Consider the following 57,671-nt stretch of genomic DNA (forward strand, 5'->3'; position numbering starts at 1 on the left):
CCACCTTACGTTCACCTTAAGGCCGGTCCCACATAGTGGTGATCCGCTCATCGGCCGAGCTATGGCTCGTCCGTTTGCCCGGACCGCGTCGATCGCGGGAGCGGGTGAACTGCGTCATCCTGGCGGGTATGGCGCTGGGTATCGATATCTACCGAAGCTTCCAGCACGTGACCGACTGGCAGGCGGTCCGCAACCATGGTGTGACGTACGTGTACGTCAAACTGTCCGATGGCGGGGGCAGACCGGCGGGCGGCGCCGGGGACGCCGAAGTCGCGGGGTCGAGGGCGGCCGGCATCCCGGTCGGCGGATACCACTTCGTGCAGGCGAACCCGGGCCCGGAGGCCCAGGCGGGTGTCCTGCTCGGCGAGGTCCGCCGGCTCGGCGCGACCGGCTGTGCGCCGATGCTCGATCTTGAGGACAACCCCGCGTCGTCCCGGCTGCCCAACATCCCGGACGGCCGGAAGCGCGACTTCGCCACCGCGTTCTGCAACGAGGTCGCGCGGCAGGGCTTCCGGCCGGGCGTGTACCTGAACAACGCGTTGGCGAAGAAGCTGCGCCCGGACACCTGGGGCGTGCCGGGCCTGGTCATCTGGATCGCCCGCTACGGCGCCCGCCCCGACCCTGCGGCGGGCCGCTACGACCTCCACCAGTACTCCAGCACCGGACAGGTGCCCGGGATCAGGGCGAACGGCATCGACCTCGACGAGTCCTATACGAACGCGCATCTCACCGGTGCGCCGGCCGCGGCAGGAAAGGTGACGGAACTGATGGAACGACTGAAGCTTGCGCCGAGCAAGGACATCACCTCGGTACGGCTCCTGCTGTCCGGCAGCGACACCGCGGCGATCGTCATCCGGCCGTGGCTCGGGCCCGACGGCCTCGCGCCCACCCCGGTGTTCCTGGGCAACATCCATGCCTGGGGCAGCGACAAAGCCGGCATCGGTCACAACCCGAAGGAAGAATCCGGCTTCGACCCGAAGGTCGTGTCGCACCGCCGCTATTCGCTGCCCGGCGCAGTGTGGGCGGATTTCGAGTACAGCACCAATGCCGAGTTCGATCTGGACATCGTCGGCTGAGCGCGGCTCCGTACGCCGTAGAAGCTGTGAAGGGCACCTTCACGGACGCAGAGTCCGTGAAGGTGCCCTTCACAGCGTTTGAAGGTCAGCTGCCGGGCGGCTGGTAGACCTTCGTGAGTTTGCCGGCCGCTTCGCGGTCGAGCAGCCACAGCGTGCGGTGGTAGCCGCGCGCTCCGGACACCGGGATCTGTGTCTCCGGCGCGCCGGCGAGCGCCTGCGCGACGGCGTCCGCCTTGGCTGCGCCGCCGGTCATCAGCCAGACCTCGCGTGCCCGGCGGATGGCCGGGAGGGTGAGCGAGACCCGCGTCGGCGGCGGCTTCGGGCAATCCCGCACCGCCACCACCGTCGCCTGTGTCTCGTGCACGGCGGGGGAGTCCGGGAACACCGACGCGGTGTGCCCTTCCCCGCCGAGACCCAGCAGCACGATGTCGAACGCCGGGACCTGCTCGCCGTCCTCGGCCGCGTCGGCGAGAACCTTCGCGTACGCGGCGGCGGCAGCGTCCACGTCGTCGCCGAACTCGCCGTCCGACGGGGCCATCGCGTGCACTCGCTCCGGGGCGAGCGGCACGTGATCCAGCAGTGCCTCGCGCGCGCCTTTTTCGTTGCGCTCGCCGGAATCCGCCGGGACGAACCGTTCGTCGCCCCAGTACAGGTCCAGGCGCGACCAGTCGATCGCGTCCCGGGCGTGGGACTCCCGCAGCTCGCGCAGCACCGCGATGCCGGTGCCGCCGCCGGTGAGCACCACCGACGCCGAGCCCCGCGCCGCCTGCACGTCCACGATCCGGGTGACCAGCCGGGCCGCGGCGGCCGCGGCGAGCAGCTCCGGGTTCTCGTAGACGACGACCTCGGTCCGGCTCACGAGGCGCTCTTTTCCGTGCTCTTCCCCGCCTTCTTGGCCGGAGCCTTCGCACCGCGGGCGGATTTCGGCTTCGCCCCGGCGGGCTTGCCGGTGCCGGAGGGGGCGAGCTTGTGCAGGCCGTGCAGGGCGGCCTCGTAGATCTCGTCCGGGTCGAGCCGGCGCAGCTCCTCCACCAGGCACTCCAGGTTGCTCCGCCGCTGCAGCGCGATCCGCCGGGTCGGCTGGCCCGGCTGGGTCAGCGTGCCGACCCGGCCGTCCGGGCGGGTCAGCTCGACCGCGCCGGAGCGCCGTTCCAGCTGCACCGAGATGATGCCCTGCGCGCTGGAGCTCTTGATCCGCCGCACCGGAGCCTTCAGGTACTCGGCCAGCCAGCCCGCCAGCAGCTCGGTGGACGGCGAATCCGCCTCACCGGTCACGGTCGCGCCGGTGATCTTCTCGTACGGCGGCAGGTCCAGCGCCGAGACCAGCTGGGCCCGCCAGTGCGTGAGCCGGGTCCAGGCCAGATCCGTGTCACCCTCCACATAGGACTTCGCGCGGGTGGTGAGCGAGCGGATCGGGTTCTTTTCCGCGGCCGAATCGGTGATCCGCCGCTGCGCGAGTTCGCCGAGCGGATCCTCCGCCGGGGCCTTCGGCCCGGCTTCCGGCCACCAGGTCACGATCGGCGCGTCCGGCAGCAGCAGCGGCACCACGGCGCTCTGCCCCTGCGTGGCCAGCGCACCGTACAGCCGCAGCACGATGACCTCGCTCGCCCCGGCGTCGCCGCCCACGCGGATCTGGCCGTCTATCCGCGGAGCCGCGGTGCGCGCGCCCTTGGCCACCACGATCACCCGCGACGGGTGCTCGCGGCTGGCGTCGTTCGCGGCCTCTATGGCGTCCTCGAGCTTGGCGTCGTCGTCCGCGACGATGACCAGGGTCAGCACCCGGCCCAGCGCGACCTGGCCCCCCTGCTCGCGGATCTCCACCAGCTTCTTGTTCAGCGCCGACGTGGTCGTCGACGGCAGATCGATGATCACGGACGCCTCCAGTGTTCTTGCGGGACACCCGTACCTGGTCGGCGGCCGTGATCGGCTTCGCCATTGTGGATCACGGACGCCTCCAGTTCCGGCCGGTACGCTCCAGCATCTCGTCCGCGGACTTCGGACCCCAGCTCCCCGGCGGATACTCCTCGGGCGCGGTGCCGAGCTTCGCCCAGTGGTTCAGCACCGGGTCCAGGATCTCCCAGGACAGCTCGACCTCTTCGTTCACCGGGAACAGCGAGGGCTCGCCCAGCAGCACGTCCAGGATCAGCCGCTCGTAGGCCTCCGGCGAGGACTCGGTGAACGCGTGCCCGTAGCCGAAGTCCATCGTGACGTCGCGGACCTCCATCGTGGTCCCCGGCACCTTCGAGCCGAACCGCAGCGTGATGCCCTCGTCCGGCTGTACCCGGATGACCAGGGCGTTCTGCCCCAGCTCCTCGGTCGCGGTCGAATCGAAGGGCAGGTGCGGGGCACGCTTGAAGACCACCGCGATCTCGGTGACCCGGCGGCCGAGCCGCTTGCCGGTGCGCAGGTAGAACGGCACCCCCGCCCAGCGGCGGTTCTGCACCTCCAGCGTCACCGCGGCGTAGGTCTCGGTCGTGGAGTCCTTCGCGAAGCCCGCTTCCTGCAGCAGGCCGGGCACCTTCGTGCCGCCCTGCCAGCCGCCGGCGTACTGCCCGCGCGCGGTGGTCTCGTGCAGCGGGTGCACCGGCTTGGTCGCCGCCAGCACCTTCGCCTTCTCCGCACGCAGCGACTTCGGCTCGAACGACAGCGGCTCGTCCATCGCGGTGAAGGCGAGCAGCTGCAGCAGGTGGTTCTGGATGACGTCGCGGGCGGCGCCGATCCCGTCGTAGTACCCCGCGCGGCCGCCGAGACCGATGTCCTCGGCCATGGTGATCTGCACGTGGTCGATGTAGTTCGCGTTCCACAACGGCTCGAACAGCTGGTTGGCGAAGCGCAGTGCGAGGATGTTCTGCACCGTCTCCTTGCCGAGGTAGTGGTCGATGCGGAACACCGACTCCTCGGGGAAGACGTCGTTCACGATCCCGTTGAGTTCCTTGGCGCTCTTGAGATCGTGCCCGAACGGCTTCTCGATCACCACGCGGCGCCAGGTGTTCTCGTCCGCCTGGGCCAGCCCGGACCGGGCCAGCTGCTTGGTGACCACCGGGAACGCGCCCGGCGGGATGGACAGGTAGAACGCGGTGTTGCCGCCGGTGCCGCGTTCCTCGTCCAGTTCGCGCACGGTCCGCGCGAGCCGGTCGAACGCGTCGTCGTCGTCGAAGGTGCCCTGCACGAACCGGATGCCCTCGGCGAGCCGGTTCCACACCGACTCCTTGAACGGGGTCCGCGCGTGCTCGCGCACCGAATCGTGCACCAGCTCGCCGAAGTCCTGGTGCTCCCAGTCGCGGCGGGCGAAGCCGACCAGCGAGAAGCCGGGCGGCAGCAGCCCGCGGTGGGCCAGGTCGTAGATGGCCGGCATCAGCTTCTTGCGGGCCAGGTCGCCGGTCACCCCGAAGATCACCAGGCTGGACGGCCCGGCGATCCGCGGCAGCCGCTTGTCCCGCTCGTCCCGCAGCGGGTTGCGCCAGGTCACTCGGCCACCTCCTGTACGGCGCGGACCAGCTCGGCCAGCCCGGCGGCCCGATCGGTCAGGTGCAGCCGCAGCACCGGGCGCCCGTGTTCGGCCAGCACCTGGCCGTCGCCGAGCGCCTGCGCGTGCTGCAGCCGGCCCAGGGTGTACGGCCGGTCCGGCACGTCCAGATCCTCGGCGACCGCGCCGGTGATCTGCAGGAAGCTGCCGTTCTGGTGGCCGCCCTTGTGGTACTGCCCGGTGGAGTGCAGGAACCGGGGCCCCCAGCCGAAGGTGGTCTGTACCCCGGTCCGCTTCGCGATCTCGCTGCGCAGCAACGAAGTCGAGGCGTCGTCGAGCCGGTCCAGGTAAGCCTGCACCGCGATATACCCGCCCTCGGTCACCGAGCCGAAGAACGCGCGCAGCACGTCGGTGAGTTTTCCTTCGGTGGCAACACCTTCGCTGCCGAAGATCGCAACTGCACCGTCCACAGTGGCCGGTTCTTCATCGCCTTTGAGCTTCTCCGGGTCATCCAGGAGAGCCCGCGCGGCCTTCTTCGCGGCTTCGACGTCCGGCTGGTCGAACGGGTTGATCCCGAGCAGCCGCCCGGCCAGCGCGGTGGCGAACTCCCACAGCAGGAACTGCGCGCCGAGCGAGCCGGTCACCGAGATCTTCGCCGCGCCTTCCGGCACGCCGATCGCGACCGGGGTCGCGTCCGCCTCGGCGTCGGCGAAACCGGGGGCGTCCAGGCCTTCGACGGCGACCGGCAGCAGGCCGGTGCCGAGCTTGCCGGTGGACTCTGCGATCAGCTGCTCGGCCCAGTCCGGGAAACCCTTGATCCCGGAGCCGGTGTCGGCCAGTACCACCTTTTCGGCGCCTGCTTCGTGCGCCGCGCCCCACGCCGCGGCGAGCTTGATCGCCGGGTTGTCCGTGGTGTCCGCGGCCAGCGCTTCGGCCGCCGACGCGGCCTGGTCGAGCAGCCGCGCGATGTCCGCCCCGGCGAGCCCGGCCGGCACCAGGCCGAACGCGGTCAGTGCCGAGTAGCGGCCGCCCACGTGCGGGTCGGCCAGGAAGGTCTTGCGGTAACCCTCCTTTTCGGACAGTGCGGAGAACGGCGAGCCGGGGTCGGTCACGACCACGATCCGCCGGGTCGCGTCGATGCCCGCGTCCGCGAACGCCTTGGCGAAGATCCGCCGGTGGCTGTCGGTTTCCACGGTGCCGCCGGACTTCGACGACACCACCAGTACGGTGCGGTCGAGATCGCCCGCGAGCGCGTCGGCCACCTGGCCCGGATCGGTCGTGTCGAGCACGGTCAGCGGTACCCCGGCGGTGGCCGTGATGACCTCCGGCGCGAGCGAGGAACCGCCCATGCCGGCGAGCACCACGCGGTCCACGCCTTCGCTGCGCAATTCGGCGCGCAGCGCCTCGATTTCCCCGATCAGCGGCCGCGACGACTTGTGCAGCGTCGTCCACGACAACCGGATCGACGCCTCGGGCTCGGCGTCCGGACCCCACAGCGTGGCGTCCTGTGCGGCGAGCTTCGAGGCGGCCCCCTCCGCGGCCAGCCGGTCGGCCAGCGGCGCGGCTTTGCCTGCCAGTTCGGCGTCGACGATCTCGACGCCGGTCTCGTCCCCTGTGGTCATGTCTCGGGTTCAGCCCTTCGCCTTGTCCAGCTGGCCGGTCACCGTGTCGAGCAGCTCCTGCCAGGACTTCTCGAACTTCTCCACACCCTCGTTCTCCAGGGTGACGAACACGTCGGGCACGTCGATCCCGGCGGCGCTGAGCTTGTCGAACACCGCCTGCGCCTCCTGGCCGCGGCCGGTGACGGTGTCGCCCGCCAGCCCGCCGGCGTTTGAGGCAGAACCGAGTTCCGCGTGGTCGGCGACCGCATCCAGGGTCTTCTCCGGCATCGTGTTCACCACGTCCTTGACCACGAGCTGGTCGACGTAGCGCGTGTCGGAGTAGGCCGGGTCCTTCACGCCGGTGGAGGCCCACAGCGGCCGCTGCGCGTTGGCGCCGGCCTCGGCGAGCGCCTTCCAGCGGTCGGAAGCGAACAGATCCTCGAAGGCCGCGTACGCCAGCCGCGCGTTCGCGATGGCCGCTTCGCCGAGCAGCGCCTTGGCCTCGCCGGTGCCCAGGGCGTTCAGCCGCTTGTCGACTTCACTGTCCACACGGGACACGAAGAAGGACGCGACCGAGTGGATGCCCTTGAGATCGTGACCGTTCGCCTTCGCCTGCTCCAGGCCGGCGAAGAAGGCCTCGATGACCGCCTTGTACCGCTCGACAGAGAAGATCAGCGTGACGTTGACGCTGATGCCCTCGGCGAGCACCGCGGTGATCGCGGGCAGGCCCTCGGCGGTCGCCGGGATCTTGATCAGCACGTTCGGCCGGTCGACGGTCTTCCACAGATCCTTGGCCTCGGCCACGGTCTTGCCGGTGTCCTTGGCCAGCCGCGGGTCCACCTCGATCGAAACGCGGCCGTCCACGCCGCCGGTGGCGGTGTAGACGTCGCGGAACAGGTCCGCGGCGTTGCGCACGTCGGTGGTGGTCAGCTCCCGGACGGCGCCGCTCAGGTCCGTGCCGCGGTCGGCGAGTTCCTTGACCTGGGCGTCGTAGGCGGCGCCGTCGGACAGCGCGTTCGCGAAGATGGTCGGGTTCGTGGTCACGCCGACGACGTGCTTGTCGCGGACGAGCGCGGCGAGGTTGCCGGTGTTCAGGCGTTCCCGCGAAAGATCGTCCAGCCAGATCGAGACGCCGGCCTCGGAGAGCTGCGCGAGCCGATCAATGGTCATGATGAGATTCCCTTCGAGAAGGAGTTCAGTTCTTGGTGCCGGCGATCGAACGGCGGGCGGCTTCGACGACCGCCTCGGCGGTGAAGCCGAACTCACGGAACAGTGTGGCCGCGTCGGCCGAGGCACCGTAGTGCTCGATCGAAACGTTCACTCCGGCGTCACCGGTGAACCGCTGCCACGGCATGGCGATCCCGGCCTCGACCGAGACCCGCGCCTTGACCGACGGCGGCAGTACGGAATCGCGGTACCCCTGATCCTGCGCGTCGAACCATTCGATACACGGCATGGACACCACGCGGGTGGGCACGCCGTCGGCTTCGAGCGTCTTGCGCGCTTCGACGGCCAGCTGCACCTCGGAACCGGTCGCCACGAGGATGACCTGCGGCTCGCCGGTGGAGGCGTCGGCCAGCACGTAGCCGCCCTTCTGCACGCCCTCGGCGCTGGTGCCTTCGAGGACCGGCACGTTCTGCCGGGTCAGCGCGAACCCGGACGGGTGCGCCACGTCCTCCAGCACGGCCTTCCACGCGTACGCGGTCTCGTTCGCGTCCGCAGGGCGGACCACGTTGAGGCCGGGGATCGCGCGCAGTGCGGCCAGGTGCTCGATCGGCTGGTGCGTCGGGCCGTCCTCGCCGAGGCCGATCGAGTCGTGCGTCCACACGTAGGTGACCGGCAGGCCCATCAGCGCGGCCAGCCGCACCGGCGGGCGCATGTAGTCGGAGAAGGTGAGGAACGTGGCGCCGTACGGGCGGGTGCCGCCGTGCAGGGCGATACCGTTGAGAATCGAGCCCATCGCGTGCTCACGGATGCCGAAGTGCAGCGTGCGCCCGTACGGGTGGGTGTTCCACATCGCGGTGCCGGCCTCGGCCGGACCGAACGAGTCGGCGCCCTTCATGGTGGTGTTGTTGCTCTCCGCGAGGTCCGCGGAACCGCCCCACAGCTCGGGCAGCGGCTCGGCCAGCGCGTTGAGCACCTCGCCGGAGGCCTTGCGGGTCGCGACGCCCTTGGCGTCGGGCTCCCACGCGGGCAGGCCGTCGGCGAAGCCCTCGGGCAGCTCGCGCTTGGCGAGCCGGTCGAACAGCTGCTTGCGCTCCGGGTTGGCGGCTGCCCACGCGTCGAAGCGGACCTGCCATTCGGCGCGCCACTCCTTGCCGCGCTCCAGCGCCTTGCGGGTGTGCTCGATGACCTCGGCTTCGACCTGGAAGCTCCGCTCAGGGTCGAACCCCAGGGCCTTCTTGACCCCCGCGACCTCTTCGGCACCGAGGGCGGCACCGTGCGCCTTGCCGGTATTCATCTTCGTCGGGGCCGGGTAGCCGATGATCGTGCGCAGCACGATGAACGAGGGCCGCTGGGTCTCCGCCTTCGCCGCGGCGATGGCCTGCTCGATCGCGACGACGTCCTCGCCGCCTTCGACGGTCTGCACGTGCCAGCCGTAGGCCTCGTAGCGCTTCGCCACGTCCTCCGACAGGGCGATGGTGGTGTCGTCCTCGATCGAGATCTTGTTGTCGTCGTAGAAGACGACCAGGTTGCCCAGCTGCTGGCGGCCGGCGATCGAGGAGGCCTCCGAGGTGACGCCCTCCTCGATGTCCCCGTCCGAGGCGATCACGTAGATGTGCCCGTCGAACACGCTCTCACCGGCCGCGGCGTCCGGGTCGAACAGGCCACGCTCGCGGCGGGCGGCCATCGCCATGCCCACGGCGTTGCCCAGCCCCTGGCCGAGCGGGCCGGTGGTGGTCTCGACGCCCTTGGTGTGCCGGTACTCCGGGTGGCCCGGGGTCAGCGAGCCCCAGCGGCGCAGCTGCTCCAGGTCGGCCAGTTCGAGCCCGAACCCGGCCAGGTACAGCTGGATGTAGAGGGTCAGGCTGGAGTGCCCGGCCGAGAGCACGAACCGGTCGCGCCCGGCCCAGTGCGGGTCCGCCGGGTCGTGCCGCAGCGTGCGCTGGAAGAGCGTGTAGGCCAGCGGCGCCAGGCTCATCGCGGTGCCCGGGTGACCGCTGCCGCAGTGCTCGACCGCGTCCGCGGCCAGTACCCGGGCGGTGTCCACGGCGCGGGTGTCGGTCTCGGTCCAGTCGGCCGGCGCGGTACGCCGGAGCAACGGGTTGGTCTCGCTGGTGGAAGCGGTTTCGGGCACTGAACTCGAACTCCTGCGTCGATGCGGTTGTGACGGGTCCCCGACGGCGGTGCCGGGTGCGCACCGCCGATGTTCTCAATCGATCCCGAGAGGACGATATTCCGGCCGGCGGCGGCGCGCAGGCAGACCGGCCGGCCCCTGCCCGGCAGCCTAGCGCCTGTTTCATGAGGGGGGCAGCCAGTCGTTGATCGAGGCGATGACCAGACGGCCTGGTAGCGCATGGCCAGTCGTACCGGGTGGCCACGGCCCGGTTGCGTTTGAGTCGGTTGATCCCGCATCACGGGGATGTCACCATCCTCACCATCGACTGCGGCGACGGCACCGCTGCCGTCGTCATCCAGCACGAAGACGCCGCGGAGTGGTACACGCTCACCGGCAGCCCGATCCCCATTCCCGGCGACGGGCTCGACGTTCTCCACACACGTGTGACCGATACAGTCCGCGAGGGCGGTGAAGCCTGATACCACGCTGACTTGATCGGGAAGCTCCCCGGAACGGGAGGTGGTGGGTCGGCGTCGGATGGCCGGTACGCGGTGCGGCTGCTGGAGGCGGAATGGCGATCGGCTCCGTTCACGAGCTGTGCCCGGCGGTCGGGAAGGTAGATGACCGATGAAGACGGCAAGGCCGGCGAGACTCGCGCCGCTCGTGGCCGGTATCGCCACATGACTCCGGCCATGCCCATCTGCACCTGCCTGGCCATCACCGCAGCGATCGCCCGGGGACGCGGTCTTGACCTCATCGCCAAGATGCGGGGATGAGGTCAAGCGTCTTCTGGCGTGGCGCATCACCATCCCGGCAACCGAGTCGTGGAACCCGGGTCGCATGAACTGTTTCAGGTGCCGGCGGTGGGTGCCTGGAAGGTCTGGATCCAGTGCGTCGCCCGTTCGGGTGTGAGTGGCCCGGCCACTTCTGGGGTGGCGATTTCGAAGAGAAACTCGGTCAGTTGGTCCTCGTAGCCGGGCTCACGGCCGATGTCGTCGCGTACTTCAAGGGCGTCGGCCCAGCTTTGCAGGTCCCTATCGGTCAGCGTCCCGTCCAGGTGGTCCCGGAGCGACCGCACGGCGTCGGCGCGGGTGAGGGTGACCAGTTCTGTGTCGCTGTCCCAGGCGAAATCGGTGAGCGCTGCGAGGGCTTGGGGAACGGGCACGCGGCGTTGCACGAGGTCACGAAGGGCGCCTGTCCGCTGTGCTTGCGTGGTGGGGTCGTTCATTTCGGCATTTTGTCCTTGACGTGCGCGATGGAACCGTCTGGCAGGGTAGTCGTTTTCGTGTAACCCATGGTCGTGCCGTCCTCGGAGACAACCTTCGTGTAGGTGGCCGAGGATCCGGGGACTCGTCCGGGGACCCGGCTTTCCATCTGGATCGACCCGTCCTCGAGCTGGGTGATCTTCGTTTCCTCAGCGGTTGCAGGGAGCTTCTTCTCGTACCGCTTGAGGTTCGCCTCCTGGCCGGGCGACAGATCTTCTCGCGCGACCGGCTTACCGGGTCGTGGCGGGGTTGGTCCGCTGTCGCCGCCGTCTCGGCTGGTCTTGACCGGTTCGACATGATCGTCGCCCGCGGCGCTCATGGCCATGCTGGTCATGGCATGGGCGGTGAGCCCGGCACCGGTGGCGATTCCGGCCGCGGACACGACGTTGAGCGGAACTCCAGCCGCGGCTCCGATACCGGTGGCGTCGAGCACGAGACCGAGACCTTCCCCGGCTGAGCTGATGACGGTGAGCCCGATCCCTGCGGCGGCTTCCACCAGGTCGCCGGGATGGTTGACGATCGCGTTGCTGAACGAGGCCAGGGTATTGACAATCTGAGCACCGGCGTCGGCGACGAAGTTCCCGACATCGTCGATCCAGCTAGACGTGTCCGGTGCCGTAGCTGCAAGTCCGCGCAATGTTCCCGCGGCGAGGTCTCCGGCTTCGGCGAGCTGGGTACGTGCCCGGTTGAGCAGGTCGCGTGCGGCCTGGCGGCTGGTCTCACCCGGGTCGGTGAACGCCGGTGGGGGTTGATTCGCGGCTGTCGCCTGCGCCGTGGCCGTCGCGTGTGCGGCGCGCGCCCGCTCGGTGGCGGCATCTCCCTGATTCCGCTGCTGGATGGCCTCCAGCGCTTGAGCCTGCGCCCATCGCAACGTGTTCGCGTAGTCCTCGAGCACGCTCGCCCCGGACTCGAAAGCATCCCCGGCGGCGAACCATTTCCCCGGTTCGTAGGAGAATTTGTCGTGGAACGCCTGCGCCGCCGGCCCTTGCCACGAGCCGGTGTTGATCGCCTGCAGACCTTCACCGGCCCCGCTCATACGTGCGGCTCGCGCCCTCAGTACGCGGGCATTCTCCTCGACAGCCTCCGGATTGCCGGGTACCAAGGCAGCGGGGTCTTGGGTTTCGCCGAGCTCAGCCACCCTCGAAGGCCCCCGTGCCAGGGTCACCGCCCAGCGTGCGGGAGGCTGCCTCGTCGATGCTCCGGTACGCTTGCACAGCTCTGGAGAGGGTATCGCCGATCTCGCTCGCGTCGCCGGTCAGAACATCCAGCCCGGCACTCCATTTGACGCAGTAGTCCATCAATGCGTCGTGCAACCCCGCGTGCCCATAAAGCCCTGAATCGCCGCACAATCCGCGCAACTCGAAGTTGTTTTGGTCTCGCACGCTGTCACGAACACCGCGAGCCGCGCCGTCGACCACGTCGACATCGACGTGAAATCCCGGACCATCCAACATCCACACAACCCCTCGAATGCGAATAGTACTTGTACCGCACTCGGAGAAGCCTGGCCCTTGATCGTTTCCAGGATCACACTGGTACCACGAGGCCGTGGCATCGGTTCCCGGGGAGGGGCAGCGATAGGGTCGCCACGGTGAGGACCAGCCGACGCGCACGCTGGCCGGCGCGTGGGTGGCCTTGGCCTTCAGGGCCGATGGGATCGTGGCTTTGTTGCCCGGTCGGCCGGTGCTGGCATGATTCATGCCCCCGTGAATGCGTGGTCGCCTAGGTGGCTGGTGTTTAGCCGGGCTAAACACCAGCCACCAAGTGGGTCGCGCCGCACCCGGCCGCCGCGATGGCCGGGTGAGTGCGCCGCCCGTCTCGGCGCTGGTCACCGGTGCTCCGGCGGGGGCGGTCCGGAATCGCCGGCCGGACCGGCCGCGGCGACCCGCCGGGCGGCGGCCGGCGCGAGCGTGACGGAGCAGACATTCCGCGGCGTGTCCCGGCCCCGCGCAGGGTCGCGCGAATCGCCACGGTTACCATCGTTCGCGGGCTGGGTCCGGCGGATTCACCACTGGCACCACGATCTTCCGGTCCGCCCGGCCCCGAACTGACACAGGGAGTGAAATGTCGTTGGTGAACGCTGCGCACGGACGCAGTGACGACACCAGCGCCGTACACCCGGACGGTGCACGACCGCACGGGACCCGGCGAAGCCTCCGCCGGGTGCTCGGCGCCTACGCCGCGCTCGCCAAACCTCGGGTGATCGAACTCCTGCTGGTCACCACGATCCCGGCGATGTTCCTGGCCGGGCGCCAGGTGCCGGATCCGTGGCTGGTGCTGGCCACCCTGGTCGGCGGCACCATGGCCGCGGGCAGCGCGAACGCGCTCAACTGCGTGATCGACGCGGACATCGACAAGGTCATGAACCGCACCAAGCGGCGCCCGCTGGTGAAGGACTCGGTGCCCCGGCGCAACGCGCTGGTGTTCGGCCTGGTGCTCGGGGTCGCCTCGTTCGTGGTCCTGTACTTCACGGTGAACCTGCTGTCCGCGATCCTGGCGATCGTCACGATCCTGTTCTACATCTTCGTCTACACCCTCGGTCTCAAGCGGCGTACCTCGCAGAACGTGGTCTGGGGCGGGGCGGCGGGCTGCATGCCGGTGGTGATCGGCTGGGCCGCGGTGACCGGCACCGTGCAGTGGCCCGCGTTCGTGATGTTCGGCGTGATCTTCTTCTGGACCCCGCCGCACACCTGGGCGCTGGGCATGAAGTACCGCGAGGACTACGAGCGCGCGGGCGTGCCGATGCTGCCGGTGGTGGCCACCGCGCAGCACGTGGCCCGTCAGATCGTCATCTACTCGTGGGTGATGGTCGCCTGGACGCTGCTGCTGCTCCCGGTCACCAGCTGGCTGTACGCGACCTTCGCGGTCGTCGCCGGTGCCTGGTTCCTCTTCTACGCGCACCGCCTGAACGCCGAGGTACGCCGGGGCGTGGAGACCAAGCCGATGGCGCTGTTCCACCGCTCCAACACGTACCTGATGATCGTGTTCGTGGCGCTGGCGGTCGACGCCGCGATCGGCCTGCCCACGCTCGGCCTGCCCTTCTGACCCTGCGCTCCGCGGCGGGGAATGCCGTACGCTGGACGGTCGTTGTTCCTTCTCGGCCCTCCGCCGCATTCCCCGAAGCGAAAGCAGGATTGAGTCTTGTCCGTGTCCCCGGACCGGGAAACGAGCCGTGTCTTCGAGGACGGCACGTCCGACCACGCCGCCGAGCTGGCGCGTGAGCAGACGTACGTCTCGGCGGTCTACGAAAAGCTCGACGTCGAGCGGCGGGACGCCCAGCGCCGTCTCGACGAGACGTTGCGGCAGACCGGGCGCACCCCACAGGCCCGTACGGAACGCGACGTCGCCACCACGCTGTACACCGATCGTCTCGCGCAGCTCGGCTCGGTGGAACAGGGGCTGTGCTTCGGCAGGCTGGATTTCCTGCCTGGCCGCGAAGAGGAGACCACCTACGTCGGCCGGCTCGGGTTGTTCGATGAGGACGACGACTACCGCCCGCTGCTGATCGACTGGCGTGCCCCGGTGGCCCGCCCCTTCTACTTGGCCACGGCCGCCTCGCCCGACGGCGTGCGCAGGCGGCGGCACCTGCGTTCGCTGAGCCGCCGGGTGACCGGGTTCGACGACGAGATTCTCGATCTCGGCGCGGCGGATCAGGGCCAGGATCTCGGGCTGGCCGGCGAGGCGGCGTTGCTGGCCGCGCTGGAGCGCCGCCGCACAGGCGAGATGAACGACATCGTCGCGACCATCCAGGCCGAGCAGGACCGGATCATCCGCGCGCCGCTCGGCGGGGTGCTGGTGGTGCAGGGCGGGCCGGGCACCGGCAAGACCGCGGTGGCGTTGCATCGCGCGGCCTACCTGCTCTACACCCACCGCCAGCAGTTGACCACGCGTGGCGTGCTCGTGGTCGGGCCGAACAGCACGTTCCTGCGCTATATCGGCCAGGTGCTGCCCTCGCTCGGTGAGACCGGGGTGCTGTTGGCGACGGTCGGGCAGCTGTGGCCGGGGCTGGACGCGGTGGGCGTGGAATCGCCGGAGGCGGCCGAGGTGAAGGGCCGGGTGGTGCTGGCCGAGGTGCTGGCCGCCGCCGTCCGCGATCGCCAGCGGGTGCCGGATCCGGTGCTGGAGATCGAGCACGAGCGGGAAATCCTCAAGCTGGACCGGAAAACCTGCGCGGAGGCGCGGACGCGGGCCCGCCGTTCACGCCGTCCGCACAATCTCGCGCGCCGGCTGTTCGTGTCCGATGTGCTCGACGCGCTGACCAGGCAGGCCGCGCGGAAGCTGGGGGAGGATCTGCTCGACGCCCAGGACGTCCAGGACATCCGGGCCGAGCTGGCAGCCAGCCCGGCGGTGGCGGCCGCGCTGACGCGGCTGTGGCCGAAGCTGACCCCGGAGGGCCTTCTCGACGACCTCTTCGCCGACCCGGCCTATCTGGCCCGCGCCGCGGGGACGCTGCTCACCGACGCCGAGCGCGCGCACCTGGAAAGCGGCCGTGACGCCCAGTGGACGCCCGCCGACGTGCCGTTGCTGGACGAACTGGCCGAGCTGCTCGGCGCGGACGATTCCGAGGAGCAGGCCCAGAACCGGCGTCGGGAACGGGTGGAACGCGCGTACGCCGAGGGCGTGCTGGACATCCTCGAACAGGACGAGGAGATCCAGGACGAGGAGATGCTGCGGGTGTCCGACGTGCTCGACGCCGAGCTGTTCGCCGAACGGCAGCAGGCGCGCAGCGAGCTGACCGCGGCCCAGCGGGCGGCGCAGGACCGCACCTGGACCTTCGGCCACGTGATCGTCGACGAGGCACAGGAACTGTCCGCAATGGACTGGCGGCTGCTCGTGCGCCGCACTCCGAACCGGTCGATGACGCTGGTCGGCGACGTCGCGCAGACGGGCACCGCCGGGGGAGCACGCAGCTGGGACGAGGTGCTGGCGCCGTATGTGGCCGATCGCTGGCGGCTGGCGCAGCTGACCGTGAACTACCGGACCCCGGCGGAGATCATGGCCGTCGCCGCGGACGTGCTCGCCGAACTCGGCGGCGGCCTCACCCCGCCGTCCTCGGTGCGGGAGACCGGTGTGGCCCCGTGGAGCAGGCACAGCACCGACCTGGACGCCGAGCTGCCCGGACTGGTGCGGGCCGAACTGTCCCTTGTGGACGGTGGCACGATCGGGGTACTGGTGCCGGCGGCGCGGCACGAGCACCTGCGGGTGCTGCTGGGTGCCGGCGAGCGGCTCAGCGTGCTGACCGTGGATCGGGCCAAGGGCCTGGAATTCGACGCGGTACTGCTGATCGCGCCGGACGAGATCGTGGCCGAGTCCCCGCGGGGGCTGAACGACCTGTACGTGGCACTGACCCGGGCGACCCGGCGGCTCGGTGTGGTCCAGACCGGTGACCCGGTGCCGGCGCTGCACCGGCTTGGCTAGGGTGCCCGGTATGCAGAGAATCGGCAAGATCGCGGCCGTGGCGGCCTGCGCGGCGGCGGTGGGGTCCGGGCTGACCGCCTGTGGTGGCGACACCACGGCGGCCCCCACCCGGGTGTGCACCGCGGACGACATCAAGACCACCGGGGAGTTCGGCAAGGCCCCGGAGATCGCTGTCCCCGACGACTGCACGCCGCCGAAGAAGCTGGTCACCAAGGATCTGTCCGCGGGCACCGGCGCCGAGGCGAAACCGGGCCAGTCGGTGACCATGAACTACACGCTGGTCACCTGGTCGGACAAGAAACAGCTGGACAGCTCGTTCGGCAAGGAGCCGTTCTCCCTGAGCCTCGGCGCCGGCGAGGTGATCAAGGGCTGGGACGAGGGCCTGACCGGGATCAAGCAGGGCGGTCGCCGGCTGCTGATCATCCCGCCGGATCTCGGCTACGGCAAGGGCGGCAACGGTATCGCGCCCAACGAGACGCTGGTGTTCGTGGTCGACGCCGTGGCGGTCCCGGCCTGATCCGATCCGTGCGTGCCCCGCGCGGGGCACGCACGGACCCGGCGTCACGGGATCAGCAGCAGCTTGCCGGTGGTACGGCGGCCCTGAAGGTCTTCGTGCGCACGGCGTGCCTCGGCCAGCGGGTAACGGCCGCCGATGCGGATGTCGAGGGATCCGTCCTGGACGGCGGCGAACAGCTCGTCCGCGCGCCAGTCCAGCTCTTCGCGCGTCCGGACGTAGTGCGCGGCGGTGGGGCGGGTCAGGTACAGCGAGCCGCCGGAGTTGAGCCGCTGTGGGTCCAGCGGCGGCACCGGGCCGCTCGCGGCGCCGAACAACGCCAGCGTGCCGCGGATCCGCAGGCTCGCCAAGCTGCCGTCCACGGTGTCCTTGCCAACGCCGTCGTAGACCACGGCCACGCCTTCGCCGCCGGTCAGCTCGCGCGTGACCGCGGCGAAGTCCTCACGGTCGTAGCGGATCACGTGGTCCGCGCCGGCGCCACGGGCCAGCTGCGCCTTCTCTTCGGTGGACACCGTGCCGATCACGCGTGCGCCGCGCGCCTTCGCGAGTTGTACGAGCAGCAACCCGACACCACCGGCAGCTGCGTGCACTAGGACGTCGTCGCCCGCCTTCACCTCGTACGTGGACCGAACCAGGTAGTGCGCGGTGACGCCCTGCAACATCGTCGCGGCGGCCACCTCGTCGGACACACCTGCGGGGACCTTCACCGCCACGGTGGCGGGGATCGCCGCGCGCGCGGCGTAGCTGCCCAGCACACCCTGCCAGGCCACCCGGTCGCCGGGGGCGAAACCTGTCACGCCCTCGCCGACCTCGGCGACCGTGCCGGCGCCTTCCATGCCCAGCACGAACGGCAGCTCCAGCGGGTAGATGCCCTGACGCTGGTAGGTGTCGATGTAGTTGACGCCCGCCGCGGCGACGTCGACCAGCAGCTTTCCTTCGCCGGGCGGGCCGACGGGGACCTCGGCGGGCTCCAGTACCTCCGGGCCACCAGTCCTGGTTATCTGCACAGCCGTCGGCATTGTTTCTCCTCCGCGAGTTCGGCAGCCTTCCTCGTCCACTATGGCCGAGAACACGACCCTCACGCGGTACCGGGGGTGACGGGCTAAGCTCGCGACGTGGCTGAGGAGACCGAGAACACGCCGACCGTGCCCACCGAGCCGACTGCCCGGCAGGTCGCCGCGGCACGGGATTTCGTGGCCCGGCACGGCAAACCCTCACGTGCGGTGGTGGAGAACATCGGCCGTGCCGGTGCCCGGGTGGTGCTCGTCGGCGCGGACGGCGCGCTGGGCGACGTGCTCGTGGCCGGGACCGAAGCCGGGAACGCGCTGGTCGGGGCGGTCGAGGACCTGGCAGCTGCGGAATGGGACAGCGAGACCGTGAACGCGGTCAAGATCGGCGCCGCGCACCGGCGCAAGATGGCCGGCCCGCGAGCCGGCCGGTGACCCGCGTCGCGTACTTCGCCTCCTGTGCCGCGATGCCCGAGGGCGACGGCGACGACGCGATCGTCCTGCCCGCGCTCGCCGACCTGGGTTTCACCGTGCGCTGGGCGGCCTGGGACGATCCCGCGGCGGGCTTCGCGGAGGCGGACCTGGTGGTCCTGCGTGCGACCTGGGACTACCCGGACCGCCGCGAAGAGTTCCTTGGCTGGTGCGAAAGCGTTCCGTCGCTGGCGAATCCGGCGCCCGTGGTGCGCTGGAACACGGACAAGGCCTACCTCGTGGAGCTGTACGACACGGGGGTCCCCACGGTGCCTTCCGAGCTGATCGAGCCGGGTGAGCGGGCGATGTGGCCGAATCAGCCATTCGTGGTGAAGCCGTCGATCGGCGCGGGTTCGCGCGGCGTGGCGAAGTTCGCCGCCGGGGGTCCGGCGGCCGACGAGCACCTGCGGGGCCTGCACGAGGACGGCCGGACCGCGCTCGTGCAGCCGTTTCAGTCCAGTGTGGACACTCAGGGGGAGATCGCCGCGGTGTTCCTCGGCGGGATCTACTCACACGCCTTCACCAAGGCGGCCATGTTCGGCTCCGGCTCGGACGCTTCCGGGCTGTACCTGGAGGAGCGCCTGGCCGCCGCGGTCCCCGCGCCGGAAGTGCGCGCGGTGGCCGAGGACGCGCTCGACGCCGCCTGCTCGCTGCTGAGCATCCTGCGCGCGGAACTGCTGTACGCCCGCGTGGACCTGATCCGCGGGGACGACGGCCGTCCGCTGGTCCTGGAGATGGAGCTGACCGAGCCCACGCTGGGGTTCCGCTACGCGGACGCCGGTGCCCCGCTGCGGTTCGCCTCGGCGGTGCGGCAGCAGCTGGCCTGAGTTCAGCGGATCCGTTTGGCCGCCAGCCGTTCCGGCCGGGGCCAGCGGACCTCGCTCGCCCAGCCGAAGCGTTCGAACAGCCGGATCACCCCGGCCGAGACGTCCACCTGGCCGCGCAGCACGCCGTGCCGGGCACAGGTCGGGTCGGCGTGGTGCGAGTTGTGCCACGACTCGCCCATGGACAGCAGCGCCAGCGGCCAGAAGTTCGCCGCGCGGTCGCGGCTGGCGAACGGGCGGTCGCCGATCAGGTGGCAGATCGAGTTCACCGACCAGCTCACGTGGTGCAGGAACGCGACGCGCACCAGCCCGGCCCAGAAGAACGCGCTCAGCGCGCCCGGCCAGCTGCCCGAGATCAGCCCGCCGAGCAGTGCGGGCAGGCCGAGACTGAGCGTGATCCACAGCCAGAAGAACCGGTTCACCACCCGCAGATCCCGATCCCCGGTCAGATCGGGGGCGAACCGGTCGGCGTTGGTCACCGCGCGGCCGAACATCCAGCCCATGTGCGCGTGCCAGAAGCCGCGCAGCAGCGCCGCCGGCGAGGTGCCGAACAGCCACGGGGAATGCGGATCGCCCTCCCGGTCGGCGAACGCGTGGTGCCTGCGATGGCTGGCCACCCAGAAGATCACCGAACCCTGCACGGCCATGCTGCCCGCCACCGCGAGCGCGATCCGCAGTGGCCGCCCGGCCTTGAACGCGCCGTGGGTGAAATAGCGGTGGTAGCCGACCGTCACCCCGAGGGTGGTGAACACGTAGAAGACCACCGCCAGGATCACGTCCGTCCAGCCGATGCCCCAGCCCCACAGCAGCGGCACGGCGGCCAGCAGCGCGGCGAACGGCACCAGCAGGAAAGTCTTGAGCACCACCATTTCCAGCGGCCCGCGGCGGCCGGAGACGAGAGGTTTGCCGGAACTGACGGGGGCGGACGTCATGACGCGTCACCTCGGGGCGCTTCGGTGGCCGGTTCGCGGCTTACCGTAAGCGGCCGAACTGTCCGCCGGGCCGACGCGCAGTTACGCCCGGATGGCGGTCAGGTCGCCGGGGTGAGTTCCCGTTCCTCCGGCGCCGCCGGGAGCCTCGAGAGGACCGGGCCACGGTCGCGGGTGCAGATCCACAGCGTGGCGGTGACGATGATGACCAGCGCGGAGCCGAGCACGTGAAAGGAGACCATCGCCTCGGGCACGCCGAGCGCGTACTGCACGGTGCCCAGCACGCCCTGGGCGAGCGCGACCGCCCACACCCAGGCGTAGCGCTGCCACAGGCTCTTCGGCGCGCGGGCGCGCAGCAGCGTGAGCCCGAAGACGGCCAGCACCACGAGGTAGGCGATGAGCAGCCCGCTGTGCACCTGGGCCAGCCGGTCGATCGGCACGGCCAGCCGGTGGGTGTTCAGGTCGCCACCGTGCGGACCGGCACCGGTCACCGTGGTCCCGGCGATCAGCACCGCCCACATCAGCACGATCAGCGCCACCAGCGTCCGCCGCCCAAGCGCGGGCACCAGCGGGCGGGCCGGCTCGTCCCCTTCGCGGAACGCCTTGAGCAGCAGCACGGCCAGCCACACCAGGGGCGTGGAGGCGAGGAAGTGGAGCGCGACCGTCCACCATTCCAGCTTCGCGAGCACGGTGATACCGCCGAGCACAGCCTGCAGCACCACCCCGCCGGGCATCAGCCAGGCCAGCTTCACCAGCCGGCGCCGCCGCGGGTGGTCGATCTGGATCCGCCACGCGGCGAGCACGGCGAGCGCGGCCACCACGATCACCACGCCGGTGAGCATCCGGTTGGAGAACTCGATCCACTGGTTGACCGTGTCGATCCCAGGGTGGTGCACCGGGACGAGGCTGCTGCCGATGCACTTCGGCCAGGTGTTGCAGCCGAGCCCGGAGCCGGTCACCCGCACCACCGACCCGGTGACGCCGATCCCTGCCTGCGTGAGCACTGCCGCGATCCCGATGGCCTGCTGAACCGCGGACGACGGGTAAGGCAGGCGGGCGATCAGGCTGCGTAGAGACACGCAGGCCACGATACGCGCAGCCCGCCAGGCGGTTCCGTGCCGGTCAGCCCGCGCGGCCCCCACCGGCTGACCGGCTCCGGCGGACCGGCGGCCGGTCCGTGAAGGGTCCCTTCACGGACTCTGAGGCTGTGAAGGGACCCTTCACGGCTTCGGGTTTCGGGCGCGTCGGCGCTCGGCAAGGCTGGACGGAAACCCTTCGCAGCCATAAAACTGAAGATTATTCGTTCCAGGGGAAAATCATCGAATCGGCAATCTGATCCGTCGTACGCGGACCTCGACCCTGCTCATCGTGACGGAAATCCGAATCAATCTCCTGGGGTATCACGCTGCCGCGTAGATGTGCGCAGCGCAGGTTTCACGCCACCGCCGCCGCAGTAATACCATCCGTTACAGGTGATCGCCCAGAGGAGTGGAGCGGTCGTGAACAGGGCTATCGAAAGACGCGAACTTCCCCTCTGTGGCACAGTGCCCCGTTCATTGCGAGCAGGGGTCGGAACGCGGCCTCGTGCGCTGTTCTGCTTCCGGGGTGCTCAGCTGCGTCCGGAGCTCCTGCAGGCCGGTTGCGGAGCAGGCGGAAACGCGGCACGCGCCGGGGGCACGTGCCGCGCCTCGTCCGGGTGAACTCGGGTCAGACCTGTGCCGGCCTGCGGGGGGCCCGGTCCCGGTGGTGCCGGCTGATATTGCGTTCGAGCAGCTCGATCGACGCCGCGACGCCGACGCTGCCGGGCCGGGTTTCGGGCAGTCTGCCGTCGTTCGCGCGCAGCTCGGCGAGCGCGGTGTCGATCGCCTCCTGCGCGGCGAACAGGCACGGCGTACTGTAAATCGCCACGTCCACGCCGAGTTCCTGCAGCTCCGGCAGCGACAGCCGAGGGGACTTGCCGCCGGCGATCTGGTTGAACAGCAAGGGCTTCGAGCCGATGACGCGGCGGACGCGGTGGATCCAGTCCACACTGCGCACCCCGTCGACGAGGATCACGTCGGCGTCGGTCTGCGCGAGGGCTTCGGCGCGGCGCAGGATCTCCTCTTCCTCGGTGGCGTCGGTGCGGGCCACCACGACCAGGTCCTGCCGGGTCTCCAGGACGAGTTCGAGCTTCTCCAGGTATTCCGCCAGCGGAAGGATTTGCTTGCCGTCCACGTGCCCGCAGCGGCGGGGCCGCTTCTGGTCCTCGATGATGACCCCGGACGCCCCGATCCGCTCCAGGTGCTCAACCACGTGCGCGGCCACCTCGGGGTCGACGTACCCGTCGTCGATGTCCACCAGCAGGTGCTGCCGCGGGAACGCCAGCCGCAGCCGCTGGACGAAGTTCACGATGTCCGGCCAGGCGATGAACCCGATGTCGGGCAGCCCGTAGTACGAGGCGGCGAAACCGAATCCGGAGACGAACATGCCGTTGTAGTGCTGGGCGGCGACCGAAGCGGAGAACATGTCGAAAACACCGATCAGGGGGGTGATCTGCGCATGGGCGACCTCGTTGCGGAGTGCGCTTCCGTACATCATGACAGCCTTTCTGGGGTGGCGACTCTGGGTGAAATCCGCGATTTCATGCGGAAACGGGAACGGATTGTGTCCTGTATGTCCTCGAATTTATCGAAATCCGCGGGCGCTGCCATCGGCTGATCAGGTCGCGGAGGACAACTCGGACATAACAGACGGTAGTGAACACAATGGACTCTATTACCCGGGCGTGGTCGGGCCCCGTCCGCAATGCGGTGGTGCAGTGCCGCCGAAGTGATCAATCATGGTGCGGCGCAAGGATTTCTGCCGCATCGGGGGCGCGGCGCGGGGTCTTCGCGAACGGGTGATCATCTTCCTGGGTGCACGGATCTTCCGGCCCGGTCCGGAAACCGGACCGGCAGGGGCCTCACGTGAGTTTCGTCGTGCGCGTGGCGAGCACCCCGGCCACCGCGGCCCACCCGGCGAGCACCAGCATCGGGCCGACCGGGAACTGCCCGCCGACGAGCGCGGCACGCATGCCCTCCGCCAGCGCGCCGGAGGGCAGCAGCTCCACCACCGCGCCGACCCCGGACGGCAGCGCCGAAGGAGCCAGCAGGATCCCGCCCGCCAGCAGCAGCACGAACCAGACGACGTTGGCCAGCGCCAGCACAGCTTCTGCCCGCAGCGCCCCGCCGAGCAGCACGCCGAGCGCGCCGAACGCCAGCGTGCCCAGCACCAGCAACAGGATCGCGGCACCGAGCCCGGCCGCCGAAGGCGACCAGCCGAGGAAGGCCGCGACCACCCCGAGCACCACCGACTGCAGGGCCACCACCACGAGCGCGGCCACCACCCGGCCGGCCACCAGCAGCCACGAGGGCAGCGCGGTCGCCGAAAGCCGTTTCAGCACGCCGTACCGGCGGTCGAAACCGAGGGCGATGGCCTGCCCGGTGAAGGCGGACGAGAGCACCGCGAGCGCCAGGATCCGCGGCGTGATCCAGTCCACTTTGGACGTGGTGCCGAGCTGGCTCGCGGGCAGCACGTCCAGCAGGCTCAGCCCGATCAGCAGGGCCAGCGGGATGATCAGGGTGAGCAGCAGTTGCTCGCCGTGCCGCAAGGTGAGGGCGGCCTCGACCCGGGCGTGCGTGCGCAGCATCCGGCCCAGCGAGCCGCGGCCGGGCGCGGGGGTGAAGGTGCCCTCGGGGAACGAGGTGGTCATGCGCGCAGCTCCCGCCCGGTCAGTTCGAGGAAGACCTCTTCCAGCGTGCGGCGGCCGACCTGCAACTGCTCGGGCAGCACACCCTGCTGCGCGCACCACGCGGTGACCGCGGAGACCACCTGCGGGTCCACCGAGCCTTCCACCAGGTACGCGCCGGGTGCGGATTCGCTCACCCGGTAGCCCTCCGGCAGCGCCGCGGTGAGCAGGCCGGTGTCGAGCCGGGTACGCGCCCGGAACCGCAGCTGCGCGGACTCGCCGTCCTCCAGCGTGAGTGCGTGCGGCGTGCCCTCGACCACGACCTTGCCGTGGTCCACGATCACCACCTGATCGGCCAGCGCCTCGGCCTCCTCCATCAGGTGCGTGGTGAGCAGCACGCTCACCCCGTCCGCGCGCAGCGCGCCGAGCAGGTCCCAGACCAGCCGGCGGGCCTGCGGGTCCATCCCCGCGGTCGGCTCGTCGAGGAACACCAGCTCCGGGCGGCCGACCAGGGCGCAGGCCAGCGAAAGCCGTTGCTGCTGCCCGCCGGAGAGCCGTTTGAACGGGGTCCGCCGCGCCCCGGTCAGGCCGAGCACGTCGAGCAGCCACGCCGGATCGTGCGGCCGGGCCGCGCAGGAGGCGACCAGCCGCAGCATCTCGTCCGCCCGCACGCCCGGGTACGCGCCGCCGCCCTGGGGCATGATGCCGACCCGCGGCCGCAGCCTCGCGCGGTCGGCGACCGGGTCGAGCCCGAGCACCCGCACGGTGCCCGCGTCGGGGCGGCGGAAGCCCTCACAGACCTCGACGGTGGTGGTCTTGCCCGCCCCGTTCGGGCCGAGCAGGGCAAGCAGCGAGCCACGCGCCATCCGCAGGTCGAGCCCGTCGACCGCGGTGGTGGAGCCGTAGCTTTTCACCAGACCGGTGATCTCGACCGCGGAGTTGTCCACAACCGGTCACGATACGACGTCGGCGCGGGCCTCCGGTGCCGGGGACGGGGGAGACGTCCGCGACAGCAGCAACGGGCAGACCCGGTGCACCACGGCGAGTCCGCCCAGTGTGACGAGGATCGCGGCGCCGTAGGCCCACGGCAGGATGTAGGAACGGCCGTCGAAGGTGCTGCCGGTGGGCGAGAGCAGGAACGGCAGCACGGCGCTGACCACCGTCGCGGCCACCCGGAACCGGGAGGTGCCCGCGGCCGCGGCCAGCGGGATCACCGCCCACAGCAGGTACCACGGCTGCAGGCTGATCTGCAGGATCATCGCCGCGCCCAGGGACACGCCGAGGCCGATGATCGGCCGGTAGCGCCATTTGAAGCTGGCCCACAGGAACTTGATCGTCACCGCCGCGATGACCAGGTAGCCCAGCGCGCCGAAGATCGGCACCAGCGCGTCGGTGTGGTTGCCCATCCCGAGCGCGATGCCGAGTACCCCGGTAAAGTTGATCAGCTCCGCGGTGGGGGAGATCCACGAGCGCACCAGGCCCGGGGTGTTGAGGGTGACCGGGATCCAGCCGAAGCCCAGCCCGGTGCCGTAGCAGATGGCGACCAGCACCACCCCGAACCACGCGGCCATCGGGACGGCGGCCCGCACCAGGTCCTTGATCCGCCCGTGCCAGCGGCGCGCCACCAGCACCGCGAAGAAGCCCAGCGCCAGCACCGTCGGCACCTTCACGGTGGCGCCGGCGGTGATGATCGCCACCCCGAGCCCGATGTAGAGCAGCTCGCCTCTGGCCAGCGGTGGCGGGGAATCCCCCTTCACCCGGGTCGGCAACCGGCGGATGCCGACCTCCAGCCCGGCCACCATCAGCCCGATGGCCAACGCGTCGTTGTGCGCCCCGGCGACGAAGTGAAAGATCAGCAGCGGATTCGCCGCGCCCAGCCACAGCGCGGTGGCCGGCTGCACGCCGAAGCGCCGCGCCAGCCGCGGCAGCGCCCACACGATGAGCACCACGCCGACGAGCGCGAGCGCGCGCTGCAGCAGCACCCCGGCCACGATGTTGTTGCCGCCCAAGGGGGCGAGCCAGCCGCCGAGCCGCAGCACCAGTGGCCCGTACGGCGCGGGGGTCTCCCGCCAGATGTTCGACACGCCCGAGGTGAGCGGGTCGGCCACACCCAGCGCCTGTGCCGGCCCCAGCTGGTAGGGATCCATCCCGCGGTGCACGATCTCGCTCTGCGCCAGGTAGCTGTACACGTCGCGGGAGAACAACGGCGGGATCACCAGCAGCGGGGCGACCCACATCGCGAGGGTGCGCGCGAGCTGCCCGCGGGTGGCCAGGCGGGCGCTGGCCGGCCGGGCGAACCGGCCGAGCATCAGCCAGCTGAGCACCAGGATGCCCATCCCGGAGAAGGCGATCGCGAGCGACACCGAGGGGATGCGGGTGAACAGCCGCAGCACCGGCAGGTCCTGCACCGGGTTGATCACCGGCGCGGCCCCCGCGCCGAGCGAACCGAGCGCGAGGAACAGCGAGCCGACCGTGCCGAAGCGGCGCACCACGTCGAGCCCGCGGTGCTCGGCGTCGCTCAGCGGCCCGGCCGTGCGCGGCCGTACCGGCGAGAGCGCCACGGCGGTCGCCGGGTCGCCGGATCCACCCGGATCCGGGGCCCGTTGCTCGGAGTGCTCGCCGATCGCCACGCCGGAAAGCGTATCGAGTCCGGTTCCCGGTGACGCGGGTCACTGCCACCGGCCCCGCCTTTGCCTGGCGGCGGGAAATAAGACACACTTGTGTTGTGAAAAAGAACGGGTGCACCGGCGGGGGACGCGGCGAGTCGCCGCGAACCCCGGGCCGTGCTGTGCCCGTGCAGGTCAGCGCCGAGATTACCGCCGCGCGGCCGGGGCATGAAGCCCTCGCCGTGGCGGGTTCCCAGGCCGAGGGCCGCACCCGGCACGAGGTCGCCCGGCTGCTGCTGGAGCAGGGCCCGATGACCGCCGTGGTGGTCGCCGAGCAGCTGGGCATCAGCCCGGCCGCGGTCCGGCGGCATCTGGACGCGCTGCTGGCCGACGGCGAGGCGGAGACCCGCGACGCGCCGCGGCGCGGGCCGCGCGGCCGGGGCAGGCCCGCCCGGCTGTTCCTGCTCACCGAGTCCGGCCGGGCCCGGTTCGGGCACGCCTACGACGATCTCGCCGTGTCCGCGGTCCGGTTCCTCGCCGAGCACGCCGGGCCGGAGGCGGTGCGCGCGTTCGCCGAGAGCCGGGTCGACCGGCTGGTCGGCCCGCACCGCGCGGCGATCACCGGATCACCCGATCCGGCGCACCGGGCGGAGGCACTCGCGCTCGCGCTGACCAGGGAGGGCTACGCTGCCTCGACCCGTCAGGTCGGCGGCACCGCGACCACCGGTGCGGCCGCTGCGGTGGGCACCCAGCTCTGCCAGCACCACTGCCCGGTCGCGCACGTCGCCGCGGAGTTCCCGCAGCTGTGCGAGGCCGAGACGGAGGCCTTCGCCCGGCTGCTGGGCACGCACGTGCAGCGCCTGGCGACCATCGCACGCGGGGACAACGCGTGCACCACACACGTACCCGCCGCACCGGCGGGTATCCCGGCCCATCCCGAGCCGGATCGCACCACCGCCCCCGCGGCGGCCACGCCGTCGCGGGAGCAGCCCGCACGGATCCCGAATGGAGGGAAACCCGCATGACTGCCGCTGCCGAGCAGCGCACTCCCACCACCGAGCCGTTGAGCCAGGAAGAGACCATCGCGTCCCTGGGCAACTACGCTTTCGGCTGGGCGGACTCCGACGAGGCGGGCGCCAGCGCCCGTCGCGGCCTGAGCGAGGACGTCGTCCTCGACATCTCCGGCAAGAAGTCCGAGCCCGAGTGGATGCGCGACGCCCGCCTCAAGGCGCTCAAGCTCTTCGACCTCAAGCCGATGCCCAACTGGGGCGCGGACCTGTCCGGGATCGACTTCGACAACATCAAGTACTTCGTGCGGTCCACGGAGAAGCAGGCGACCTCCTGGGAGGACCTGCCCGAGGACATCAAGAACACCTACGACAAGCTCGGCATCCCGGAGGCGGAGAAGCAGCGCCTCGTGGCCGGCGTCGCCGCGCAGTACGAGTCCGAGGTCGTCTACCACCAGATCCGTGAGGACCTGGAGGAGCAGGGCGTGCTGTTCCTGGACACCGACTCCGCGCTCAAGCAGCACCCGGAGCTGTTCCGGGAGTACTTCGGCTCGGTGATCCCGGCCGGGGACAACAAGTTCTCCGCGCTGAACACCGCGGTGTGGTCCGGGGGCTCGTTCATCTACGTTCCCAAGGGCGTGCACGTGGAGATCCCGCTGCAGGCCTACTTCCGGATCAACACCGAGAACATGGGCCAGTTCGAGCGGACGCTGATCATCGTCGACGAGGATGCCTACGTGCACTACGTCGAGGGCTGCACGGCGCCGATCTACCAGTCCGACTCGCTGCACTCGGCGGTCGTGGAGATCATCGTGCGCAAGGGCGCGCGCTGCCGCTACACGACGATCCAGAACTGGTCGAACAACGTGTACAACCTGGTCACCAAGCGCGCCAAGTGCGAAGAGGGCGCGACCATGGAGTGGGTCGACGGCAACATCGGCTCCAAGGTGACCATGAAGTACCCGTCGGTCTTCCTGATGGGCGAGCACGCCAAGGGCGAGGTCCTGTCGGTCGCGTTCGCCGGTGAGGGCCAGCACCAGGACGCGGGCGCCAAGATGGAGCACCTCGCCCCGCACACCTCCTCGACGATCGTGTCGAAGTCGGTGGCGCGCGGTGGTGGCCGCACGTCCTACCGTGGCCTGGTGAAGGTCGCGAAGCGGGCGCACCACTCGCGGTCCTCGGTGGTCTGCGACGCGCTGCTGGTGGACACCATCTCGCGCTCGGACACCTACCCGTACGTGGACATCCGCAACGACGAGGTGTCCATGGGCCACGAGGCCACCGTGTCCAAGGTCAGTGAAGAGCAGCTGTTCTACCTGATGTCCCGCGGCCTGGCCGAGGACGAGGCGATGGCGATGATCGTGCGCGGGTTCGTCGAGCCCATCGCGCGCGAGCTGCCGATGGAATACGCGCTCGAGCTGAACCGCCTGATCGAGCTTCAGATGGAAGGGTCCGTCGGCTGACCATGTCCGTGGCAGAGAACAACGTTTCGGAAGCGCTTCGCGAGGGGGCCGTCATTCCGGCGGCCTCCCGCGCGGAGCGGTTCACCTCCTACGACGTCGCGGCCTTCGAGGTCCCCGGCGGGCGTGAGGAGAACTGGCGCTTCACCCCGATGAAGCGCCTGCGCGGCCTGCACGACGGCACCGCGGCCGCTTCGGGCGAGATCACTCTGGAGACCGACGCGGCGCCGGAGCTGAAGATCGAGACGGTCGGCCGCGACGACGCCCGCCTCGGCGAGGCGGGCGTGCCCAGCGACCGGATCGCGGCGCAGGCGTACTCCTCCTTCACGCAGGCCACCGTGGTGACCGTGCCGAAGGAGAGCAAGGCGTCGAAGGCGTCGACGCTGCGCGTACACGGCCCGGGCGAGGGCAAGGTCGCCTATGGGCACCTGCAGGTCCGCGCCGAGGCGTTCGCCGAAGCGGTGATCGTGCTCGACCACGTCGGCTCCGGCACGTACGCGGACAACGTCGAGTTCGTCATCGGCGACTCGGCGAAGATCACCGTGGTCAGCGTCCAGGACTGGGCCGACGACGCGGTGCACGTCTCCGAGCAGCACCTGCGGCTGGGCCGCGACGCGACGCTCAAGCACACCGTGGTCACCCTCGGCGGCGACCTGGTGCGCGTGTCGCCCACCGCGACCTTCGCGGACAAGGGCGGCGACGTGGAGATGCTCGGCCTGTACTTCGCCGACGCCGGGCAGCACCAGGAGCACCGGCTGTTCGTGGACCACGCGGTGGCCCACTGCAAGTCCAACGTGATGTACAAGGGCGCGCTGCAGGGCAACGACGCACACACCGTGTGGATCGGTGACGTGCTGATCCGCGCGGCCGCCGAGGCCACCGACACCTACGAGCTCAACCGCAACCTGGTGCTCACGCCCGGGGCGCGCGCGGACTCGGTGCCGAACCTGGAGATCGAGACCGGCGAGATCGAAGGCGCCGGCCACGCGAGTGCCACGGGAAGGTTCGACGACGAGCAGTTGTTCTACCTCCAGTCGCGCGGTATCGGCGAGGAGGCCGCGCGCCGGCTGGTCGTGCGCGGGTTCTTCCACGAGATCCTGGTCCGCATCGGTGTGCCCGAGGTGCGCGAGCGCCTCGAAGCGGCGATCGAAGCCGAACTCGAAGCCGTCGGCGCCTGAGCCGGTCCGTCCACATCAGACTGAGGAACACAGAATGGCTACCCTGGAAATCAAGGACCTGCACGCTTCGGTGACCACCGAGGAAGGTGCCAAGGAGATCCTGAAGGGCGTGAACCTGACCATCCGGTCGGGCCAGACACACGCGATCATGGGCCCCAACGGCTCCGGCAAGTCCACCCTGTCCTACGCGATCGCCGGGCACCCCAAGTACGAGGTCACCTCCGGCGAGGTGCTGCTGGACGGCGAGAACGTGCTGGAGATGAGCGTGGACGAGCGCGCCCGCGCCGGCCTCTTCCTCGCCATGCAGTACCCGGTCGAGGTGCCCGGCGTCTCGATGTCGAACTTCCTGCGCACCGCGGCCACCGCGGTCCGGGGCGAGGCTCCCAAGCTGCGCCACTGGGTCAAGGAGGTCAAGGAGGAGATGGGCAAGCTCGGCATCTCGGGTGAGTTCGCCGAGCGCTCGGTGAACGAGGGCTTCTCCGGTGGGGAGAAGAAGCGTCACGAGATCCTGCAGCTGGCGCTGCTCAAGCCGAAGTTCGCGATCCTCGACGAGACCGACTCCGGCCTCGACGTGGACGCGCTGCGGGTGGTCTCCGAGGGCGTCAACGAGTACAAGGCGTCGGCCGAGGTCGGCGTCATGCTGATCACGCACTACACCCGGATCCTGCGGCACATCACCCCGGACTTCGTGCACGTGTTCGCCGGCGGCCGGGTGGTCGAGTCGGGCGGCCGCGAGCTGGCCGACGAGCTGGAGGAGAACGGGTACGTCAAGTACGTGGGCGCTGCCGAACCGGCGAAGGCCTGACGTATCGCCCGAGTTCCCGACTACACCGAGAGGAGTTGGCTCGATGACCACCACGGCCTCGAACAGCCCGACCAACTCTGTGCCCCTTGACGTGGCGGCACTGCGCGGCGACTTCCCGATCCTGTCCCGCACCGTGCGCGACGGGAAACCCTTGGTGTACCTGGACTCCGGGGCGACTTCGCAACGGCCGGTGCAGGTTCTCGACGCGGAGCGGCAGTACGTGCTCACGTCGAACTCGGCCGTGCACCGTGGTGCTCACCAGCTGTCCGAAGAGGCCACCGACGCCTACGAATCCGCGCGGGCGAAGACCGCCGAGTTCGTCGGCGCCCAGCCGGAAGAGCTGGTGTTCACCAAGAACGCCACCGAGGGCATCAACCTCGTGGCGTACGCGATGAGCAACGCCGCCACCGCCGGTCCGGAGGCTTCCCGGTTCCGGATCGGCGAGGGCGACGAGATCGTCATCACGGAGATGGAGCACCACGCGAACCTGGTGCCCTGGCAGCAGTTGTGCCAGCGCACCGGAGCGACGCTGAAGTGGTTCAAGGTCACGCCGGAAGGCCGGCTCGATCTGTCCGATGTGGACGAGCTGATCACGCCGCGCACCAAGGTGGTCGCGTTCGCGCACCAGTCCAATGTGCTCGGCACGGTCAACCCGGTGGAGAAGCTGGTGGCCAAGGCGAAGGCGGTCGGCGCGCTGACCGTCCTGGACGCCTGCCAGTCGGTGCCGCATGGTTTGTATAAGCAGGGTTCGGTCGACTTCCACGCGCTGGACGTCGATTTCGCGGTGTTCTCCGGGCACAAGATGCTGGCGCCGTCCGGCATCGGCGTGCTCTACGGCCGTACCGAGCTGCTCGAAGCGATGCCGCCGTTCCTCACCGGCGGTTCGATGATCGAGCTGGTCACGATGGAGCGCACTACGTTCGCCGCGCCGCCGCAGCGGTTCGAGGCCGGGGTTCCGATGACCTCGCAGGCGATCGGCCTCGGCGCGGCGGTGGACTACCTGTCCGCGGTCGGGATGGACCGGATCGCGGCCCACGAGCACGAGCTGGCGGCGGCCGCGATCGCGGGCATCGGGGCGATCCCCGGCGTGCGCATCATCGGGCCGACCGACCTGGCCGACCGCGGCGCCACCGTCGCGTTCGTGATCGACGGCGTGCACCCGCACGACGCCGGTCAGGTGCTCGACAGCCTCGGTATCGCGGTGCGGGTGGGGCACCACTGCGCGTGGCCGCTGCACCGGGCCTGCTCGGTGCCGGCCACGGTGCGGGCGAGCTTCTACCTGTACAACACACTGTCCGAAGTGGACGCACTGGTCGCCGGGATCCGTGAGGCGCAAAGGTTCTTCGGGGTCGCGGAATGAACCTGGAGAGCATGTACCAGGAGATCATCCTGGATCACTACAAGAACCCGCACGGGCGCGGCCTGCGCGATCCGTTCGACGCCGAGTCGTTCCAGGTCAACCCGACCTGCGGGGACGAGATCACGTTGCGGGTCAAGGTGACCGGCGGCAAGGTCGAGGACGTGTCCTACGCCGGGCAGGGCTGCTCGATCAGCCAGGCCTCGGCCTCGGTGCTGACCGATCTCGTCCTCGGCCGCACCGTCGAGGAGGCGTTCACCACCATGGACGCCTTCGTGGAGCTGATGCAGGGCAAGGGCAAGGTCGAACCGGACGAGGACGTGCTGGAGGACGGCGTCGCGTTCGCCGGCGTCGCGAAGTACCCGGCGCGCGTGAAGTGCGCGCTGCTCGGCTGGATGGCGTTCAAGGACGCGGTGTCCAGTACCACCACAGGAGCTGAGAAGGCATGAGCGAAGAGACGGCCATCGACCCGCGCGAGGGGCGCACCGCCGCGGACCTGCCCGAGCAGGCCGCCGCCGTGCCCGCCGACGTGGCCAGGATCGAGGACATCGAAGAGGCGATGCGCGACGTCGTCGACCCGGAACTCGGCATCAACGTGGTGGATCTGGGCCTGGTCTACGACATCCGGGTGGAGGCCGACAACTCGGCGACCCTGGACATGACGCTGACCTCGGCAGCCTGCCCGCTCACCGACGTGATCGAGGACCAGACCGGGGCCGCGCTGACCTCCGGCGGCCTGGTCAGCGACTTCCGGATCAACTGGGTCTGGATGCCGCCGTGGGGCCCGGAGAAGATCACCGAGGAAGGTCGCGAGCAACTGCGCGCACTCGGCTTCACCGTCTGAATTCTCTTGAGTGAAAGGCCATCCCGGGGACAACGCCGGGGTGGCCTTTCCTGTCTCCGCGTTGCGCTCCCGTATAACTACAGCCATGAACGTAAGACCGCGGGGCGTCCCTGTCGGTCCTGTGCTCACTTCGGTAGCCGGCGGATGACGGTCTTCCGTTCCATCGTGCTGTTCGTGGCCGCCGCGATCCTGGAGATCGGCGGTGCCTGGCTCATCTGGCAAGGCCTGCGCGAACATCGCGGCTGGTGGTGGGTCGGTGCCGGGATCGTGGCCCTCGGGCTCTACGGTTTCGTCGCCACGCTGCAGCCGGACGCCGATTTCGGCCGCATCCTCGCCGCGTACGGCGGGGTTTTCGTCGCCGGCTCGCTCGCCTGGGGGATGGTCGCGGACGGCTACCGCCCGGATCGCTACGACGTGCTGGGCGCACTGCTCTGCCTCGCCGGCGTCGCCGTGATCATGTACGCACCACGAGGCGGTTAGCGCGCCGTCCACATTCGGCCCTGCAGGGCTGTGAAGGGACCCTTCACGGACTCTGCGACCGTGAAGGGTCCCTTCACAGCGTCGCTCTCGCCCGGCTATGCCGAGCGGCTGACGGCGACCTCGCGGCCGATGCCGCGCAGCACCTCTACCCGGTCGCTGGCGGGGCGGCCGAGCACCCAGCTCGAACCGGGGACCGACTTCGCGCGCTTCTTCAGCGGGGCCAGCAACCGGGAAGCGTCCCGATAGGACGGGATCGACTCGGTCGCGCACACGAGCGTGGCCAGGGAGACGGTGACCGGCAGGCCTTCCGCGGACCATTCCGTGTCCAGCATCGCCGCGGCGATGGGGGCGATCTCGTCCACGTCGCAGACGATCAGGAAATCGTCGCCGCCCACGTGGCTGACCCGCATCCGCGGCAGTCTCCGGGTCAGTTCCGTGAGCGTTCTGCCGAGGGTGCGGATCAGGTCGTCGCCCGCGGCGAAACCGGCGTTGTCGTTGACCATCTTGAACGCGTCCACGTCCAGCCAGGCGGCCACGAACGGCTCGCCGGTCGCGATCCGGCGTTCCACGTCGCGGGCCACCGCCTCGCTGCCCGGCAGCCGGGTGAGCGGGCTGAGCGTGACGGCCTCCTCGACCTTCGCCTCCGCGACCCCGCGCACGACGTCGGTGACCAGCACGACGCCGAGACAGTGCCCGGCCCCGTTGACCACGACCACGTCGTCGCCGGTGCGGGCCCAGTCCGCGTCGGTGACCAGTTCGAGGAACTCCAGTGCGCTCGCCCCGGCCTCGATGGTGTGCGGCTTGTCCGCCAGCCGCCCGGCCGGTCGTCTCGCGTGCAGAGCGTGACCGTACGGGCCGGTGACCGCGACGAGGAACCGTGTCCGGTCCACCGACCACTGCGGACGGTGATTCTCGTCCACGCCGATCACTCCGCTCGGCGCGTCCGCGGCGGCCAGTACTTCGCGCACGTCGTCGCAGGTGGCGTCCTCGGGCAGGGTGGTGGCCGGGCGGAGGAAGTCCGCGATTCGCGGGGCCTGCGGGGGAGCGGGGGTGCGGCGGTCGTCCGGCACCACCGCGCCCGCCGCCGGGGCGGACCGGTGCGCGGCGGGCGGGGCCAGCAGGTTGCCCTGCGCGATTCGCACGCCGAGGCGCTGCGCCGCGTCCAGCTGCGGGCCGGTCTCGATGCCGGTCGCCACCATCCGGATGCTGGTCCGGGTCGTGAAGTGCAGCAGCGCTTCGACCACGGCCACCGAGGCCGGGTCGTCGGGCAGCCCGCGCAGCACGCTGCGGTCCAGCTTGATCAGGTCCACCGGGGCCTGCGCGAGCAGCGCCAGTGGCAGATCCCCGCGGCCGAGCCCGTCGAGGGCGAGCCGGAAGCCGAGTTCGGTGACCGTGCGCATCCCGGCCAGCAGCCGGTCCGCGGGCAGGTGGGTGAACGGCGGCCCGATCTCGAGCACCACGTCGCGGGTGCGCCGCCCGGCCGCGCCGAGTTCGGCGATCAGCTCGTCGAACGCCGAGGGCGCGGCGGCGAGCGTGCGGGCGGAGAGGTTCAGGTGCAACGGCAGCGCGCTGGGCCGGGTGGCTTCCTGCCGCACCGCGGCGGCGGCGAGCCCCAGGTCGACCTCGGTGAGCCGGCCGGCGCGGCGGGCCTCGGCGAGCAGCTCGTGCGCGGTGCCCCGGCCCGGTCGCGCGAGCGCTTCGTACGCGACAACGCCGCCGGTGTGGAGGCTGTACATCGGCTGGAAGGCGAAGCGGACCGCACGGAGCGTCGTCACAGGGCGATCGTCGCATCGGCTCGCGCGAGAAGGAACCGTTGTCAGCAGATGTTCACCGCGGAGGAACCTCGGTTACCTGAATCGGAGTAACCCGGCAGACTCTGCTTGCACCACCCGGAGGTGGGAAAATTCCTCGCAACACTCAGCCTAGCAGGCGCCACCGCAGCCCTGGCGACGCGGTACGGAACAATCTGCCCATCGCGCCCGTGGTACCCGGCAGATCGTCCCGTCCGGACGTGAACGCCCGCCGCATCGCGGGCGGCAGCGAGAAGAAGAGCTCGAAGAACCCGGCGAGCTGATCCGGGGACATGCCGAGCAACGCACGCAAACCGTGACGCCGCAACACATGCACCGCACGCGCCTCGACTGTCCACAGTGCCCGGTGCGCGGCACGCGCGGCCGCGGCAGGCCCCGCGTCGAACGCGCCGGCGATCGCCCCGGCCACGACCGGAGCCAGCCGCAGCGCCGTGGCGAGGCTGTACCCGGTCGCCGGATGCACGAACCCGCCCGCGACCCCGAACGGCACCACCCGTCCCCGCCCGGACATCGGCAGGTCGAGCACGATCCGCACCCGCTCCGCCCTGCCCTCGGCGGGCACCCCGCAAGCCGCCAGCCGCGCCCGCAGCCGCGCGGCCAGCTCCCCGGCAGGCACCCCGGGCCGGTGGGCGAGCGAGGTCTCCTCGACGAGCACGGAACCGTCACCGAGCGGGAGAAAGTAACAAAAAGCCGCATCGGGGCCGGGGAGGGCGCCGTGGCGGGTAACGGCTCCGGCGGACCTCCCGCGAGGACCGGCGGTGCGGTTGACGGGCGGGAGTGTGTCGGAGACCACGTCGTGGTGGGTGAGGCCGGGCGGGTTCGGATGGTCAGAGAGGGCTGTGAAGGGTCCCTTCACGGACTCGGAGGCTGGGAAGGGTCCCTTCACAGCCTTTGCGCCGGGCGAGGGGGGCGAGGGGGCGGCGGCGGGGGTGACCAGGTGCCGGGCTCCAGCGTCCACTTCGGACGGCGGGGTTGCGGGGTGGCCGTCGTGAGTCCGGTCCGGAGAGGACGGAGCGTGGCCGGTCATGCGGGGCTGGTCGGGCATGGTCGCGTGGCTGTCGCTGCCGGAAAGATCCGGCAGCAGCTGGCCGGTGTCGGACTGGTTCGGTGCGACGTCATGCCCGCCGGTGGCGTCCGGTGGATCCGCCCGGGTCGGCGATCCGGGGCGATCGGTGCCGCCGGACGGGTCGGTGGGCCGCTCGACCGCGGGCTGAGCCGGTGGCGCTCCGCCACGTTCGACGACCTCGGGGCGATCCTGCGCGTGCGCGCCGAGCGGACTCGCCGCGGCACCACGCTCCGGCGCACTGGCAACCGCGCCCTGCCCGGCCACACCCCACCCGGCTGAGTGCGCCTGACGGCCCAACCCGGGATCACTCCGCCAGTCCATGAACACCGCCGTATCCGCCACGCCTGGTACCAGGCGTTCCGCCGACTCCGCAGGGATGACCAGGCCGTACGCGGTCTGCTCCGCCCGTGGTCCGCGGGGCCGTCCGCCGGACAGGGTCCTGGCGGCGCCCGTCGCGTCGACGACCACGGCGGCGGTCAGACGGCGGCCGTCGGCGAGCAGCACCGTCGAGCCGTGCGGGCCGTGGTCGGCGGTGATCACCCGGCCGCTCAGGATCGTCACTTCGGGGGCGGTAAGCCAGTTTCGGAGGCCGTCGTTCGCCAGGACCAGGTAGTCGCGGTCCAGGTGATGTTCGCGGGTGCCGTAGGCGACGGTCCTGGCCGGGGCGGCGGCGATCGCGGTGGTGGGCAGGCCGGGGACTTCGTCCGACCACAGTCCGTACGTCGCCTGCCACGGACGGTTTGGGGACGGGTCGACCAAGGTGGTCGCCAGCCCCCGCCGGGCACAGGCACGGGCGAGGGCTCGTCCGGCGGGGCCGCCTCCCGCCACCAGCACGTCGGTCATGCCCCGATCCTGCCGCACGGATCGGGTACGGGCCGATACGGTGGACCGCATGCACGAGATCGACCCGAGGGCCGCCCGCCGCGACCCGGCGGGCTCGGCCGGTGGGTTCACCGACCTGGCGGCCGGCCCGTTCCGCGTGGACCGCGACCGGATCACCGCCTCGCCGTTCTTCGCCCGCCTCGGCGGGGTCACGCAGGTGGTCAGCGCGGGCGATTCCGGTCTGCTGCACAACCGGCTCACGCACAGCCTGAAGGTCGCCCAGGTCGCGCGCGCGATCGCGGAGCGGATCACCGCCGCGAGCGAGTCCGCGGAGCTGGCCGCCAAGCTCGGCGGCTGCGATCCGGACACGTGCGAGGCCGCGGCGCTGGCGCACGACCTCGGGCATCCGCCGTTCGGCCACCTCGGCGAGCAGACGCTGGACCGGCTCGCCCGGCACCGGTTCGGCCTGGCCGACGGGTTCGAGGGCAACGCCCAGACCTTCCGCATCCTGACCACCACCGACGTGCGCGGGCCGTCCGCGATCGGGCTCGATCTGACCACGGCGGTGCGGGCCGCGGTGCTGAAGTACCCGTGGGCACGGCTGCATGTCCCGCAGCCGCACCCGTCGGCGATGCCCCAGCCGCCCCGCGGCGCCGCCGAGCCGGAGGACGCGCCGGGCACCGGTTCGAGCAAATTCTCCGCCTACGTCACCGAACTCGACGACTTCGCACAGGCCCGCGCCCCGTTCGCCGGGCGGATCGAGCCATGGCAGCAGACCGTCGAAGCGTCCGTAATGGACACTGCCGACGACATCGCCTACGCGATCCACGATCTGCAGGACTTCCACCGGATCGGCGTGCTGCAGCACGCCCCGGTCGCCGCCGAGCTGGGGGAGTGGCTCGCGCACGCGGCGGAGCTGGCCGCGCTGACCAACGCCGGGCTCGCCGCCGAGCTGCGCCGGCCAGGCCGTTCGCTGGAGCAGCTGCGCCGCCGGATGCACCTCAAGGACGGCTGGATCGTGGACGACGAGGCGTTCGCCGAGGCCGTCGCCCGGGTTCGCCACGAACTGGTGGACGGCCTGCTGGCCACCGGGTTCGACGGCTCCACCGAAGCCGAGCAGGCCACCGCGGCGTTCTCCGCGAGCTTGAGTTCCCGGCTGGTCAACGGGGTCTTCCTGCTGTCCTCGCCCTCCACCCGGTCCGGGCATCTGTCGCTGCGCCCCGCGCAGTGGCACGAGGTGCAGGTGCTCAAGTTCGTGCACCGCCGGTTCGTGTTGCTGCGTCCGGATCTCGCGCTGCACCAGCGCGGCCAGGCCAGCCTGGTGACCACGCTGGCGGACGCGCTGGAGAGCTGGCTGCTCGACCGCGACGAGCTGTCCCGGCTGCCCCGCCGGCTGCACGATCTGGTCGAGCTGGCACACGAGGAGTACGCCGGGATCGCCCGTACCGTACCGGAATTGCTGATCGGCGCGACCGGGGAACGGGTCGAGGGCCCGGACGCGGTGCGGGGGCTGGCCCGCGGCCGCGCGGTGGTCGACTTCATCGCTTCGCTGACCGACAGGCAGGCGGTGACCCTGCTCGACGCGCTGTCCGGCCGGTCCGGGCAGCCGTGGTCGGATTCGTTCGTGCTCTGAAGCACCCCCATGCCCTGAAGGTTCCTGCGCCGAAGGTTCCAGGGCGCCGAATTCCCTGTGCGCTGAGGGGTTCCGCGATCGGTTCGGCCGAACGGCGCACGACTTCCGGTGGATTTGGGGAGAGTTCTCCCGTTCGTCACTCCAACGGCTGTTTTTTCACGCGGTGCCCGGACCTTTAGCTGGGACGCAGCCGGTGTTCACCGGCGTTGGCAGCGTGAGTCGGGGCACGCGGTGCGAGATTCGGAGGCGCATGTGCGTCGAAGCCGTTCCACGAAAGCCACGACAGGATCAGCGATCGGGAGAAGACGGGCGGCGGTGCTTTCCGCCGCCGTCGCGGTACTCGCCGCGGCCGGGCTGGCCGCTCCGCCGGGAGCGAGTGCCACGGAATCGTCCACACCGGATTCCCTGACCGCCACCGCGCAGAAGCAGATTGCCGCATTACAGGCGGTGAAAGCCAATCGCAGCAAGAATGAGTCCAAACTAGACAGTCAGTTGCTCGTTGCACAAAAGCTGCGGAGCAACGCGCTGAGCCAGTCGGCCGTGCCGGGCGTCGCGGCGGCCGGATCCACCGCGCTGGTCGACCTACGCGTCACGAAGGTGAGCGACGGCCTGGTGCACGACCTGCAGGCGGCCGGGGCCGCGGTGCGCACGGTGTCCGCCCGCGCCGCGAGCATCCGTGCCGAGGTACCGGTTTCGGCGTTGCCCGCGATCGCCGCACGCGCCGACGTGCGGCGCGTGGAGACCGCTGATCAGGCGATCACCGCGCGGCAACGGGAAACCTCCGCGGACGGCGTGAACACCAAGCCGGAAACCAAGCAGCAGAAGGCCGATCGGATCGGCCAGGCGCTGCAGCAGGCACTCGCGAACCAGGGTGCGGCGACCCTGACCAGTGAGGGCGATCGCGCGCACAACGCCGACACCGCCCGCCGCGAATTCGGTGTCACCGGCACCGGCGTCAAGGCCTGTGCGTTGTCCGACGGGATCGACTCGCTGGCCGTCTCCCAGGCCAAGGGCGAACTGCCCGCGGACGTCGACGTGCCCGCCGGGCAGGCGGGCAGCGGCGACGAGGGCACCGCGATGCTGGAGATCATCCACGACCTCGCGCCGAACGCCCGGCTCGGCTTCGCCACCGCCTTCAACTCCGACGCCGGCTTCGCGGACAACATCCGCAAGCTCCGCTTCGAGTCGCACTGCGATGTGATCGTCGACGATGTCATCTACTTCAAGGAATCCCCGTTCCAGGACTGGATCATCGCGCAGGCGGTGAACGACGTGACCGCAGGCGGCGCGCTGTATTTCTCCTCGGCGGGCAACGACGGCAACGTCGCCGACGGCACGGCCGCCCACTGGGAAGGCGACTTCGCCGACTCGGGCGTGCCGGTGGGCAAGTACCGCGGGACCGCGCACAACTTCGCCGGTGCGGCGGGAACCCAGATCTACGAACCGATTTCCGACGCCTCCTCGGCGAATGTCCCGATCACGCTGCACTGGTCGGATCCGCTCGGCGCGGCCTCGGACGACTACGACCTGTATCTGCTCGACCGGGCGGGCAACGTCGTCTCGTTCAGCCAGGACGCCCAGAACGGCACGCAGGATCCCTACGAGCGTCTCGTCACCCCGCGCTTCGGCGGGACCGGCTTGCGGGTGGCCGTGGTGAAGTTCTCCGGCGAGAACCGTTACCTGTCACTGACCGCGTTCCGCAGCCGGTTCAAGGACACGACCGGGGTGCTGAAGGGCTACAGCACACCGGGTGTCGCGGCCGGGCACAGCGCGGCGCGGGCCGCGTTCTCCGTCGCCGCCGCACCTGCCGGACCGGCGTTCGGCCGCCCGCTGGAGCCGGGCGACCCGGCCAACCCCAAGGGTCCGTTCCCGGCCGCGTTCTCCGGCGCCAGCAAGGCCGAGCGGTTCAGCTCCGACGGTTCGCGGCGGATGTTCTACGAGGCCGACGGCAGGCCGATCACCCCGGGCAATGTGTCTTCGACCGGCGGTGAGGTCCGGGCCAAGCCGGAGATCACCGCCGCCGACGGGGTGCGCACCTCGGTGCGCGGCTTCGACCCGTTCTTCGGCACCTCCGCCGCCGCTCCGCACGCGGCCGCCATCGCCAGTCTCGTGCTGTCCGGCAACCCGCGACTGTCCGCTTCGGACGTTCGCGAAGCCTTCCTGCGCACCGCGGTCGACATCGAAGCGCCGGGTTCGGACGTGCTGACCGGGAACGGTGTGGTGCTGGCGGACAAGGTGCTGGCGTACACCGGCGCCAGCCCGCAGCCCTACGCACAGGCACTGCAACCCACCGTCACCACGGCGAACGGCGGCACTTCGGTGCAGCCGGGGGACACGGCGAAGGTCACGCTGCCGGTGAAGAACACCGGTGACGGCGCGGCGGCGTCGACCAGCGTGGTGCTGACCTCTCCGACCACAGGAGTCACTGTGGCCCCACGAGCGAGGTCGTACGGCACGATCAGCCCGGGGCAGACCGGGGTGAACGACTTCTCCGTCACGATCCCGGCCGGTCAGGCACTCGGCACCCCCGTGGTGCTGACCGCGAAGGTGACCTTCGTGGGGGCCTTGTCGCCGCTCACCAGCACCTTCGAAATCCCGATCGGCACCCCGTCCCAGGAGGCGAAGACCTTCGCCTACACCGGTCCGGCGCTGCCGATTCCGGACAATTCGCAGGTCGGCGCGTCGGTGCCGCTGGTGGTCGGCGGGGTCGGCGCGGCCTCGAAGGTGACGCTGTCGGTGGACGGCGCCACCTGCAGCACCGACCCGGCGTCCACCACGGTGGGCATCAGCCACAGCTACGCCGGTGACCTGGTCGGCACGCTGACCTCGCCCTCGGGTGCGCAGGCGACGCTGTTCCAGCGCTCCGGCGGGGGCGGGCGGAACTTGTGCCAGGTGGTGTTCGCCGACTCCGCGAGCCGGCCGTTCAGCTCCGTGACCGGCAGCAACGCGCCGTTCACCGGCACGTACCGGCCCGCGCAGCCGCTGAAGCAGATGAGCGGCCCGGCTGAGGGCACCTGGACGTTCAAGGTGCTCGACACCGCGCCGGGCGACAGCGGCACGCTGCGGAGCGTCGCCCTGCACGTGTACGGGTTCGTCACAGCCGGGCAGGCGGCGGAGGTGCACAAGACGGTGACCAACGGCCCGGTGCGGGCCATGGTGTCCTGAACAACAGCACCGAAAACGGCTGGGCCGTCGCGGCGACGCGGCGGCCCAGCCGTCTGAAATGGACTCTGTCCCTAGCATCCCGGCCCGGAGTGAGTCGCGCCACGGCCGGAAAATCGGCTCGACGCCGCCTCGTACACTGGTCTCGTGATCGTCGAGGAGTTCGTGCGGATCCAGCGAGAGTAGCCGCCGCTGCCCCGGGTGCCTGCTGTGCCGGGGGTTTCGCTGTCGTGCCCTCTTCCACCCCCGACTCCGGGAGTCTCCATGATCACGGCCACCGGCCTTGAGCTGCGCGCCGGCTCACGCATCCTGCTCAATGGCGCCACCCTCCGGATCCAGTCCGGCGACCGCATCGGCCTCGTCGGCCGCAACGGCGCGGGCAAGACCACCTCGCTGAAGGTGCTCGCCGGCGAGGGCGAACCGCACGCCGGCGACGTCCGGCGCAGCGGTGAGCTCGGGTATCTGCCGCAGGACCCGCGCGAGGGCGATCTGTCGGTCACCGCCAAGGACCGGGTGCTCTCCGCGCGCGGGCTGGACTCGCTGCTGCGCAACATGGAGAAGGCGCAGACCGAGATGTCCGAGCTGGTCGACGAGCGGCAGCGGGACAAGGCGATCAACCGCTATGCCCGGCTGGAGGAGCGGTTCGCCTCGCTCGGCGGATACGCCGCGGAGAGCGAGGCCGCGCGGATCTGCTCGAATCTCGGCCTGGCCGACCGGGTGCTGGCGCAGACCCTGCGCACGCTTTCGGGCGGGCAGCGGCGCCGGGTCGAGCTGGCCCGCATCCTGTTCGCCGCGGCGGAAGCGGGCGCCGGGGGCAAATCGGAGACCATCCTGCTGCTCGACGAGCCGACCAACCACCTGGACGCGGACTCGATCACCTGGCTGCGCGGCTTCCTCAAGCAGCACGACGGCGGTCTCGTGGTGATCAGCCACGACGTCGAGCTGCTCGGCGACGTGGTGAACAAGGTGTGGTTCCTCGACGCGACGCGCGGTGAGATCGACCTGTACAACATGGGCTGGCAGCGCTACCTCGACGCCCGCGCCACCGACGAGAAGCGCCGCCGCCGCGAGCGGGCCAACGCCGAGAAGAAGGCCGCCGCGCTGCAGCAGCAGGCGGCGAAGCTCGGGGCGAAGGCCACCAAGGCGGTCGCGGCGAAGAACATGGCCCGGCGCGCGGAGCAGATGCTGGCCTCCCTCGACGAGACCCGGCAGGCGGACAAGGTCGCCCGGATCAAGTTCCCCGAACCCGCCCCCTGCGGGCGCACTCCGCTGACCGTGGACGGACTGTCCAAATCCTACGGCTCGCTGGAGATCTTCACCGGAGTCGATCTTGCCGTGGACCGTGGTTCGAAGGTCGTCGTACTCGGATTGAACGGCGCCGGAAAGACCACATTGCTGCGCTTGCTGAGTGGTGTGGAAACTCCGGATACCGGTTCCGTCGAACCGGGTCACGGATTGCGTTTGGGATATTACGCACAGGAACACGAAACACTCGACCACGATGCGAGTGTGTGGGAAAACATCCGGCATCTCGCTCCGGACACCGGGGCACAGGAGTTGCGGAACCTGCTCGGTTCGTTCCTGTTCACCGGCGAGCAGCTCGACCAGGCCGCGGGCACCCTCTCGGGGGGCGAGAAGACCCGGCTCGCGCTGGCCGGGCTGGTCTCCAGCCAGGCCAACGTGCTGCTGCTGGACGAGCCGACGAACAACCTCGACCCGGCCAGCCGGGCGCAGGTCCTGGACGCGCTGCGCAGCTTCGCCGGCGCGGTCGTGCTCGTCACGCACGATCCGGGCGCGGTGGAGGCGCTGGAACCGGAGCGGGTGATCCTGCTGCCGGACGGCACCGAGGACCACTGGTCGGCCGAATATCTCGAACTCGTGCAGCTTGCCTGACCCGGTGCGTCCGCCCGCTTGCGCACGGTGGTGCCCGGAGCACTGGAATGGCCCAATGTGATCGCTTTTCAGCGAGAATTGCGGCTGTCGTCTGGCAATCCGGCGCAGAGTGTTCGATCATTGCCCCGGCAGGGGCCTGGAAGGGCCCGGAACCACCACTCGGCGGGAAGGCGATCGACGTGGCTGATCTCAAGAAAGGCGCGCGGATCACCGGCAACACGCGTGACAAGCTGGCCGCGGATCTGAAGAAGAAATACGAGAAGGGGTCGAGCATCCGGGCTCTGGCGGAGTCCACCGGGCGTTCCTACGGGTTCGTCCACCGGGTTCTGTCCGAGTCCGGCGTTCAGCTGCGGGGGCGTGGCGGAGCCACGAGGGTCAAGAAGAAGTAGCACTACCAAGGTCGCTGCGCGGGGGGCGCAGCGGGCCGGCGGCACGGAAGGTGAGTGCCGCGCCGAGCAGGATCACCGGGTAGACCAGGTATCCGTACCGGGTCGCCGGAGTGAGCAGGATCAAGGCGCCGAGTCCGACGGCGATCCGCACGAGAGCGGCGGATCCGGTCGCGGGGGGACGGCGTGCCAGCCACACCAGCATTGCCACGGCCGCAAGGCCCACCAGTACCAGGGCGAGCACCCGGCCTGCCGGGCCGAGTTCGGCGAGCAGATGCCCGGGCAGCGGGCTCGCCGCCGGGGAGTGCACCACGCCCATACCGAGCGGGAACCGCAGCACATGCTCGGTGAACGCCCGGGGATCGACCAGATACACCGGCAGATGCAGCACCAGCGTCGTACCGGCCACAGTGGTCACGAACCGGCCGAGCGCGGCGCGTCCGGCCGTTTTCTTCCCGGCCTGGACCCAGATCAGCACCGCGAGGACCGCGAACGCCGGTGCCACGATGAGTTTCGCGCTGATCACCAGCGCCAGCACGAATCCCGACCAGCCCGCCCGGCCGGTGGCCGCGAGCGCGCAGGCCAGCACCAGCAGCCCGGCGATCGCCAGGTCCGGCCCGGCCACCGCCCAGGTCAGCGCGGTGAGCGGGCAGGCGAGCACCAACTGCGCGGACAGCACCGGGATCCGCGGCCGGTGCAGCAGCCGCAGCGCGCCGAGTACACATGCGACAGCCGCGAGCGCGAACATCCACCGCGCGTCGGTGAGTGCGTCGGTGACCGGATTGCCGCCGAAAATCGCGCGGGGCAAACCGAAAAGCGCCATCACCGGACCGTAGGGCGTGTAGTCGTTCACCTCCGGAGGGCGATCGAGCGCGGTGACGTCCACATAGGGCGTTCCGTGCTGCAGCAACAGCGTGGCGCTGCGCTCGATCACCCACACCTCGGGCTGCGCGGCCCAGGAGCCCGGGGTGATCAGCCAGTCCACTCCGGTCAGCCGGCGGATCACCAGCACCACCAGCGGGCACAGCATGGCCAGCAGCCCGATCGCGCCGATCCCGAGCCACCGCGAGCCGGGGCCGGCGGGCCGGTGCGCACTGAACCGGCCGAGCCTGCCGAACCGGCCGAAGTTCCCGAACCGGCCGAGACTGCCGGACCCACCGAATTTCCCGAACTTGCCGAGGTCGCCGGAAGTACCGAGCCTGCCGTCGTTGCCGGGCCGGTGAGCGCCGGAACCGCCGGGATTGCCGGGATCATCCGGCCGATACCGGTATCGCCGCGCGGAGACCAGCAGCCAGCCGCTGTGCGCGGCGGCGAGCCCGTAGCCCGCGATCGCGAAGGCGCCCCAGATCCGGTATCCGTAGAACTCCGAGACGAACGCGGTGATCAGGGCGAAGGCGAGGCAGCCGAGGTAGAACAGCAGATCCCAGGTCAGGACCCGGGTGGGCGGCGAGCCGGTGGTGCGGGCAGGGACCATCAGCAGGTGCATTCCTCCCCTTCCGCCGCGACCGGCCGTGGCGACAGGCTACCGAGGCCGTACCGGTGCGCCGCAGCCGATCCTCACCCGCTCGGGAAGAATGCCGGACCGGAGGGTGTTGTGCAGGTCATCTCCGGAAAATAGTTGAAGTAATCTAGAGGTTTTACGCAGAAACGCCCACACTGACTCAGGCCATGACCGTGCCCTGACTGGGGAGGCTCCGATGGACAACACCTGGGCGCTGCTCGGCTCCGCGATGCGTGCCGCCGACGCGCCGCGGGCCCTGACCAGGGGGACCATGCGCCGGGTGGCGCGATTCGCCCGCCCGCACTGGCGGTCGCTGCTGATCTTCCTGGCGCTCACCGTGATCTCCGCGGTGCTCGCGGTGACCACGCCGGTGCTCGCCGGCAAGGTGGTCGACGCGATCGTGCGGGGGCACGACCTGACCCCCGTGCTCGTGCTGGCCGCGGTGATCGCGGGGCTCGCGGTGGCCGATGCCGGGTTCGGCCTCGCCGAACGGTGGCAGTCCGCCCGGATCGGCGAGGGCATCATCCTCGACCTGCGCGTCGCGGTGTTCGACCACATGCAGCGGATGCCCATCGCGTTCTTCACCCGCGCCCGGACCGGCGCGCTGGTGAGCCGGCTGAACAACGACGTGATCGGCGCGCAGCGCACCTTCACCGCGACCCTGTCCGGCCTGGTCACCAACGTGATCCAGCTGGCGCTGTCGCTGGTGGTGATGGTGTCCCTGTCCTGGCAGGTCACGGTCGTGGCGCTGGTGCTGCTGCCGGTGTTCGTGCTGCCCGCGCGCCGGCTCGGCCGCCGGATGGCCGGGCTGCAGCGCGAGGCCGCGCAGCTGAACGCGGGCATGACCACGCAGATGACCGAGCGGTTCTCCGCGCCGGGGGCCACTCTGGTGAAGCTGTTCGGCCGGCCTCGGGAGGAGGTGGCCGAGTTCGGCGTGCGGGCCGGGCGGGTCCGCGACATCGGGGTGCGCACCGCGATGCTGACCCGCTGGTTCATGACCAGCCTGACCCTGGTCTCCGCGCTGGCGCAGGCCCTGGTCTACGGCCTCGGCGGGTACCTGGCGCTCACCGGGCGGCTGGCCCCGGGCACCGTGGTCGCGCTGGCGCTGCTGCTGACCCGGCTGTACACGCCGCTGACCGCGCTCGCCAATGTGCGGGTGGACGTGATGACCGCGCTGGTCTCCTTCGAACGGGTCTTCGAGGTGCTGGACCTGGAGCCGATGATCAAGGAGCCGGCCGCGCCGAAACGCCTGGCCTCGGGCGGGGTCGTGGTGGAGTTCGACGACGTCCGCTTCGGCTATCCCGCGCCGGACCGGTTCTCCCTTGCCTCGCTGGAGGACGTGGCCACTGTGGACAGCCGCGGTGGGGACGAGGTGCTGCACGGCGTCAGCTTCCGCGCCGAGGCCGGGCAGACGGTGGCGCTGGTCGGCCCGTCCGGGGCGGGCAAGTCGACGATCGCCTCGCTGCTGCCGCGGCTGTACGACGTGGACAGTGGCGCGGTCCGGCTGTCCGGAGTGGACGTCAAGGACCTGAGTTTCGCCACGCTGCGCGAGACGGTGGGCGTGGTGACCCAGGACGGGCACCTGTTCCACGACACTATCCGCGCCAACCTGGCCTACGCCCGCCCCGGCGCGACCGACGCGGACCTGTGGGCGGCGCTGGAACAGGCGCGGCTGGCCGAGCTGGTGCGTTCGCTGCCGGACGGGCTGGACACCACCGTCGGCGAGCGTGGCTACCGGCTTTCCGGCGGCGAACGGCAGCGGCTCACCATCGCGCGGCTGCTCCTGGCGGAGCCGAAGGTCGTCGTCCTCGACGAGGCGACCGCGCATCTCGACTCCGAGTCCGAAGCCGCCGTGGGCGAGGCGCTCACCGGCGCGCTGGACGGCCGCACGGCACTGGTGATCGCGCACCGGCTGTCCACCGTCCGCCAGGCCGACCTGATCCTGGTGGTGGAGAACGGCACCGTCGTCGAGCGGGGCACACACGAGGACCTCCTCGCCCGCGAAGGCCGCTACGCCGACCTCTACCACACCCAGTTCTCCGAGGAACCCACCGCCGCGTGACGGGTGCACTGGCTGTGAAGGGACCCTTCACGGACGCTGAGGCTGTGAAGGGTCCCTTCACAGCTTTGGCCGGGGCGCGCTCAGCGCAGTGCGGGCACCCGGGGGATGTACTTGGCCAGGAGCGCGGCGTTCGCCTCGTCGCCGCCCTCCACATTGGAGCTGCGCCACAGCGGCACGTCGAGACCTTCGGCGGTCCCCCGGTCGAGCACCTCGGCCAGGATCCGGTTCCACAGGAACGCGTTGACCACAGTGGACAGCGGCGCGGTGCGCGGCGCGTCCGCCGGATGACTCGCGTCGCCCGGGATCACCAGGGAATCGAGGACCACGCTGCCCTCGTCGACGAGCGTGCTCGGCGCGCGGCGCGGCGCGGCGGCCACGCAGGCCCGCGACGTCACTGCGATCACCGCGGCACCGCGGCGGCGGGCGCCCGCGGCCAATTCGACCGGATAGGGGTTCACCCCGGAGGTGGAGAACACCACGAGCACGTCGTCCGGGCCGGGGGCGCGTTCGGCCAGCACCTCCTCGGCGAGACCGCTGCGGCGCTCGGTCTTCGTGCTCTGCTGCGCACCGTGCAGGGGCAGCAGTTCCGGGTGGTACACCGGGTAGACGCAGGCGAGCCCGCCGGCGCGGTAGAAGGTCTCGGCGACCGCGGCGAGCGAGTGCCCGGCACCGGCGGTGAACACCAGCGCGTCCGCCCGGATCACCCCCAGCAGCAGCTCCGCCGCCGCGCTCAGCTGAGCGGCGTTGACCTCGGCCGCGGCCTCGAGTTTGGCGGCCGTGCTCTTCCAGATCTCCGTGGCGCTCACCACACCTGCCCTTCCTCGCGGGTCCGGGCGCCGAATGTATCGCGTGGACACGCTTCGTGGTGGATTACCGTGAAGCCCGATCGGACCAAGGGAGGCGGCTGTGGCGGAGACGGGGCCGGTGCTCGCCCGATGGCGGGCGCGGGGCCGCACCCGCGCGGTGGCACTCGTGCTGCACGGCGGTGCGGAGTACGGCACCGCGGAGGTCCAGCCGTGGCGGCTGGCCTACCTGCGGATGATCCCGATGGCCAGAGCCCTGCACCGGGCGGGCCGGGATCATGGGCTGGAGGTGCGGCTGCTGCGCTACCGCATCTACGGCTGGAACGAGCCGGCCGAGAGCCCGGTCCCGGACGGGCGGTGGGCGCTGGCGCGGATTCGTGCCGAGCACCCCGGCGTGCCGATCGTGCTGGTCGGGCATTCCATGGGCGCGCGAGTCGCCCTGCGCATCGCCGACGATCCCGCGGTGACCGGGGTCTGCGCGTTGGCGCCGTGGACTCCGGCCGGCGAGCCGGTGGAGCCGGTGCGCGACCGCTCGGTGCTGGTCGTGCACGGCACCCGTGACCGGATGACCTCGCCCGCGGACTCCTACGACTTCGCCGCCCGGGCAAGGCCGGTGGCCGCCCGCGTGGCGCGCGTGGAGATCGCCGGCGAGGGACATTCGATGCTCCGCCGCCCGGCGGTCTGGACCAGGCTGATGTGCGCGTTCACCCGGGAGCTGGCCGGGTCGGGGGAGCAGGACGAGACCTTCCGGCGGGCCGCGGCCGCGCCGGGTGACGAAGGCCTTCGGCTGCCCGGATGAACGGCCGGGACGGGGCGCGCGCCGCGCGGCCCCGGAATATCATGGGGAGAGGGCCGGAAGGCTCGTGCGGAGGGAGTGTCTTGTCCACCTCAAGTGTTGACCGGCCGGCGGCGCAGGACTCGCCGGTGCCGGACGGATCCCGCTGGCCGGGACTGGCCGCACCGCCGCATTCGCCGGTGCGGGCACGGGCCGCGGAGGTGCTGTTCCGCCGTGCGGTGAAGACGCTGGACGTACGGGTCACGTTCCCGGACGGCACGGTGCTCGGCGCGGGCGGGCCGGACGCGCCCCGGATGCGGATCCTGCGGCCGGCCGCGTTCTTCCACCGGCTCGGCGCGGACGCCAAGATCGGCTTCGGCGAGGCGTACATGGTCGGGGACTGGACCACCGACGACCTGCCCGGCGTGCTGACCCCGTTCGCGGAGCGGATGGCCACCATCGTGCCGCCGTTCCTGCAGCGGTTCCGCCGGCTGGCCGAGCGCACCCAGCCCGCCGCCGAGGAGAACACCATCGAGGGCTCCCGGGCCAACATCCACCGGCACTACGACCTGTCGAACGACTTGTTCAGCGCGTTCCTCGACGAGTCGATGATGTACTCCTCGGCGCTGTTCGGCCCCGGGGACACGCTCACCGCCGCGCAGCACCGCAAGCTCGACAGCGTGCTCGACTACGCCGGGGTGCGCGAGGACAGCGAGGTGCTGGAGATCGGCACCGGCTGGGGCGAGCTGTCCATCCGCGCGGCCGCGCGCGGGGCGCGGGTCACCTCGCTGACCATCTCGCGCGAGCAGAAAGTGCTTGCCGACGCGCGGATCGCCGAAGCGGGCTTCGCCGACCGGGTCGACGTGCGGCTGTGCGACTACCGCGAGGCCACCGGTGAGTACGACGCGGTGGTGAGCGTGGAGATGATCGAGGCGGTCGGCGCGGCCTACTGGCCCACCTTCTTCGGTACCGTCGGCGGGCGGCTGCGCCCGGGCGGCCGGTTCGGGCTGCAGGCGATCACCATGGACCACGAGCGGATGGTGGCCTCGGCGCGGTCCTACAGCTGGATCCACAAGTACATCTTCCCCGGCGGCATCATCCCGTCGGTCCGCGCGATCGAGGAGGGCATGCGTGACAACACCCGGCTGAAACTGGCCGGGATGCGCGAGTTCGGCCAGGACTACGCCCGCACGCTGAAGCTGTGGCGGGACCGGTTCCAGTCGCGCTGGGAGGACATCCGCGGGTTCGGCTTCGACGACGTGTTCCGGCGGATGTGGGAGTTCTACCTCGCCTACTCCGAGGCGGGTTTCCGGGCCGGGCACCTCAAGGTGCACCAGTTCGGTTTCGCCGACCCGCGCTGACCTGCCCGTTCCCCACCGGCGCAACCAGTCCCGGGTACCGCACGTCTCTGTGATGGCGTTGTGCGGTTCACTGGGCCGCACAGGACCACCGGATTCGGGGAACGGGTGATCGACCGATGACGTATGGAGGCGACGACGGCCGGCGGCGGATGCCACCACCTCGGCCACCGCAGCCAGGCGGCCAGCGGCCGCGGCAGAGTGCCCAGATGATGCCGCTGCCGGGGCGTGGCCCCAGCCCGTACGACGGCCGTACCCGGCCGATGGGCCGGCCGGGGCAGTCGCCGGGCGAGCCGCCCCCGCCGCCGTACCAGGGCCCGCCCGACCGGCCCGCCGGGGCCTCGCGGCCGCGCCGGCGCCGCCGGTGGGGCGTCGGCCGGATCCTGATGACGCTGCTGCTGGTGTTCGTGCTGTTCCTCGGCGGGGTCTGGGCCTACCTGGAGTTCTCCATCAACCGGGTGGAGGCGCTGAGCGACTACTCCGGCCGCCCGGCCGCCGCCTCCGGGGCGAACTGGCTGATCGTCGGTTCCGACAGCCGCGCCGGGCTGACCGCCCAGCAGGAGGAGAACCTGGCCACCGGCGGCGAGAGCGACGCGGGCGGCCAGCGCACCGACACGATCATGATCGCGCACGTGCCGGACAACTCGGCCAAGCCGACGCTGCTGTCGCTGCCGCGCGACTCCCAGGTGAAAATCCCCGGGCACGGCACCAGCAAGATCAACTCGGCGTTCACCCTCGGTGGCCCGCAGCTGCTGGTGAAGACCGTGGAGGGGGCCACCGGCCTGCACATCGACCACTACGCGGAGATCGGCTTCGGCGGCTTCGCGAACATCGTCGACGCGATCGGCGGGGTCGACATGTGCATCGACAAGGACATGAACGACGAGATGACCGGCATCGACATCAAGGCGGGCTGCCAGCAGCTCGACGGCCGCCAGGCACTCGGCTTCGTCCGGATGCGGCACAGCAGCGCGACCCCGCGTTCGGATCTGGACCGGGTGGCCAACCAGCGCAAGTTCATCGGCGCGCTGGTCAGCCAGATCGCCAGCCCCGGCACGCTGCTCAACCCGTTCGACTTCTTCCCGCTGCTGTCCTCGGCCCCCGACGCACTCACCATCGACAGCGGCGACCACCTGCACAACCTGGTCGGCCTGGCCATCGCCATGCGCGGCATCTCCGACGGCGGGGTCACCACCACCACGGTCCCGGTGACCAGCGGCTCGGCCGAGCACTGGGACAAGAGCAAATCGCAGCAGCTGTTCGACGCGCTCAAGAACGACACGGAGGTACCTGCGGGCATCGTGGTCAACTGAGCCGCCGGTCGCCTGGGTTCGGGCATTGAGCCGGTGGCCGGTCGGGTGTCGGGGCTGAGTCGGCGGGTCGGTCAGGCGGCGACATCGAGCTGGCGGAGGGTCAGGCGCGAGGGCTGATCGGCGGCGGGCTGGGTGCGGGGCAAAGAGTCCGTGCCTAGCCGGGCGTGGGGGCTGAGCCGATGGCTGGTCGGGCTGGGGGACCGAGCCGGCGGCCGGGGTGGGCTGCCGGGCTGGAGTCGGCGGTCGGTCGGGTGCGGCGACTGAGCCGCCGGTCGCCTGGGTTCGGGCATTGAGTCGGTGGCCGGTCGGGTGTCGGGGCTGAGCTGGCGACGGGCTGGGCGCTGAGACCGAGTCGGCTGGTCGTCCGGGCACCGGGACTGAGTCGGCTGGTCGGTCGGCTGGGGGCAAGAGCTGGCGGCTGGTCGGGCACGAGGGCTGGTCGGCCGTAGGCCGGGTGCGGCCAGTGACCGGGTGCGGCCAGTGAAGCGGCGGCGGTTCGGCCGGGAGCCGGAAATCGCGTGCCGGTCCGCCTCGGCTCGCGACCATGCCGCCATGGACACCCTCACCGACGGCACGATCACCCTCGCCCGCTGGCGCCCGGACGACCTCCATGTGCTCGTGCGCACGGTCACCGGATCGCTGGACCACCTCGGCGGCTGGCTGCTCTGGGCCACCGGCGGCTACGGCCGGGCCAAGGGCGCGGAATTCCTGCGTACGCAGGAGAACGGCGCGCAGGATTACGCCATCCGCGATTCATGCGGCACGGTCGTGGGCGGCTGCGGCCTGATGGACCGGCCGCCCGGCCGCGAGATCGGCTACTGGCTGGCGCGGGAGCACACCGGCCGGGGCTACGCGACACGCGCGGCCGCCCTCCTGATCGCCGAGTCCTGGCGCCAGGGCGCGGAATTCGTGGACATCAAGCACGATGACCGCAATATCACCAGCGGCGCGATCCCGCGGCGGCTGGGCTTCGCCCGGCACGGGGAGGTGCGCGCGGCGGAACCGGTGGCGCCGTCGTGCTCAGGCCGCACCTGCGTCTGGCGGCTGACCCGGCCGGGGCTGGGAGTTGAAGGTCCTGGTTGTGTTCTGAAAAGTAGCGTACGTGTACGTTATCTGTGGAAAAAGAATGCCGAGTGACGAATGCGGTCGCAGGCAGTGACCTTCCTTTGGTGTGGGTCTGCTGGTCTCGGGTCGAGCCGGAGGACCACCCGGCCGCGCAGGTGATCATCGGCGCGGTAGTCGGGATCGCCTGGGAGGGGGCGGCTACGCCGGGCTTGTCGAGCTGCTCGCGTAGCACCTTGTCCCGCGCACGCCGATGCGCGCGCGGGCGGCATCCGTGGGTGGGGCGACGGACGAAGCGCATCGCCGGACGAGGTGCCTGGTTGGGCGAGGTGTATGGCTCGGACAAGCACGCGGCTGGACAGTCCTACGGGTCGGACAAATGCGCGGCCGGACAAGCGCACGGCAAGAGGAAGCGCATGACCGGCAGAGGTGCACGCCCGGACGGGTGCCTGCCGGACGAGTACCCCGGCTGGACAACCGCGCAGCGGGACGAAGTGCTTGCAGGACAAGCGCCGGCCCGGAAGTGCGCCCGCTTGGGACAAAAAGCGCCCGCCCACACGAAGCGGTGAAGCGCCCGCCTGGACAAGCTCGTCAGGCCCCGGCCCGCTCCCGAAGTACCTCCAGCGCCCGGTCGGCGTGCGTGGTGAGGTTCAGCTCGCTCTTGATCACTTCGAGCACCCGGCGGTCGGTGCCGATCACGAAGGTCCGCCGTTTCGTGTGCAGGGGCAGGATCTTCCGCCATACGCCGAACTGCTTCGCCACCGTACCGTCCACATCGGACAGCAGGGGGTAGCCGAAGCCGTGCGTCTCGGTGAAGGTGCGCTGCTTGATCACCTCGTCCGGGCTGATGCCCACCCGCTGGGCGCCGACTTCGGCGAACTCGGCGGCCAGATCGCGGAAATGGCAGCTCTCCGTGGTGCACCCGCTGCTCATCGCGGCGGGGTAGAAGAACAGCACCACCGGGCCGTCGGCGAGCAGCACCGACAGCGTGCGGTCGGTGCCCTCGTCGTCAGGGAGGGTGAAATCGGGCGCGAGGTCGCCGGTCTGCATGCGGGTCCTTCCGGGTCGGGGCAGGGGTCATCCTGCCCGGTATTCGGCGCCACGGCAGAGCCGGATGGGTACCGGGGGCGGAAGTCTTCACCGGACGGATTCGGGGAACGCGCCCATCCATCGGCCGGACGGTCGCTCGGTCCAGCGGCGTGGCCGTTCGCTCGTTCAAGTAGCGTGGCCGTTCGCTGGGCTTGGTGCGGCCGGCTACTCGGGTCGGCGCGGCTGCTTGGTCCGGTCGGCGCGGCCGGTTGCTCGGACCGGCGGAGTCGTTCGCTCGGGTCGGCGCGGTCACTCGCCCGGACCGTTGCCGCTTACATGGGCAGGCCAGGCTGCTCACCCGGGTCGGCGCGGCCGTTGACCCAGCCCTGCGCGGCCCTTGCTCAAGCTGGCCAGGCCGCCCACCGCGCCCGGAGCGCCCGCTCCCTGAAGCTGGCAGAGCCGCCCCCGCGGCCACCGTCAGCGGGAGTGTCGTTCGATCATTTCGTCCACCTCGTCACCGGTGGCCGAGTCGGCGATGAACGAGCCGCGGGCGGCCAGAACGCCCAGTTCCCGCAGCCGGTGCGCGTGCCGGGCGGTGCGCACGCCCTCCGCGCCGATCCGCAGGCCCAGTTCCTTCGCCCGGACGACCAGCTGGCCGAGATGGCGCACGTCGGCCTCGGCCGGCTCTTCGGCGAGTGCTTCGATCACCGCGCCGCTGAGGATCACGTGCCGCACCGGCAGGCCGAAGCGCGGGATCAGCTCCAGGTCGGACGAGCCCTCGATGGTCAGGACCAGTTGCGCACCCAGATCGGCGAGCACGGAGAAGGAGTCCAGCACCTCGCCCCTCTCGTCGAACAGGGACTCCCGGTCGGTGCACAGCCGCAGCGCCTGCGCGGGCAGCGCGTGCCGGTCGAGCTGCTCCTTCACCAGCATTACCAGATCGGGGTCGGTGGCCAGCCGCTTCGGCAGCCGGATGCACACGTCCGGGGCGGCGTCGCCGTGGCGGTCGCGCCAGCGTGCGGTGGCGGCCAGGGATTCGGCCAGCAGCCACCGGCCGAGCGGGACGGTCATCCCGGTGGTCTGCGCGAGCGGGTAGAACTCGGCCGAGTCCAGCTCGCCCTTCTCCGGGTGACGCCAGCGCAGCCCGGCGTTCACCGCGGCGATCTGGTCCTGCGCGGCCAGTTTCACGGTCGGCTGGTAGATCAGCGAGAACTCGCCGTTCTCCAGCGCGCCCGCGATCACCGCGCCGAGCCGGTACCGGCCGCGGTCGCGGGCGTCCTGGTGCGGGTCGAACAGCATCCACTGCGCCTTGCCCGCTTCCTTGGCCCGGTGCAGCGCGAGTTCCGCGGCACGCAGCATCTCGATGTGCCCGTCCCCGGCGGCCGAGCGCACCACGATGCCCGCGCTGGCGCTCACCCCGATGCCGTCGCCGTGGAGGTACTCCGGCTCCTGCAGATCGAGCAGCGCGCGATCCACCAGTGTGACCGCGTGCTGCTGGGTCAGCTGCGGACCGCGCAGCACCGCCCCGAACCCGTCGCCGGACAGCCGGGCCAGATACCCGTCATAGCCCTCGTGCGGTCCGTCGAACACCGCCTTGAGCTTGTGTGCCACCTTCTTCAGCACCTGATCGGCCACGCCGGTGCCGAGCCCGTCGTTGATCACCCGGAATCCGTCGAGATCCAGGTAGATCAACGCGATCTCGGATTCGCCCGCCGAGGCGAGGGAGAATTCGAGCCGGGCGGTGAACGCCGCCGAGTTGGGCAGGCCGGTCAGCGGATCGTGCAGGTTCTGGTGCAGCAGCCGCTCGCCGAGCAGGTGCAGGTCGTCCGCGTCGGCGGCCATCAGCATCGGGAACCGGCTGCCCGGGGTGTCCCCGGGGACCGCGGCGAGCGTGACGTTGGTGATCAGCCCGCCGTCCACGCGGTGGTCCAGGTGCACGCCGCGGACGGTCCACCGGTCGTCGCCCTCCTCGAGGATCCGGGTCAGCCCGGCGCGCAGCCTGCCCGTGTCCTGCGGGGTGGCGGCCAGCTCGGCGAGGTGCCGGCCGGCCAGGCTCTCGGCGGTCCCGCCGAGCAGTTTCGCCAGTGCCGCGTTCGCCTCCACGATCACGCCGGACCGGTCGGCGAGCGCGATCCCGATCGGCGCGGCGCCGAACAGCGCGGCGAACCGCAGCAGCGCACCCTCGTCCGGCGGCGGTATCGAGTCGGCGACCTCGCCCGCGAAGGCGAGCAGCAGCCGCTCCAGTTCGCCGGCGGGCAGCTCTACTCCGTTGGTGTCAGCGAGCGTGGCCGCGTACTTGCGTGCGACACCGGCCCAGCTTGGCGCGGCACCGGGTTCGGCCACACTCCACCTCTTCGGACGCGGACAATGGCCAGCTCAGACCCAGTGCCGGGAATCGGGGACCCACGCTAGGTACGAGTTCGGCCGCGAATGATGCCACGGCATCACGGGTGGAACGTACTGTCTACCGGCTGAACGAGTGAAGCGATCCGTACAATTGGTGACGGGTCGTTACCAAGAGTGCTCGATGGTGGGGCTGGTTCCGGCCATTTCCCTCGCGCTGGTACTCGCCGTCCGTGGCGGTGGTCACCGGTAGGTGAGCTGCACCGGGAGCCCGTCGGTGGGCACCGGAAGTGAGACGTAGTCCCATTTCGGCGTGTAATCCGCGGGTACGGACCAGCGGTAGGTGCGCAGCATCTCGTGCAGCAGCGCCTTCACTTCCAGGCCGCCGAACCGCAGCCCGATGCACTTGTGCGCCCCGCCGCCGAACGGCATCCAGGCGAAGCGGTGCGTCTTGTCCTCCCGGCGGTCCGGGCCGAACCGCGGCGGGTCGAACCGCATCGGGTCGGTCCAGCACTCGGGGGAGAAGTGGTTGACCGTCGGGGAAACGGCGACCAGCGCGCCCGCGGGCAGGTAGTGGCCGAGCACCTCGGTGTCCTTGGTGGTCATCCGGGCCAGCGAGGGCACGGGCGCGCGCAGCCGCAGCGCCTCCTTCATTACCAGATCCAGCGTTTCCAGGCTTTCCAACGCTTCGATGTCCGGCAGGTCGTCGCCCAGACGCAGTGATTCCGCGCGGGCGCGCTCCTGCCACTCCGGGTGCTTCGCCAGGTAGTAGGCCATCGCGCTGCTGGTGATGGTGGTGGTGTCGTGGGCGGCCATCATCAGGAAGATCATGTGGTTGACGATGTCCGCGTCGCCGAACCGGTCGCCGTCCTCGGTGGTGGCCTGACAGAGCGCGGAGAACAGGTCGTCGCCGTCCGCCGCGCGTTTCGCGGGCAGGCTCGCGCCGAAGTAGTTCTCCAGCAGACGCCGCCCGCGCAGGCCCGCCGCCCAGCGGCCACCCGGCACCGGATAACGCACGATCGCCGTCCCCGCTCGCACCGCGCTCACGAACGCGCGGTTGATCCGCGCCGTGCCGAATTCGTCGCTTTCGGCCGGCAACGCCATGAACACCCTGGTCGCCACGTCGAGGGTGAGTTGTTTGAGCGCCCAGTACAGCCGCGGCCCGCCGGCGCCCCAGGCACGGACGCCCTCGCGCAGCGGCGGGCCCATCTGCGTGACGTAGCCGGCCAGCCGTTCGCGGGTGAAGGCCTGCTGCATGATCCCGCGGTGCAGGCGGTGCTCGCCGAAGTCGAGCAGCATCAGCCCACGGTCGAAGAAGCGCTCGATGAAGAACTTCCAGCCCTCCTGTGAGAACGCCT

Annotated in this window: 48 protein-coding genes (1 of these 48 running past the window's edge); 25 read left to right on the forward strand and 23 right to left on the reverse strand. The window is 70.7% G+C overall.

Annotated features, from left to right (window positions below):
* Positions 1-128: 128 nt before the first annotated feature.
* Complete coding sequence (locus D5S19_RS23645; protein WP_120025586.1) at positions 129-1,076, forward strand: glycoside hydrolase family 25 protein; 948 nt, start codon at positions 129-131, stop codon at positions 1,074-1,076.
* Positions 1,077-1,161: 85 nt separating this feature from the next.
* Here D5S19_RS23645 and pgl read toward each other — a convergent pair whose 3' ends face one another.
* From pgl to tkt, 6 genes are all read right to left on the reverse strand, one after another.
* Positions 1,162-1,935, reverse strand: a complete 774-nt coding sequence (pgl, locus tag D5S19_RS23650) for a 6-phosphogluconolactonase (protein ID WP_120025587.1) — start codon at positions 1,933-1,935, stop codon at positions 1,162-1,164.
* Complete coding sequence (opcA, locus tag D5S19_RS23655) at positions 1,932-2,948, reverse strand: glucose-6-phosphate dehydrogenase assembly protein OpcA (RefSeq protein ID WP_120025588.1); 1,017 nt, start codon at positions 2,946-2,948, stop codon at positions 1,932-1,934. The genes pgl and opcA overlap by 4 nt, the downstream gene beginning before the upstream one ends.
* A gap of 70 nt (positions 2,949-3,018) precedes the next feature.
* Positions 3,019-4,545 carry a glucose-6-phosphate dehydrogenase gene (gene zwf / locus D5S19_RS23660; protein WP_120025589.1) on the reverse strand — a complete coding sequence of 509 codons (1,527 nt, stop codon included), beginning with the start codon at positions 4,543-4,545 and terminating at the stop codon, positions 3,019-3,021.
* The gene (locus D5S19_RS23665) at positions 4,542-6,164 is read right to left on the reverse strand and encodes a glucose-6-phosphate isomerase (protein WP_120025590.1); all 1,623 of its coding nucleotides are present in this window, start codon (positions 6,162-6,164) and stop codon (positions 4,542-4,544) included. The genes zwf and D5S19_RS23665 overlap by 4 nt, the downstream gene beginning before the upstream one ends.
* Before the next feature lie 9 nt (positions 6,165-6,173).
* Entirely contained in the window at positions 6,174-7,313 is a 1,140-nt protein-coding gene (gene tal / locus D5S19_RS23670; protein ID WP_120025591.1) for a transaldolase, read from the reverse strand.
* A 25-nt stretch (positions 7,314-7,338) separates the two neighbouring features.
* A complete protein-coding gene (gene tkt, locus D5S19_RS23675) occupies positions 7,339-9,441 on the reverse strand; it encodes a transketolase (RefSeq protein ID WP_120025592.1) in 2,103 nt (700 codons plus the stop codon).
* A gap of 236 nt (positions 9,442-9,677) precedes the next feature.
* Here tkt and D5S19_RS23680 point away from each other — a divergent pair, with 236 nt between their 5' ends.
* Entirely contained in the window at positions 9,678-9,902 is a 225-nt protein-coding gene (locus D5S19_RS23680) for a hypothetical protein (RefSeq protein WP_147397499.1), read from the forward strand.
* A gap of 141 nt (positions 9,903-10,043) precedes the next feature.
* Positions 10,044-10,199 carry a hypothetical protein gene (locus D5S19_RS32100; RefSeq protein ID WP_158605622.1) on the forward strand — a complete coding sequence of 52 codons (156 nt, stop codon included), beginning with the start codon at positions 10,044-10,046 and terminating at the stop codon, positions 10,197-10,199.
* Between the two features lie 74 nt (positions 10,200-10,273).
* Here the strand turns inward: D5S19_RS32100 and D5S19_RS23685 are convergent, their stop codons facing one another.
* Genes D5S19_RS23685 through D5S19_RS23695 form a run of 3 tightly spaced genes read right to left on the reverse strand, consistent with a single transcriptional unit; the run spans position 10,274 to position 12,142 of the window.
* Entirely contained in the window at positions 10,274-10,651 is a 378-nt protein-coding gene (locus tag D5S19_RS23685; protein WP_120025594.1) for a hypothetical protein, read from the reverse strand.
* Complete coding sequence (locus D5S19_RS23690) at positions 10,648-11,826, reverse strand: putative T7SS-secreted protein (RefSeq protein ID WP_147397500.1); 1,179 nt, start codon at positions 11,824-11,826, stop codon at positions 10,648-10,650. Before D5S19_RS23690 ends, D5S19_RS23685 begins: the two co-directional genes overlap by 4 nt.
* Positions 11,819-12,142: a hypothetical protein gene (locus D5S19_RS23695; protein WP_120025596.1), complete on the reverse strand. Its 324-nt coding sequence runs from the start codon at positions 12,140-12,142 to the stop codon at positions 11,819-11,821. Before D5S19_RS23695 ends, D5S19_RS23690 begins: the two co-directional genes overlap by 8 nt.
* Positions 12,143-12,752: 610 nt before the next feature.
* Here D5S19_RS23695 and D5S19_RS23700 point away from each other — a divergent pair.
* The 3 genes from D5S19_RS23700 (at position 12,753) to D5S19_RS23710 (ending at position 16,623) form a co-directional block, all read left to right on the forward strand.
* The gene (locus D5S19_RS23700; protein ID WP_120025597.1) at positions 12,753-13,733 is read left to right on the forward strand and encodes a heme o synthase; all 981 of its coding nucleotides are present in this window, start codon (positions 12,753-12,755) and stop codon (positions 13,731-13,733) included.
* A 102-nt stretch (positions 13,734-13,835) separates the two neighbouring features.
* The gene (locus tag D5S19_RS23705) at positions 13,836-16,106 is read left to right on the forward strand and encodes a HelD family protein (protein WP_120025650.1); all 2,271 of its coding nucleotides are present in this window, start codon (positions 13,836-13,838) and stop codon (positions 16,104-16,106) included.
* 10 nt (positions 16,107-16,116) lie between these two features.
* Positions 16,117-16,623, forward strand: coding sequence for an FKBP-type peptidyl-prolyl cis-trans isomerase (locus D5S19_RS23710; protein ID WP_120025598.1), 507 nt, complete (start codon positions 16,117-16,119; stop codon positions 16,621-16,623).
* A gap of 44 nt (positions 16,624-16,667) precedes the next feature.
* Here the strand turns inward: D5S19_RS23710 and D5S19_RS23715 are convergent, their stop codons facing one another.
* Positions 16,668-17,639, reverse strand: a complete 972-nt coding sequence (locus D5S19_RS23715) for a quinone oxidoreductase family protein (protein ID WP_120025599.1) — start codon at positions 17,637-17,639, stop codon at positions 16,668-16,670.
* Positions 17,640-17,735: 96 nt separating this feature from the next.
* Between D5S19_RS23715 and D5S19_RS23720 the strand changes: the two genes are divergently transcribed.
* A complete protein-coding gene (locus D5S19_RS23720; RefSeq protein ID WP_120025600.1) occupies positions 17,736-18,062 on the forward strand; it encodes a hypothetical protein in 327 nt (108 codons plus the stop codon).
* Positions 18,059-18,925 (forward strand): ATP-grasp domain-containing protein, encoded by an 867-nt coding sequence (locus D5S19_RS23725; RefSeq protein ID WP_233574113.1) that lies wholly within the window; start codon positions 18,059-18,061, stop codon positions 18,923-18,925. The genes D5S19_RS23720 and D5S19_RS23725 overlap by 4 nt, the downstream gene beginning before the upstream one ends.
* A gap of 2 nt (positions 18,926-18,927) precedes the next feature.
* Here the strand turns inward: D5S19_RS23725 and D5S19_RS23730 are convergent, their stop codons facing one another.
* The 6 genes from D5S19_RS23730 to mptB form a co-directional block, all read right to left on the reverse strand.
* The gene (locus D5S19_RS23730) at positions 18,928-19,854 is read right to left on the reverse strand and encodes an acyl-CoA desaturase (RefSeq protein ID WP_120025601.1); all 927 of its coding nucleotides are present in this window, start codon (positions 19,852-19,854) and stop codon (positions 18,928-18,930) included.
* 98 nt (positions 19,855-19,952) lie between these two features.
* Entirely contained in the window at positions 19,953-20,930 is a 978-nt protein-coding gene (locus D5S19_RS23735; protein WP_120025602.1) for a COX15/CtaA family protein, read from the reverse strand.
* A gap of 628 nt (positions 20,931-21,558) precedes the next feature.
* Positions 21,559-22,428, reverse strand: coding sequence for an isocitrate lyase/PEP mutase family protein (locus D5S19_RS23740; RefSeq protein WP_120025603.1), 870 nt, complete (start codon positions 22,426-22,428; stop codon positions 21,559-21,561).
* A 364-nt stretch (positions 22,429-22,792) separates the two neighbouring features.
* Positions 22,793-23,581 carry an ABC transporter permease gene (locus tag D5S19_RS23745; RefSeq protein ID WP_199730660.1) on the reverse strand — a complete coding sequence of 263 codons (789 nt, stop codon included), beginning with the start codon at positions 23,579-23,581 and terminating at the stop codon, positions 22,793-22,795.
* Positions 23,578-24,504 carry an ABC transporter ATP-binding protein gene (locus tag D5S19_RS23750; RefSeq protein WP_120025604.1) on the reverse strand — a complete coding sequence of 309 codons (927 nt, stop codon included), beginning with the start codon at positions 24,502-24,504 and terminating at the stop codon, positions 23,578-23,580. Before D5S19_RS23750 ends, D5S19_RS23745 begins: the two co-directional genes overlap by 4 nt.
* Before the next feature lie 6 nt (positions 24,505-24,510).
* Positions 24,511-26,187, reverse strand: a complete 1,677-nt coding sequence (gene mptB, locus D5S19_RS23755; RefSeq protein ID WP_199730661.1) for a polyprenol phosphomannose-dependent alpha 1,6 mannosyltransferase MptB — start codon at positions 26,185-26,187, stop codon at positions 24,511-24,513.
* A 95-nt stretch (positions 26,188-26,282) separates the two neighbouring features.
* Here mptB and D5S19_RS23760 point away from each other — a divergent pair, with 95 nt between their 5' ends.
* From D5S19_RS23760 to D5S19_RS23795, 8 genes are all read left to right on the forward strand, one after another.
* A complete protein-coding gene (locus D5S19_RS23760; RefSeq protein ID WP_199730662.1) occupies positions 26,283-27,188 on the forward strand; it encodes a helix-turn-helix transcriptional regulator in 906 nt (301 codons plus the stop codon).
* Complete coding sequence (sufB, locus tag D5S19_RS23765) at positions 27,185-28,633, forward strand: Fe-S cluster assembly protein SufB (protein ID WP_120025606.1); 1,449 nt, start codon at positions 27,185-27,187, stop codon at positions 28,631-28,633. The genes D5S19_RS23760 and sufB overlap by 4 nt, the downstream gene beginning before the upstream one ends.
* Positions 28,634-28,635: 2 nt before the next feature.
* The gene (gene sufD / locus D5S19_RS23770; protein ID WP_120025607.1) at positions 28,636-29,808 is read left to right on the forward strand and encodes a Fe-S cluster assembly protein SufD; all 1,173 of its coding nucleotides are present in this window, start codon (positions 28,636-28,638) and stop codon (positions 29,806-29,808) included.
* A 34-nt stretch (positions 29,809-29,842) separates the two neighbouring features.
* Positions 29,843-30,613, forward strand: coding sequence for a Fe-S cluster assembly ATPase SufC (sufC, locus tag D5S19_RS23775; protein WP_120025608.1), 771 nt, complete (start codon positions 29,843-29,845; stop codon positions 30,611-30,613).
* Positions 30,614-30,656: 43 nt separating this feature from the next.
* A complete protein-coding gene (locus D5S19_RS23780) occupies positions 30,657-31,973 on the forward strand; it encodes a cysteine desulfurase (RefSeq protein WP_120025609.1) in 1,317 nt (438 codons plus the stop codon).
* A complete protein-coding gene (sufU, locus tag D5S19_RS23785) occupies positions 31,970-32,419 on the forward strand; it encodes a Fe-S cluster assembly sulfur transfer protein SufU (RefSeq protein ID WP_120025610.1) in 450 nt (149 codons plus the stop codon). Before D5S19_RS23780 ends, sufU begins: the two co-directional genes overlap by 4 nt.
* A complete protein-coding gene (locus D5S19_RS23790) occupies positions 32,416-32,814 on the forward strand; it encodes a metal-sulfur cluster assembly factor (protein WP_120025611.1) in 399 nt (132 codons plus the stop codon). The genes sufU and D5S19_RS23790 overlap by 4 nt, the downstream gene beginning before the upstream one ends.
* Before the next feature lie 144 nt (positions 32,815-32,958).
* Complete coding sequence (locus D5S19_RS23795; protein ID WP_098509430.1) at positions 32,959-33,294, forward strand: YnfA family protein; 336 nt, start codon at positions 32,959-32,961, stop codon at positions 33,292-33,294.
* A 95-nt stretch (positions 33,295-33,389) separates the two neighbouring features.
* On the opposite strand, the gene D5S19_RS23800 is transcribed toward D5S19_RS23795, so the two are convergent.
* Both D5S19_RS23800 and D5S19_RS33290 read right to left on the reverse strand, forming a co-directional pair.
* The gene (locus tag D5S19_RS23800) at positions 33,390-35,069 is read right to left on the reverse strand and encodes a GGDEF domain-containing protein (protein WP_120025612.1); all 1,680 of its coding nucleotides are present in this window, start codon (positions 35,067-35,069) and stop codon (positions 33,390-33,392) included.
* Positions 35,070-35,211: 142 nt separating this feature from the next.
* Positions 35,212-37,014: a lycopene cyclase family protein gene (locus D5S19_RS33290; protein ID WP_233574114.1), complete on the reverse strand. Its 1,803-nt coding sequence runs from the start codon at positions 37,012-37,014 to the stop codon at positions 35,212-35,214.
* 49 nt (positions 37,015-37,063) lie between these two features.
* Between D5S19_RS33290 and D5S19_RS23815 the strand changes: the two genes are divergently transcribed.
* The 4 genes from D5S19_RS23815 to D5S19_RS23830 all read left to right on the forward strand — a co-directional run bounded on the left by D5S19_RS23815 (position 37,064) and on the right by D5S19_RS23830 (position 44,070).
* Positions 37,064-38,626, forward strand: a complete 1,563-nt coding sequence (locus D5S19_RS23815) for a deoxyguanosinetriphosphate triphosphohydrolase family protein (protein WP_120025613.1) — start codon at positions 37,064-37,066, stop codon at positions 38,624-38,626.
* Positions 38,627-38,941: 315 nt separating this feature from the next.
* The gene (locus D5S19_RS23820; RefSeq protein WP_120025614.1) at positions 38,942-41,791 is read left to right on the forward strand and encodes a S8 family serine peptidase; all 2,850 of its coding nucleotides are present in this window, start codon (positions 38,942-38,944) and stop codon (positions 41,789-41,791) included.
* A gap of 261 nt (positions 41,792-42,052) precedes the next feature.
* Positions 42,053-43,681 (forward strand): ABC-F family ATP-binding cassette domain-containing protein, encoded by a 1,629-nt coding sequence (locus tag D5S19_RS23825; protein ID WP_120025615.1) that lies wholly within the window; start codon positions 42,053-42,055, stop codon positions 43,679-43,681.
* A 179-nt stretch (positions 43,682-43,860) separates the two neighbouring features.
* Positions 43,861-44,070 carry a helix-turn-helix domain-containing protein gene (locus tag D5S19_RS23830; protein ID WP_003071237.1) on the forward strand — a complete coding sequence of 70 codons (210 nt, stop codon included), beginning with the start codon at positions 43,861-43,863 and terminating at the stop codon, positions 44,068-44,070.
* Here the strand turns inward: D5S19_RS23830 and D5S19_RS23835 are convergent.
* Complete coding sequence (locus D5S19_RS23835) at positions 44,057-45,553, reverse strand: glycosyltransferase 87 family protein (RefSeq protein WP_233574115.1); 1,497 nt, start codon at positions 45,551-45,553, stop codon at positions 44,057-44,059. The two genes, D5S19_RS23830 and D5S19_RS23835, sit on opposite strands and share 14 nt — an antisense overlap.
* Positions 45,554-45,764: 211 nt before the next feature.
* On the opposite strand from D5S19_RS23835, the gene D5S19_RS23845 reads away from it, so the two are divergent.
* Entirely contained in the window at positions 45,765-47,630 is a 1,866-nt protein-coding gene (locus D5S19_RS23845; protein ID WP_120025616.1) for an ABC transporter ATP-binding protein, read from the forward strand.
* An 80-nt stretch (positions 47,631-47,710) separates the two neighbouring features.
* Here D5S19_RS23845 and D5S19_RS23850 read toward each other — a convergent pair whose 3' ends face one another.
* The gene (locus tag D5S19_RS23850; RefSeq protein WP_120025617.1) at positions 47,711-48,439 is read right to left on the reverse strand and encodes a sugar isomerase domain-containing protein; all 729 of its coding nucleotides are present in this window, start codon (positions 48,437-48,439) and stop codon (positions 47,711-47,713) included.
* A 97-nt stretch (positions 48,440-48,536) separates the two neighbouring features.
* Between D5S19_RS23850 and D5S19_RS23855 the strand changes: the two genes are divergently transcribed.
* The 4 genes from D5S19_RS23855 to D5S19_RS23870 all read left to right on the forward strand — a co-directional run bounded on the left by D5S19_RS23855 (position 48,537) and on the right by D5S19_RS23870 (position 53,016).
* Positions 48,537-49,232, forward strand: a complete 696-nt coding sequence (locus D5S19_RS23855; RefSeq protein ID WP_120025618.1) for an alpha/beta hydrolase — start codon at positions 48,537-48,539, stop codon at positions 49,230-49,232.
* Positions 49,233-49,312: 80 nt separating this feature from the next.
* Complete coding sequence (locus tag D5S19_RS23860; RefSeq protein WP_199730663.1) at positions 49,313-50,569, forward strand: SAM-dependent methyltransferase; 1,257 nt, start codon at positions 49,313-49,315, stop codon at positions 50,567-50,569.
* Between the two features lie 116 nt (positions 50,570-50,685).
* Positions 50,686-51,879 carry an LCP family protein gene (locus D5S19_RS23865; protein WP_120025620.1) on the forward strand — a complete coding sequence of 398 codons (1,194 nt, stop codon included), beginning with the start codon at positions 50,686-50,688 and terminating at the stop codon, positions 51,877-51,879.
* Positions 51,880-52,431: 552 nt separating this feature from the next.
* On the forward strand, positions 52,432-53,016 hold the full coding sequence (locus D5S19_RS23870; RefSeq protein WP_120025656.1) for a GNAT family N-acetyltransferase: 585 nt from the start codon (positions 52,432-52,434) through the stop codon (positions 53,014-53,016).
* 516 nt (positions 53,017-53,532) lie between these two features.
* On the opposite strand, the gene D5S19_RS23875 is transcribed toward D5S19_RS23870, so the two are convergent.
* The 3 genes from D5S19_RS23875 to D5S19_RS23885 form a co-directional block, all read right to left on the reverse strand.
* Complete coding sequence (locus D5S19_RS23875) at positions 53,533-53,991, reverse strand: peroxiredoxin (RefSeq protein ID WP_120025621.1); 459 nt, start codon at positions 53,989-53,991, stop codon at positions 53,533-53,535.
* 456 nt (positions 53,992-54,447) lie between these two features.
* Complete coding sequence (locus D5S19_RS23880; protein WP_120025622.1) at positions 54,448-56,313, reverse strand: EAL domain-containing protein; 1,866 nt, start codon at positions 56,311-56,313, stop codon at positions 54,448-54,450.
* 243 nt (positions 56,314-56,556) lie between these two features.
* A protein-coding gene (locus D5S19_RS23885) for a cytochrome P450 (protein ID WP_120025623.1) crosses the window boundary here: on the reverse strand, positions 56,557-57,671 show its 3' portion. 340 nt of this gene lie beyond the right edge of the window; the window shows 1,115 of its 1,455 coding nt (coding positions 341-1,455); the start codon falls outside the window, past its right edge; its stop codon occupies positions 56,557-56,559.

It is taken from the genome of Amycolatopsis panacis (assembly GCF_003600245.1).
Classification (GTDB): Bacteria; Actinomycetota; Actinomycetes; order Mycobacteriales; family Pseudonocardiaceae; genus Amycolatopsis; species Amycolatopsis sulphurea.

What these genes read in the sequence shown, in the direction of transcription:
- D5S19_RS23695 (WP_120025596.1), bottom strand. Translation starts at nt 12,142, where the DNA reads ATGTTGGATGGTCCGGGATTTCACGTCGATGTCGACGTGGTCGACGGC.
- D5S19_RS23710 (WP_120025598.1), top strand. Translation starts at nt 16,117, where the DNA reads ATGCAGAGAATCGGCAAGATCGCGGCCGTGGCGGCCTGCGCGGCGGCG.
- sufC (WP_120025608.1), top strand. Translation starts at nt 29,843, where the DNA reads ATGGCTACCCTGGAAATCAAGGACCTGCACGCTTCGGTGACCACCGAG.
- D5S19_RS23715 (WP_120025599.1), bottom strand. Translation starts at nt 17,639, where the DNA reads ATGCCGACGGCTGTGCAGATAACCAGGACTGGTGGCCCGGAGGTACTG.
- D5S19_RS23740 (WP_120025603.1), bottom strand. Translation starts at nt 22,428, where the DNA reads ATGATGTACGGAAGCGCACTCCGCAACGAGGTCGCCCATGCGCAGATC.
- sufB (WP_120025606.1), top strand. Translation starts at nt 27,185, where the DNA reads ATGACTGCCGCTGCCGAGCAGCGCACTCCCACCACCGAGCCGTTGAGC.
- D5S19_RS32100 (WP_158605622.1), top strand. Translation starts at nt 10,044, where the DNA reads ATGACCGATGAAGACGGCAAGGCCGGCGAGACTCGCGCCGCTCGTGGC.
- D5S19_RS23780 (WP_120025609.1), top strand. Translation starts at nt 30,657, where the DNA reads ATGACCACCACGGCCTCGAACAGCCCGACCAACTCTGTGCCCCTTGAC.
- D5S19_RS23795 (WP_098509430.1), top strand. Translation starts at nt 32,959, where the DNA reads ATGACGGTCTTCCGTTCCATCGTGCTGTTCGTGGCCGCCGCGATCCTG.
- D5S19_RS23790 (WP_120025611.1), top strand. Translation starts at nt 32,416, where the DNA reads ATGAGCGAAGAGACGGCCATCGACCCGCGCGAGGGGCGCACCGCCGCG.
- sufU (WP_120025610.1), top strand. Translation starts at nt 31,970, where the DNA reads ATGAACCTGGAGAGCATGTACCAGGAGATCATCCTGGATCACTACAAG.
- D5S19_RS33290 (WP_233574114.1), bottom strand. Translation starts at nt 37,014, where the DNA reads ATGACCGACGTGCTGGTGGCGGGAGGCGGCCCCGCCGGACGAGCCCTC.
- D5S19_RS23745 (WP_199730660.1), bottom strand. Translation starts at nt 23,581, where the DNA reads ATGACCACCTCGTTCCCCGAGGGCACCTTCACCCCCGCGCCCGGCCGC.
- D5S19_RS23875 (WP_120025621.1), bottom strand. Translation starts at nt 53,991, where the DNA reads ATGCAGACCGGCGACCTCGCGCCCGATTTCACCCTCCCTGACGACGAG.
- D5S19_RS23700 (WP_120025597.1), top strand. Translation starts at nt 12,753, where the DNA reads ATGTCGTTGGTGAACGCTGCGCACGGACGCAGTGACGACACCAGCGCC.
- D5S19_RS23665 (WP_120025590.1), bottom strand. Translation starts at nt 6,164, where the DNA reads ATGACCACAGGGGACGAGACCGGCGTCGAGATCGTCGACGCCGAACTG.
- D5S19_RS23815 (WP_120025613.1), top strand. Translation starts at nt 37,064, where the DNA reads ATGCACGAGATCGACCCGAGGGCCGCCCGCCGCGACCCGGCGGGCTCG.
- D5S19_RS23825 (WP_120025615.1), top strand. Translation starts at nt 42,053, where the DNA reads ATGATCACGGCCACCGGCCTTGAGCTGCGCGCCGGCTCACGCATCCTG.
- D5S19_RS23835 (WP_233574115.1), bottom strand. Translation starts at nt 45,553, where the DNA reads ATGCACCTGCTGATGGTCCCTGCCCGCACCACCGGCTCGCCGCCCACC.
- D5S19_RS23865 (WP_120025620.1), top strand. Translation starts at nt 50,686, where the DNA reads ATGACGTATGGAGGCGACGACGGCCGGCGGCGGATGCCACCACCTCGG.
- D5S19_RS23685 (WP_120025594.1), bottom strand. Translation starts at nt 10,651, where the DNA reads ATGAACGACCCCACCACGCAAGCACAGCGGACAGGCGCCCTTCGTGAC.
- tal (WP_120025591.1), bottom strand. Translation starts at nt 7,313, where the DNA reads ATGACCATTGATCGGCTCGCGCAGCTCTCCGAGGCCGGCGTCTCGATC.
- D5S19_RS23645 (WP_120025586.1), top strand. Translation starts at nt 129, where the DNA reads ATGGCGCTGGGTATCGATATCTACCGAAGCTTCCAGCACGTGACCGAC.
- D5S19_RS23845 (WP_120025616.1), top strand. Translation starts at nt 45,765, where the DNA reads ATGGACAACACCTGGGCGCTGCTCGGCTCCGCGATGCGTGCCGCCGAC.
- D5S19_RS23730 (WP_120025601.1), bottom strand. Translation starts at nt 19,854, where the DNA reads ATGACGTCCGCCCCCGTCAGTTCCGGCAAACCTCTCGTCTCCGGCCGC.
- D5S19_RS23870 (WP_120025656.1), top strand. Translation starts at nt 52,432, where the DNA reads ATGGACACCCTCACCGACGGCACGATCACCCTCGCCCGCTGGCGCCCG.
- sufD (WP_120025607.1), top strand. Translation starts at nt 28,636, where the DNA reads ATGTCCGTGGCAGAGAACAACGTTTCGGAAGCGCTTCGCGAGGGGGCC.